Origin of the sequence: Bacillus sp. 2CMS4F, assembly GCF_023161785.1 — a bacterium.
In the GTDB taxonomy this organism is placed as follows: Bacteria; Bacillota; Bacilli; order Bacillales; family Bacillaceae; genus Bacillus; species Bacillus halotolerans.
In genome coordinates this window covers 1-57,671 of the sequence record NZ_JALNTO010000012.1, presented here as the reverse complement: position 1 = coordinate 57,671, position 57,671 = coordinate 1, and the positions used below count along the sequence as shown (strand labels likewise).

At 38.2% G+C, this 57,671-nt stretch carries 56 protein-coding genes, 1 other RNA gene and 8 pseudogenes (1 of these 65 running past the window's edge); 46 read left to right on the top strand and 19 right to left on the bottom strand.

The window, feature by feature from the left end:
* Positions 1-1,218: the 5' portion of an aldehyde dehydrogenase DhaS gene (gene dhaS, locus MTN95_RS16110; protein ID WP_105955029.1), read on the bottom strand. It extends 270 nt beyond the left edge of the window; only the first 1,218 of its 1,488 coding nucleotides appear in the window; its start codon is at positions 1,216-1,218; its stop codon lies beyond the left edge, outside the window.
* A 228-nt stretch (positions 1,219-1,446) separates the two neighbouring features.
* Here dhaS and MTN95_RS16105 point away from each other — a divergent pair, with 228 nt between their 5' ends.
* From MTN95_RS16105 to MTN95_RS16060, 10 genes are all read left to right on the top strand, one after another.
* Positions 1,447-1,650, top strand: coding sequence for a DUF6501 family protein (locus MTN95_RS16105; protein ID WP_024121722.1), 204 nt, complete (start codon positions 1,447-1,449; stop codon positions 1,648-1,650).
* A 384-nt stretch (positions 1,651-2,034) separates the two neighbouring features.
* Positions 2,035-2,379, top strand: a complete 345-nt coding sequence (locus tag MTN95_RS16100) for a PH domain-containing protein (protein WP_024121720.1) — start codon at positions 2,035-2,037, stop codon at positions 2,377-2,379.
* Between the two features lie 123 nt (positions 2,380-2,502).
* Complete coding sequence (locus MTN95_RS16095; RefSeq protein WP_059293268.1) at positions 2,503-2,994, top strand: TraR/DksA family transcriptional regulator; 492 nt, start codon at positions 2,503-2,505, stop codon at positions 2,992-2,994.
* 150 nt (positions 2,995-3,144) lie between these two features.
* Positions 3,145-3,771 carry an FMN-dependent NADH-azoreductase gene (gene azoJ / locus MTN95_RS16090; RefSeq protein ID WP_248338973.1) on the top strand — a complete coding sequence of 209 codons (627 nt, stop codon included), beginning with the start codon at positions 3,145-3,147 and terminating at the stop codon, positions 3,769-3,771.
* Positions 3,772-4,001: 230 nt separating this feature from the next.
* A non-coding RNA gene (gene ssrS, locus MTN95_RS16085) (6S RNA) lies at positions 4,002-4,188 on the top strand.
* Positions 4,189-4,331: 143 nt separating this feature from the next.
* Positions 4,332-6,119 carry a DNA helicase RecQ gene (gene recQ / locus MTN95_RS16080; protein WP_202853551.1) on the top strand — a complete coding sequence of 596 codons (1,788 nt, stop codon included), beginning with the start codon at positions 4,332-4,334 and terminating at the stop codon, positions 6,117-6,119.
* A 236-nt stretch (positions 6,120-6,355) separates the two neighbouring features.
* Positions 6,356-7,219 (top strand): LysM peptidoglycan-binding and 3D domain-containing protein, encoded by an 864-nt coding sequence (locus tag MTN95_RS16075; RefSeq protein ID WP_248338971.1) that lies wholly within the window; start codon positions 6,356-6,358, stop codon positions 7,217-7,219.
* A 286-nt stretch (positions 7,220-7,505) separates the two neighbouring features.
* On the top strand, positions 7,506-7,730 hold the full coding sequence (locus tag MTN95_RS16070; RefSeq protein WP_248338968.1) for a hypothetical protein: 225 nt from the start codon (positions 7,506-7,508) through the stop codon (positions 7,728-7,730).
* A 69-nt stretch (positions 7,731-7,799) separates the two neighbouring features.
* On the top strand, positions 7,800-8,021 hold the full coding sequence (locus MTN95_RS16065; RefSeq protein ID WP_248338966.1) for a hypothetical protein: 222 nt from the start codon (positions 7,800-7,802) through the stop codon (positions 8,019-8,021).
* A complete protein-coding gene (locus MTN95_RS16060; RefSeq protein ID WP_248338963.1) occupies positions 7,997-8,416 on the top strand; it encodes a sodium:solute symporter family transporter in 420 nt (139 codons plus the stop codon). Before MTN95_RS16065 ends, MTN95_RS16060 begins: the two co-directional genes overlap by 25 nt.
* 127 nt (positions 8,417-8,543) lie before the next feature.
* On the opposite strand, the gene desR is transcribed toward MTN95_RS16060, so the two are convergent.
* From desR to MTN95_RS16035, 5 genes are all read right to left on the bottom strand, one after another.
* Complete coding sequence (gene desR / locus MTN95_RS16055) at positions 8,544-9,143, bottom strand: two-component system response regulator DesR (RefSeq protein WP_044155563.1); 600 nt, start codon at positions 9,141-9,143, stop codon at positions 8,544-8,546.
* 18 nt (positions 9,144-9,161) lie between these two features.
* Positions 9,162-10,274 carry a two-component sensor histidine kinase DesK gene (gene desK / locus MTN95_RS16050; RefSeq protein WP_248338961.1) on the bottom strand — a complete coding sequence of 371 codons (1,113 nt, stop codon included), beginning with the start codon at positions 10,272-10,274 and terminating at the stop codon, positions 9,162-9,164.
* Positions 10,275-10,393: 119 nt separating this feature from the next.
* Positions 10,394-11,452, bottom strand: a complete 1,059-nt coding sequence (gene desA, locus MTN95_RS16045) for a Delta(5) desaturase DesA (RefSeq protein WP_248338959.1) — start codon at positions 11,450-11,452, stop codon at positions 10,394-10,396.
* 156 nt (positions 11,453-11,608) lie between these two features.
* Complete coding sequence (locus MTN95_RS16040; RefSeq protein WP_248338956.1) at positions 11,609-12,586, bottom strand: S66 family peptidase; 978 nt, start codon at positions 12,584-12,586, stop codon at positions 11,609-11,611.
* Positions 12,587-12,650: 64 nt separating this feature from the next.
* A complete protein-coding gene (locus MTN95_RS16035) occupies positions 12,651-13,148 on the bottom strand; it encodes a hypothetical protein (RefSeq protein ID WP_024121710.1) in 498 nt (165 codons plus the stop codon).
* Positions 13,149-13,317: 169 nt separating this feature from the next.
* Here MTN95_RS16035 and MTN95_RS16030 point away from each other — a divergent pair, with 169 nt between their 5' ends.
* Both MTN95_RS16030 and MTN95_RS16025 read left to right on the top strand, forming a co-directional pair.
* Positions 13,318-14,100, top strand: coding sequence for a VLRF1 family aeRF1-type release factor (locus MTN95_RS16030; RefSeq protein ID WP_227599374.1), 783 nt, complete (start codon positions 13,318-13,320; stop codon positions 14,098-14,100).
* A gap of 137 nt (positions 14,101-14,237) precedes the next feature.
* Positions 14,238-14,774, top strand: a complete 537-nt coding sequence (locus tag MTN95_RS16025; protein WP_003231280.1) for a DUF420 domain-containing protein — start codon at positions 14,238-14,240, stop codon at positions 14,772-14,774.
* A 92-nt stretch (positions 14,775-14,866) separates the two neighbouring features.
* Here MTN95_RS16025 and MTN95_RS16020 read toward each other — a convergent pair whose 3' ends face one another.
* On the bottom strand, positions 14,867-15,541 hold the full coding sequence (locus MTN95_RS16020) for a lysozyme family protein (RefSeq protein ID WP_024121708.1): 675 nt from the start codon (positions 15,539-15,541) through the stop codon (positions 14,867-14,869).
* Between the two features lie 191 nt (positions 15,542-15,732).
* On the opposite strand from MTN95_RS16020, the gene czrA reads away from it, so the two are divergent.
* On the top strand, positions 15,733-16,065 hold the full coding sequence (czrA, locus tag MTN95_RS16015; RefSeq protein WP_024121707.1) for a Zn(II)-responsive metalloregulatory transcriptional repressor CzrA: 333 nt from the start codon (positions 15,733-15,735) through the stop codon (positions 16,063-16,065).
* Positions 16,066-16,095: 30 nt separating this feature from the next.
* On the opposite strand, the gene csk22 is transcribed toward czrA, so the two are convergent.
* Positions 16,096-16,638, bottom strand: a complete 543-nt coding sequence (gene csk22 / locus MTN95_RS16010) for a mother cell-specific sporulation protein Csk22 (RefSeq protein ID WP_248338954.1) — start codon at positions 16,636-16,638, stop codon at positions 16,096-16,098.
* Between the two features lie 206 nt (positions 16,639-16,844).
* Here csk22 and MTN95_RS16005 point away from each other — a divergent pair, with 206 nt between their 5' ends.
* From MTN95_RS16005 to MTN95_RS15960, 9 genes and pseudogenes are all read left to right on the top strand, one after another.
* Entirely contained in the window at positions 16,845-17,783 is a 939-nt protein-coding gene (locus MTN95_RS16005) for a helix-turn-helix transcriptional regulator (RefSeq protein WP_248338952.1), read from the top strand.
* 53 nt (positions 17,784-17,836) lie between these two features.
* Entirely contained in the window at positions 17,837-18,322 is a 486-nt protein-coding gene (locus tag MTN95_RS16000) for a GyrI-like domain-containing protein (protein WP_248338949.1), read from the top strand.
* Between the two features lie 75 nt (positions 18,323-18,397).
* Complete coding sequence (locus MTN95_RS15995) at positions 18,398-19,102, top strand: MBL fold metallo-hydrolase (RefSeq protein ID WP_248338947.1); 705 nt, start codon at positions 18,398-18,400, stop codon at positions 19,100-19,102.
* Between the two features lie 2 nt (positions 19,103-19,104).
* Positions 19,105-19,680 carry a TetR/AcrR family transcriptional regulator gene (locus tag MTN95_RS15990; protein WP_202853545.1) on the top strand — a complete coding sequence of 192 codons (576 nt, stop codon included), beginning with the start codon at positions 19,105-19,107 and terminating at the stop codon, positions 19,678-19,680.
* A gap of 78 nt (positions 19,681-19,758) precedes the next feature.
* A complete protein-coding gene (locus tag MTN95_RS15985; protein ID WP_105955045.1) occupies positions 19,759-20,511 on the top strand; it encodes a GNAT family N-acetyltransferase in 753 nt (250 codons plus the stop codon).
* Positions 20,511-21,233 carry a helix-turn-helix domain-containing protein gene (locus MTN95_RS15980; protein ID WP_248338945.1) on the top strand — a complete coding sequence of 241 codons (723 nt, stop codon included), beginning with the start codon at positions 20,511-20,513 and terminating at the stop codon, positions 21,231-21,233. The genes MTN95_RS15985 and MTN95_RS15980 overlap by 1 nt, the downstream gene beginning before the upstream one ends.
* Positions 21,234-21,295: 62 nt before the next feature.
* A complete protein-coding gene (gene csaA, locus MTN95_RS15975) occupies positions 21,296-21,628 on the top strand; it encodes a chaperone CsaA (protein ID WP_248338942.1) in 333 nt (110 codons plus the stop codon).
* Between the two features lie 1,236 nt (positions 21,629-22,864).
* A complete protein-coding gene (gene ppsA, locus MTN95_RS15965; RefSeq protein WP_248338939.1) occupies positions 22,865-25,468 on the top strand; it encodes a phosphoenolpyruvate synthase in 2,604 nt (867 codons plus the stop codon).
* A gap of 298 nt (positions 25,469-25,766) precedes the next feature.
* Positions 25,767-26,648: pseudogene (locus MTN95_RS15960) on the top strand (DinB/UmuC family translesion DNA polymerase); the annotation flags it as partial.
* A 28-nt stretch (positions 26,649-26,676) separates the two neighbouring features.
* Here MTN95_RS15960 and MTN95_RS15955 read toward each other — a convergent pair.
* From MTN95_RS15955 to MTN95_RS15940, 3 genes are all read right to left on the bottom strand, one after another.
* Positions 26,677-26,820 carry a hypothetical protein gene (locus MTN95_RS15955; RefSeq protein ID WP_024121692.1) on the bottom strand — a complete coding sequence of 48 codons (144 nt, stop codon included), beginning with the start codon at positions 26,818-26,820 and terminating at the stop codon, positions 26,677-26,679.
* A complete protein-coding gene (locus MTN95_RS15950) occupies positions 26,810-27,940 on the bottom strand; it encodes a response regulator aspartate phosphatase (protein WP_202853542.1) in 1,131 nt (376 codons plus the stop codon). The genes MTN95_RS15955 and MTN95_RS15950 overlap by 11 nt, the downstream gene beginning before the upstream one ends.
* A gap of 502 nt (positions 27,941-28,442) precedes the next feature.
* Positions 28,443-28,703, bottom strand: a complete 261-nt coding sequence (locus MTN95_RS15940) for a hypothetical protein (RefSeq protein ID WP_081638323.1) — start codon at positions 28,701-28,703, stop codon at positions 28,443-28,445.
* Positions 28,704-29,050: 347 nt separating this feature from the next.
* Between MTN95_RS15940 and MTN95_RS15935 the strand changes: the two genes are divergently transcribed.
* The 8 genes and pseudogenes from MTN95_RS15935 (at position 29,051) to MTN95_RS15900 (ending at position 33,314) form a co-directional block, all read left to right on the top strand.
* Complete coding sequence (locus MTN95_RS15935) at positions 29,051-29,284, top strand: hypothetical protein (RefSeq protein ID WP_106022513.1); 234 nt, start codon at positions 29,051-29,053, stop codon at positions 29,282-29,284.
* A 54-nt stretch (positions 29,285-29,338) separates the two neighbouring features.
* On the top strand, positions 29,339-30,034 hold the full coding sequence (locus tag MTN95_RS15930; RefSeq protein ID WP_248338936.1) for a hypothetical protein: 696 nt from the start codon (positions 29,339-29,341) through the stop codon (positions 30,032-30,034).
* A 105-nt stretch (positions 30,035-30,139) separates the two neighbouring features.
* Positions 30,140-30,250 (top strand): annotated as a pseudogene (locus MTN95_RS15925) (helix-turn-helix domain-containing protein); the annotation flags it as partial.
* A gap of 121 nt (positions 30,251-30,371) precedes the next feature.
* Positions 30,372-31,067, top strand: coding sequence for an HIRAN domain-containing protein (locus MTN95_RS15920; RefSeq protein ID WP_207203631.1), 696 nt, complete (start codon positions 30,372-30,374; stop codon positions 31,065-31,067).
* Positions 31,068-31,451: 384 nt separating this feature from the next.
* Positions 31,452-31,817: pseudogene (locus MTN95_RS15915) on the top strand (UPF0715 family protein); the annotation flags it as partial.
* 81 nt (positions 31,818-31,898) lie between these two features.
* On the top strand, positions 31,899-32,432 hold the full coding sequence (locus tag MTN95_RS15910) for a GNAT family N-acetyltransferase (protein ID WP_202853540.1): 534 nt from the start codon (positions 31,899-31,901) through the stop codon (positions 32,430-32,432).
* 115 nt (positions 32,433-32,547) lie between these two features.
* Positions 32,548-32,671 (top strand): annotated as a pseudogene (locus tag MTN95_RS21700) (DUF6262 family protein); the annotation flags it as partial.
* Between the two features lie 130 nt (positions 32,672-32,801).
* Positions 32,802-33,314 (top strand): GNAT family N-acetyltransferase, encoded by a 513-nt coding sequence (locus MTN95_RS15900; RefSeq protein ID WP_105955054.1) that lies wholly within the window; start codon positions 32,802-32,804, stop codon positions 33,312-33,314.
* Between the two features lie 127 nt (positions 33,315-33,441).
* Here MTN95_RS15900 and MTN95_RS15895 read toward each other — a convergent pair whose 3' ends face one another.
* Together MTN95_RS15895 and MTN95_RS15890 are read right to left on the bottom strand one after the other, a co-directional pair.
* Complete coding sequence (locus MTN95_RS15895; protein ID WP_248338933.1) at positions 33,442-33,675, bottom strand: hypothetical protein; 234 nt, start codon at positions 33,673-33,675, stop codon at positions 33,442-33,444.
* Between the two features lie 192 nt (positions 33,676-33,867).
* Positions 33,868-34,371 (bottom strand): DinB family protein, encoded by a 504-nt coding sequence (locus tag MTN95_RS15890; RefSeq protein WP_248338930.1) that lies wholly within the window; start codon positions 34,369-34,371, stop codon positions 33,868-33,870.
* A gap of 450 nt (positions 34,372-34,821) precedes the next feature.
* Between MTN95_RS15890 and MTN95_RS15885 the strand changes: the two genes are divergently transcribed.
* The 3 genes and pseudogenes from MTN95_RS15885 (at position 34,822) to MTN95_RS15875 (ending at position 36,831) form a co-directional block, all read left to right on the top strand.
* Positions 34,822-35,442 carry a lytic polysaccharide monooxygenase auxiliary activity family 9 protein gene (locus MTN95_RS15885; RefSeq protein WP_202853538.1) on the top strand — a complete coding sequence of 207 codons (621 nt, stop codon included), beginning with the start codon at positions 34,822-34,824 and terminating at the stop codon, positions 35,440-35,442.
* 574 nt (positions 35,443-36,016) lie between these two features.
* A complete protein-coding gene (locus MTN95_RS15880) occupies positions 36,017-36,292 on the top strand; it encodes a hypothetical protein (protein ID WP_248338928.1) in 276 nt (91 codons plus the stop codon).
* Positions 36,293-36,376: 84 nt separating this feature from the next.
* Positions 36,377-36,831: pseudogene (locus tag MTN95_RS15875) on the top strand (UPF0715 family protein).
* Here the strand turns inward: MTN95_RS15875 and MTN95_RS15870 are convergent.
* Positions 36,784-37,014: a hypothetical protein gene (locus MTN95_RS15870; protein ID WP_105955058.1), complete on the bottom strand. Its 231-nt coding sequence runs from the start codon at positions 37,012-37,014 to the stop codon at positions 36,784-36,786. The pseudogene MTN95_RS15875 and the gene MTN95_RS15870 overlap by 48 nt on opposite strands.
* 549 nt (positions 37,015-37,563) lie before the next feature.
* On the opposite strand from MTN95_RS15870, the gene MTN95_RS15860 reads away from it, so the two are divergent.
* The 3 genes from MTN95_RS15860 (at position 37,564) to xynB (ending at position 41,544) form a co-directional block, all read left to right on the top strand.
* Positions 37,564-37,845 carry a permease gene (locus MTN95_RS15860; protein ID WP_105992026.1) on the top strand — a complete coding sequence of 94 codons (282 nt, stop codon included), beginning with the start codon at positions 37,564-37,566 and terminating at the stop codon, positions 37,843-37,845.
* A 651-nt stretch (positions 37,846-38,496) separates the two neighbouring features.
* Entirely contained in the window at positions 38,497-39,888 is a 1,392-nt protein-coding gene (locus tag MTN95_RS15855) for an MFS transporter (protein WP_105955060.1), read from the top strand.
* A gap of 54 nt (positions 39,889-39,942) precedes the next feature.
* Positions 39,943-41,544, top strand: coding sequence for a glycoside hydrolase family 43 protein (gene xynB / locus MTN95_RS15850; RefSeq protein ID WP_248338926.1), 1,602 nt, complete (start codon positions 39,943-39,945; stop codon positions 41,542-41,544).
* Positions 41,545-41,711: 167 nt separating this feature from the next.
* Here xynB and xylR read toward each other — a convergent pair whose 3' ends face one another.
* Entirely contained in the window at positions 41,712-42,866 is a 1,155-nt protein-coding gene (gene xylR / locus MTN95_RS15845) for a transcriptional repressor XylR (RefSeq protein ID WP_101861430.1), read from the bottom strand.
* A 257-nt stretch (positions 42,867-43,123) separates the two neighbouring features.
* Between xylR and xylA the strand changes: the two genes are divergently transcribed.
* The 3 genes and pseudogenes from xylA to MTN95_RS15830 all read left to right on the top strand — a co-directional run.
* Positions 43,124-44,461: a xylose isomerase gene (gene xylA / locus MTN95_RS15840; protein ID WP_105992023.1), complete on the top strand. Its 1,338-nt coding sequence runs from the start codon at positions 43,124-43,126 to the stop codon at positions 44,459-44,461.
* 159 nt (positions 44,462-44,620) lie between these two features.
* Positions 44,621-46,120, top strand: coding sequence for a xylulokinase (gene xylB / locus MTN95_RS15835; RefSeq protein WP_248338924.1), 1,500 nt, complete (start codon positions 44,621-44,623; stop codon positions 46,118-46,120).
* A 139-nt stretch (positions 46,121-46,259) separates the two neighbouring features.
* A pseudogene (locus MTN95_RS15830) lies at positions 46,260-46,439 on the top strand (glycoside hydrolase family 11 protein); the annotation flags it as partial.
* A 254-nt stretch (positions 46,440-46,693) separates the two neighbouring features.
* Here the strand turns inward: MTN95_RS15830 and MTN95_RS15825 are convergent.
* Both MTN95_RS15825 and MTN95_RS15820 read right to left on the bottom strand, forming a co-directional pair.
* On the bottom strand, positions 46,694-48,133 hold the full coding sequence (locus tag MTN95_RS15825) for a flavin monoamine oxidase family protein (protein WP_248338922.1): 1,440 nt from the start codon (positions 48,131-48,133) through the stop codon (positions 46,694-46,696).
* 82 nt (positions 48,134-48,215) lie between these two features.
* A pseudogene (locus MTN95_RS15820) lies at positions 48,216-48,824 on the bottom strand (thermonuclease family protein); the annotation flags it as partial.
* A 622-nt stretch (positions 48,825-49,446) separates the two neighbouring features.
* Between MTN95_RS15820 and MTN95_RS15815 the strand changes: the two are divergent.
* The 4 genes from MTN95_RS15815 to MTN95_RS15800 all read left to right on the top strand — a co-directional run bounded on the left by MTN95_RS15815 (position 49,447) and on the right by MTN95_RS15800 (position 53,199).
* Complete coding sequence (locus MTN95_RS15815) at positions 49,447-50,862, top strand: sugar porter family MFS transporter (RefSeq protein WP_248338918.1); 1,416 nt, start codon at positions 49,447-49,449, stop codon at positions 50,860-50,862.
* Between the two features lie 354 nt (positions 50,863-51,216).
* Complete coding sequence (locus MTN95_RS15810; protein WP_248338916.1) at positions 51,217-51,762, top strand: delta-aminolevulinic acid dehydratase; 546 nt, start codon at positions 51,217-51,219, stop codon at positions 51,760-51,762.
* A 190-nt stretch (positions 51,763-51,952) separates the two neighbouring features.
* On the top strand, positions 51,953-52,429 hold the full coding sequence (locus MTN95_RS15805; RefSeq protein WP_248338914.1) for a hypothetical protein: 477 nt from the start codon (positions 51,953-51,955) through the stop codon (positions 52,427-52,429).
* Between the two features lie 290 nt (positions 52,430-52,719).
* The gene (locus MTN95_RS15800; RefSeq protein ID WP_248339016.1) at positions 52,720-53,199 is read left to right on the top strand and encodes a DUF4944 domain-containing protein; all 480 of its coding nucleotides are present in this window, start codon (positions 52,720-52,722) and stop codon (positions 53,197-53,199) included.
* Positions 53,200-53,353: 154 nt separating this feature from the next.
* Here MTN95_RS15800 and MTN95_RS15795 read toward each other — a convergent pair whose 3' ends face one another.
* Positions 53,354-53,710 carry a YoqO family protein gene (locus tag MTN95_RS15795; RefSeq protein WP_248338912.1) on the bottom strand — a complete coding sequence of 119 codons (357 nt, stop codon included), beginning with the start codon at positions 53,708-53,710 and terminating at the stop codon, positions 53,354-53,356.
* A 351-nt stretch (positions 53,711-54,061) separates the two neighbouring features.
* Here MTN95_RS15795 and MTN95_RS15790 point away from each other — a divergent pair, with 351 nt between their 5' ends.
* Positions 54,062-54,418 carry a DUF3221 domain-containing protein gene (locus tag MTN95_RS15790; RefSeq protein WP_248338909.1) on the top strand — a complete coding sequence of 119 codons (357 nt, stop codon included), beginning with the start codon at positions 54,062-54,064 and terminating at the stop codon, positions 54,416-54,418.
* Between the two features lie 280 nt (positions 54,419-54,698).
* Here MTN95_RS15790 and MTN95_RS15785 read toward each other — a convergent pair whose 3' ends face one another.
* The gene (locus tag MTN95_RS15785) at positions 54,699-55,244 is read right to left on the bottom strand and encodes a hypothetical protein (RefSeq protein WP_248338907.1); all 546 of its coding nucleotides are present in this window, start codon (positions 55,242-55,244) and stop codon (positions 54,699-54,701) included.
* 1,003 nt (positions 55,245-56,247) lie between these two features.
* Here MTN95_RS15785 and MTN95_RS21695 point away from each other — a divergent pair.
* Positions 56,248-56,665: pseudogene (locus MTN95_RS21695) on the top strand (thymidylate synthase); the annotation flags it as partial.
* 112 nt (positions 56,666-56,777) lie between these two features.
* Entirely contained in the window at positions 56,778-57,551 is a 774-nt protein-coding gene (locus MTN95_RS15780; protein WP_248338905.1) for an acetoin reductase, read from the top strand.
* The last annotated feature ends 120 nt before the right edge of the window (positions 57,552-57,671 follow it).

The window sequence follows — 57,671 nt, the reverse complement described above, 5'->3', positions numbered from 1 at the left end:
TATGGCCGTCAGGACTGGTCCGAAAATTTCTTCTTTAGCGATGGTCATATCGTCTTCCACATTCGCAAACACAGTCGGCGCGACAAAGTATCCTTCTTCATAAGGGCAGCTTCCGCCAGTGACAGCTTTAGCTCCTTCATCTTTCCCTTTTTGAATATAAGAAAGAACACGTTCATGCTGCTCCTTGCTCACGAGCGGGCCGATTTGGGTATCTTTATGAAGTCCGGCTCCTTGGCGGAGTGATTCAGCATAAGACACCATCTCATTGACAACTTCATCATACTGGTCTTTATGAATAAAGACGCGTGAGCCCGCACAGCAGACTTGGCCTTGGTTAAACATGACACCGTTTAAAGCGCCTGGAATGGCTTTTTTCAAATTCGCATCCGGGAGCAGGATATTAGGTGATTTTCCGCCCAGTTCCAGGGTGACCCGCTTAATGCTTTTTGCCGCCGTGCCCATGATTTTCTTTCCGATTTCTGTTGATCCGGTAAAGGCAATTTTATCAACCGCTTCATGGTTGGTAAGTGCTTCTCCCGCATTCTCACCGAATCCAGGAATGATATTGATGACACCGTCGGGGAAACCGGCTTTATCAATTAACTCAGCCAAATAAAGAGCTGAAAGCGGGGTTTGCTCAGCAGGCTTAAGCACAATGGTACAGCCGGTTGCAAGAGCCGCACCCATTTTCCACATCGCCATAAGAAGCGGGAAATTCCACGGGATGATTTGCCCGACGACGCCGACAGGCTCATGGCGTGTATAATTAAAATAGGAGCCGGAAACAGGGATTGTCTGCCCTGTTATTTTTGTACACCAGCCGGCGTAATAGCGCATATGCTCAATAGCCAGCGGGATATCTCCATTTGTTGTTTCGTTTATTGGTTTTCCGTTATCAAGGGTTTCAAGCTGAGCAAGCTCAGTTTTATGCTCTTCCATTAAATCTGCCAGCTTATACATTAGTCTGCTTCTCGTTGCTGGAGACATTGTTCTCCACTCGCCTTGATCAAAGGCTTTGCGGGCAGCTTTAACGGCTTTGTCCACATCCTCTGCCTGGGCTTCGTACAGCGTCATTAAGGTTTCGCCTGTCGCCGGGTTGGGCGTGTCAAAGGTTGCCCCTGAGGCACTCGGAACAAACTTTCCATCAATATAAAGCTTCTTTGTTCCCTGTAAAAATGTCTCCAGCCTTTTACTCACTTGCATCGTTAAAGAACTCATTCGTAACAAACCTCCAGTCATTTTTATGGTCTGTTCTGAGATTCTTGGTGATAGAATGGATATTGCTTCATTGAAGAGCAGGAATTAGCTGTGATCGTTACTGTGGAAGTAAGCGTATACAAACATTCTATACTAGAAAACAAGGCAAAATCAATGAATAACCGATATTGCAATTTATAAAAGAAAAAAGCTACAATAGGCTTATAGACAAGTAAAGGAGATTTCATCATGATACATAAAAATTGGCTTGAAAAAGAAACCATTAAAAAAGTAAAGTGTGTTCAGACAAACGCAAAAAAATACATTGTAAATCGCGTATTAACTCCAGGGAAAGAATATGAAGTGAAGAATGAAACAGAGGAATTTCTGTTTGTCGTCGATAATACAAATAAAATCGGCGGTTACTATAAAGAATATTTTGAAGAGGTATAATCACCGATCGAATTCCTGAGGGAGAAGAAACAGAAAATGTCACAATTGAAGATACGGATGGTTATGCAAAGAACCGCAGCTAAGCTGCGGTTCTTCTTTGATTCAAAAAGGGAAAATAAAACAGATACACAAAAGAAACGTTAAAAAACTCATTTTTCAAAAAATATTTGCGGAAAATGAAACTTTTTTCTCTTTTGGTGCGTACTACATGATGACAACAATTCAAAAGACAAGAAACAAATCAAAAATTTGAAAAATGTAATCTGTTCGTAATGGTTTAAATGTCTTCTATGTCGTATTCTTATATAGGGATAAAGGACTTATTTTATTTAATGTAATCTCGTCATAAGAAAAATAGATAAATGCAGAAAGAGGGGTTCTTCATTGGGTATTTTTTCTGTTAGCAGATCAACTGACGCAAAGAAGCTTGAAGCTTTGCTCGTTGAAGGGGAAAGAATAGAATCGATTTATAAGCTCCGGGTTGACCAAATTTGTTTTACAAACAAACGTATCATTTTCTTTGATAATAAGGTGTTTTCTAAAAAGAAGGTTCGTGTATTTCTTCCATATAAAACGATTGAAAGCTTTGCCATTCAAGAAGCGGGAATGTTTGATCCCGATACTGGACTTTTATTAATGACAAGAAGCAAAACCTTTGAATTAGAATTTGCGAAAGATACCGATTTAAGCGAAGTGCAAGCGGTGCTGACAAAGTATTTATGCAGCTGAATAAACTGACTGAGGCCAGCCGTCTCCAAAGAATGGTTTGGCTTTTTTTTGTGCCATAAAAACACTTTTTTTGGTTTGTCAGTATTCAAAACTGGGAACAGAGAAAAAAAGGAGAGGATACACATGGCACTGACTAAAGAACAAACTCAGCATCTCTACCATAAATTGCTTGATATGCAAAAAGAATTGTCTGGCGAAAAAAAGAAAACACAATCAATGACTGAAGAAGTAGGAGAGCTGTCTAATGGGGTCGATAACCATATGGCTGACCACGGAACACTTGTAACAGACCGCATGACAGACCAAACGGTAAAAGAAATAGACCGGGAGCTTTTGGAGGAAGTTAATCACGCTTTACAAAAGATAAAAGACGGAACGTACGGCATTTGTGAAAAAACAGGTCAAGACATTCCATACGAAAGATTGGAAGCTGTTCCGTACGCAAGAATGACAGTGGAAGCCCAAGCTGATATAGAGGATGACTTGGAAACGGATGCTCCGTCATTCGAAAGGGAGTTTCATGAACAGGTCAAAGATCTATCTAATAAAGAAACAATTGATCAAAAAAGCTCTCAAACGTATGAGATTTTAGATCGTGAGCAGGATTCAAACTGAAAATGGCAAGCAAGTACACCGATATGAAGTGTACTTGCTTTTTTTTATGAAAAAATCTCATATTCGAAATAAAGTGATTGACTTTGCATAAAAAAGAAAGTAACATACTATTTGTAAGTTAATATAAAAAGTTTACCGGGAGGAATACAAATGTCTACAGTTTTATTTGTAAAATCAAGTGACCGTACAGCTGAAGAAGGTGTTTCAGTTAAACTATACGAAGCATTTCTAGCTGCATATAAAGAAAACAACCCTAATGATGAAGTGATTGAATTAGATCTTCATAAAGAAAACCTTCCTTACCTTGGAAGAGATATGATTAACGGAACATTTAAAGCAGGTCAAGGTATGGAAATGACTGAGGAAGAGAAAAAACAAGCTGCAACAGCTGACAAATATCTGAACCAATTTGTAAAAGCTGATAAAGTGGTGTTCGCATTCCCGCTTTGGAACTTTACAGTGCCAGCAGTGCTTCATACTTATGTGGATTATCTGTCTCGCGCAGGCGTTACATTCAAATACACACAAGAAGGACCAGTTGGTTTAATGGGCGGCAAAAAAGTTGCACTTCTTAACGCGCGCGGCGGCGTTTATTCAGAAGGACCAATGGCTTCACTAGAAATGTCATTAAACTTCATGAAAACAGTTCTTGGTTTCTGGGGTGTTCAAGACTTGCACACAGTTGTCATCGAGGGACATAATGCAGCGCCTGATAAAGCACAAGAAATTGTTGAAAAAGGTTTACAAGAAGCGAAAGAGCTTGCTATTAAATTTTAATGAATGAAGACTCCTATCCGTGAGATAGGAGTTTTTTTGCGTGTACATATTATATAGAAGAAAGTGATAACTTCTTGCCGTTAAAAAGCGTCGTTTTTTATTGTAATATATTTTTTGTTTGTCGAATCATTAGATATATTAGCGAAAAAACAGTTTTATGGACGGAAAAAAGTTTTTCTGAACAATTGATCTACCCCTTGATAAAATATGTCCGATGGTGTACTATATAAAAGAAGCTACTTTGTACGTATTGTTAATTAAGTTTTAACCTTTAAGCTGTAATAGGGAGTTTTATATCGAAGCCGGAATGTCATGCCTCCATTGTAGAGGACGACAGGAACGTTTCTGCAAACACCCACTTTGAGGAGTGGTGGTTTAAAACTTTCTTACTTGCATACGGCAAGATGTAGCGAAAGCCATTTCCTTTATGGAAATGGCTTTTTATTTTATCTAAAAAAGGATTTTTATATCGAAAATTCAATTTCCATCCGAGAAGAAATGCAGGTTTATTTTTTGTGATATGATGGGAGAAATTGAAGGAAAAGCGAGGGTTACACGTTATGTTACATAAAGCCCAATCTCTTTTGGCGCATTATTTCGGTTATGAAAAGCTGCGCAGAGGGCAGGAGGAAGCCATCCGTTCGGTGACAGAAGCGAGACAAAATACGGCCTGCATCATGCCGACGGGCGGGGGGAAGTCAATTTGCTATCAAATTCCGGCACTGATATTTGAAGGAACAACTATTGTCATTTCACCGTTAATTTCCTTAATGAAGGATCAGGTTGATGCTCTTGAAGAAGCGGGAATCAGAGCTGCTTACATCAACAGCACGCAAACCAATCAAGAGATATATGAAAGGCTGAACGGGCTGAAAGAAGGAGCTTATAAGCTTTTTTACATTACACCAGAGCGGTTAACGTCAACAGAATTTATTCGTATTTTGCAAAGCATTGACGTTCCTTTAGTAGCAATAGATGAAGCGCACTGTATTTCTCAATGGGGCCATGATTTCAGGCCAAGCTACAGAAACATTGAAATTCTGTTTCGTGAGTTAAATGACAAACCCGTCATTATCGCATTAACGGCAACAGCAACACCTGAGGTGCATGATGATATATGCAGCCAGTTGCATATTCAAAAAGAAAATACGGTGTATACCGGTTTCTCCCGTGACAATCTGACTTTAAAAGTTGCAAAAGGGGAAAACAAAGATCGTTTTATTGAAGAGTATGTAAAAAGAAACAAACATGAAGCAGGCATTGTCTATACCGCGACAAGAAAAGAAGCAGATCGGATATATGAGCGATTAAAACGAAATCAGATCAGCGCAGGGCGGTATCATGGGGGCTTACAGGACGAAGTCAGAAAAGAACAGCAGGAAAGGTTTCTGAACGATGAGCTGCAGGTCATGGTTGCCACATCTGCTTTCGGCATGGGCATCGATAAATCAAATATCAGGTTTGTTCTTCATGCCCAAATCCCGAAAGATATGGAAAGCTACTATCAGGAGGCGGGACGAGCTGGCCGGGATGGCCTCGACAGTGAATGTGTGCTTTTATTTTCTCCGCAGGATATTATGGTGCAGCGCTTTTTAATCGAGCAATCGGAAAATGAAGAGAAGCAAAAGCAGGACTTGAAAAAACTGCGGCAAATGGTTGACTACTGCCATACGGAAGATTGTCTGCAGCGATTTATTCTGATGTATTTCGGAGAAAAGGAGGCTGAAGCCTGCGGACAGTGCGGAAACTGCACAGATACAAGAACAGCCCATGACGTGACGAGAGAAGCGCAGATGGTCTTATCGTGTATCATTCGCATGAATGAACGTTTTGGGAAGACGATGGTTGCCCAGGTGCTCGCTGGATCAAAAAATAAAAAAGTGCTCGAAAACGGCTTTAGCAGCCTTTCAACATACGGAATATTAAAGCACCAATCAGTTGGTGAAATCAGCGACTTCATTGAATTTCTGATTGCTGACGACTTTATTAGGATGTCAGATGGAACATTTCCGACTCTTTTTGTAAGCGGCAAAGGGAGAAATGTGCTGAGAGGCGAATTATCTGTAGCGAGAAAAGAAACATTAAAAGCAGAAGCCATTACAGAAAATGACGAGCTGTTTGAACGGCTGCGCACCTTACGCAAGCAAATTGCAGCGGAGCAGGGCGTTCCGCCTTTTGTCGTTTTTTCTGATCAGACGCTGAAAGATATGTCAGGAAAACAGCCTGTAAATGATGAGGAACTTTTGTCTATAAAAGGAGTCGGAGAACAAAAAAGAGCAAAATATGGCCGGCTTTTTTTAGAAGAAATACAAGCTTATGTACAGGTGACAGACTCAAAAAAAGCATAAATCAACCTTTTTTTCTTTGAAAAACACATTTTCTTTTTTTTTTTTTGACCCGAACTTAAAAGACTTGAAAAGCCTATTATATCAAGGGTTCAGTAAGACTTTCCAACGGAGAGAAATCCTTCATGTAAAGGAACTGTAATCTAAATCATATCTTTTTGTTATTGATTTGACATTTACATGTGTTACGATATCACCTGTTAGCCGCCAATAAAAAGCTAACAAGGGAGGATTTACTTATGAAGAAGACGATTATGTCCTTTGTAGCAGTTGCAGCACTTTCAACAACTGCATTCGGAGCTCACGCTTCTGCAAAAGAAATCACGGTGCAAAAGGGTGATACGCTCTGGGGGATCTCTCAGAAAAACGGAGTGAACCTAAAGGACCTAAAAGAATGGAACAAGTTAACTTCTGATACAATCATTGCGGGAGAAAAACTGACCATTTCTTCAGAAGAAACAACCACTTCTGGGCAATATACAATTAAAGCGGGAGATACGCTTTCTAAGATTGCTCAAAAATTCGGTACGACAGTTAACAACCTGAAAGTTTGGAATAACTTAAGCTCTGACATGATCTATGCTGGATCTGCACTTTCAGTAAAAGGTCAGGCAACAGCAGCAAACACAGTGACTGAGAATGCGCAAACAAGCGCACCTCAAACTGAAACAAAACAAGAGGCTGTGCAAAAAGAGCAACCTAAACAAGAAGCTGTTCAACAGCAACCAAAACAAGAAACAAAGGCTGCAGCAGAAACTTCTATTAAAACAGAAGAAAAGGCTGTTGAATCTAATACAAATCAACAAGAAGCGGCAAAAGAACTAACTGTTACTGCTACTGCTTACTCTGCTAACGACGGCGGCATTTCCGGCGTTACAGCAACAGGCATCGACTTAAACAAGAACCCGAATGCTAAAGTTATTGCGGTTGATCCAAACGTGATTCCGCTAGGTTCTAAAGTCTATGTTGAAGGTTATGGAGAAGCAACAGCAGCAGACACTGGCGGCGCAATAAAAGGAAATAAAATTGACGTATTTGTACCAAACAAAAGTGATGCACATAATTGGGGCGTCAGAACAGTAAGTGTAAAAGTGTTAAATTAATAGAATAGATGAAGATAAAGGACATGTAGCTCTAAGCTCGTGTCCTTTTTTTGTTTTTTTAGAGACGTAAAACATAATATGCTGATAAAAGAAAAATTGTGCTCTTTCTGATTTCGATGAATAGAAGGTAAACGCTCCTGTCATCTACTGTCTTTGCAGAAGGTGTTGCTGGCTTTTGCTTTGATTATTGTATCGTTCATACTCTAACCGTTATTTCTTAGGGGAGGAGCCTCACTGTTTTATATATTGAAAGCTCGCTTTTATAACGAATTTATCAACTGAGCTGATGGCAGGGTTAAATGGGCAAAGCTACGCGGGCTCTATGACAGCATGTCTTGGGAAGCAAGTGCGCCGCCCGCGTTACTTAAAAACAGGAGTCATGGCGATACCTGATTTTTTGGAGCAGCGATTTGATCATAGGTTATGCTGTTTCATTCCAGCAGCTGTATTCAAGACTCTTGTCTTCCGCTTTACGGAGACGTTTGGCATCAGCACGTTCATGGCGGTTTAGCTGATTTCCTTCATGTTGCGTAACGACTGCATACATTTGGCGGGCTGATAGCAGCTGCTTTTAGCAGATGTGATATACGGAATTGGTTTAATTTTAGGCGGTTTTTTTATTGTGGTTCTCGGTGTTCTCACAGTCGAAGATGGCAGCTTTGGGAGCGGAATTGCAAGACTGACTGCATTACATAAAATCGATATTCGTAATTCGGCAGATGTATACTGGCAGACGATTTTAACAGGTTTATTAGTGAATCACCTGTTCTATGAACCATGCAATTTGTTCAGCGTGAGTTAGGCGCTAAACATTCAGATGAAGGACAGAAGGGCATCGGAGTGTATTATATAGTAGTTCCGGGAGTGACAGCCTTTTCATTTGTATGGCTTCGGAATAGAAATGCTGACACTGTAAACCCTCGACTGATCGTCGACTTAATGCCAGCGTCGCTTATCGGTGTTTTTGCCGCTATTTTATTCAGGGCGATTTTAAGCTCTTTCAAGGGGGCTTTAAACAGTATAGTTACCTTGTTTACATTAAATATATACAAGCCAATGTTCAAGCCAGACGATGGTAAAGGTGAAATTGTCAAATCAGGGCGCATTTTTGTTGCCCTCGTAATTGTATCCATGTCATCGCACCATTTGTTTTATACGCGCCATAGAGCTATACAGCTATCATCAAGAGGTGGATGATATGCCAATGAACAATGAACGGCTGATGTGTTATTTTCATTCTTGGAGCGGCAACATATCTCCTGTTTCAGCGTGGGGAGTAGCAGATGAACAAAAGAGGATCTTGGACATATGCCAAGATCCTCTTTTACTTAAACCAGCCTTTTTCCTTTGAGCGCGTAATGGCTTCTATACGGTTTTTCACTTCAAGCTTTTCCAGAATCATGGAGATATAATTTCGCACCGTCCCGCTTTTAATGCTGAGTTCTTGGGCGATTTCTTTTGTGTTTTTTCCGTCAGCCACAAGTTCGAGCACTTCTTTTTCTCTATCTGTGAGAGGGTTGGCCTCGCTATACATATCCTCCATCAGCTCAGGTGCGTAGATACGCTTTCCGTTCATGACGCTTCGGATGGCGCTCGCGAGCTCTTCGCTGGGACTGTCCTTCAACAAATAGCCTTTAACGCCGGCTTTAATGGCTCTCTGAAAGTAGCCGGGGCGGGCAAAAGTGGTTAAGATAATAATTTTGCAATCTGTATCCTTTAATTCCTCAGCAGCTTCAAGCCCCGTCTTTCCGGGCATTTCAATGTCCATAATGCATACATCGGGCTGATGTTTTTTTGCAAATTCGACAGCATCCTGTCCGGTTGTTCCTTTGCCGACAACTTTCATATCGTCTTCTAAGTTCAATAGTGATCCTAAAGCGCCCAGCAGCATCTGCTGATCTTCCGCAATAAATATACTAATCATGTAAGCCATCCTTTTTGTTTATTTTGAGTTATTAGGAATCGTCATGGTAAGCTTGGTTCCGTTTTTGGTGTCGATGTGGAGGCTCCCGTTTGCAAATTCAAGACGCTCTCTCATACCGAGTAAGCCATGTCCTTTTGAAAAGCACGTGTCTCTTCCTTGAAATGTTCCATCGTCAGACACTGTAATAACAACTTCCTTCCAGAGCTCCTGAATATCAACTCGGCATGTTTTAGCCTGACTGTGTTTGACAACATTTGTGACAGCTTCCTTTAAGCACATGCTCAAAATGTTTTCATTAAGCAAAGAGATATTTTCGGGCATTTTCTCATCTTCGTAGATAAATGTAATGTCAGCTGCTTCGAGAATTTGTTTGATGTTTATGATCTCATCCTTGAGCCGGATGCCTTTCATAGAGGATACGATTTTTCTTACTTCATTTAAAGAAGTTCTCGCTGTTTGCTGAACACTTTTCAGCTCACGCGCTGCTTGTTCGGGATCTTTGTATATTAATTTTCTCGCCAAGTCGCTTTTTAAACCGATAAGAGAAAGCTTTTGACCAAGCGTATCGTGGAGGTCGCGGGCAATCCGCTGCCTTTCTTCTAATTTTACCAAATCGGCAATCCGTTCATTTGCAAATTCAAGTTTTTCTTCCAGCCGTTCGCGCTCCTTGCGGCTTCTGATACTGAACGGCAATAAAATTGCACTGATGAGGGTAATGACTACAAAAGGAATTTGTGTCAGAAAGAATTCCTTTTTTAACACAAGACTGAAATTCGCTGCGACGGCTGCGCTTATTAAATGTACGTAATATAAAATGTGGAAAGGGACGCGTTCTTTTATGTTTCCAATAAAATACGCGATAAAAAAAGCAAAATAAATATAACTGAACAGCGTAATGGAGGCTGTTGAAATGCCGATTAGCAGAAACGCCCACAAATAAATGGCCCAGCCTTTTGAGACAAAAGCAAATCGATAAACCGAAAAAAATAAAAGCGTCAAGATAATTCCGACGATAATAACAACTGTAGAAGTTGATTTAAATATAAAGTAGAAGGGCAGGATGAAAAATATTGTCCATATATAAGGTGTGATCCCGCTTATTTTTTGAAATGTAAAATGCTTTTTGATCATGATATAACCTCATTTTCAGCTTTTCATCTTAAATGTAACTTTACCATTGTGAAAGCCAGATTGCACCACCGAACAATAAAAAGGAAGCCTTCTTGTTGTATAAGAAGACCTCCTAATAGTCAGGCGTTCTCCCGCAGCTTCTGTTTTTCTGTTGAATCAGGCGGAAGGCGGAAAGATATTTGTTTGATACCCCGAAATGACACAAATTGTTTTTTGTCTTCATCCCAAAGGCGGAAGGCGAGTGATTGCAGGCTTGTTTTTAAGGTGATTGTCGGTACGTTTTTTAATGGTTCGTGATGTTCATGAGCAACTTCAAGCTTATAGTTGGGCACCTTTGGGCTCAAATGGTGAATGTGGTGGTAACCGATGTTGCCTGTCAGCCATTGAAGGAGTTTCGGGAGTTTATAAAATGAACTGCCCTCCACAGCGGCCTGAACGTAGCTCCAGTTTTCATCTGCTTCAAAATAAGAATCTTCAAATGTATGCTGTACATAAAACAGCCACACGCCGATTGAACCTGAGATCAGAAAGATAGGGCCTTGCACGAGCAAAAACGATTGCCAGCCAAAGATCAGACAGCAAACAGCAGCCAATGACACAATTGCCAGGTTTGTAAGGTACGTGTTCACGCGCTCCTTACGTCTTGCGCCTTTTTTGTTAAAGCGGTTGGTGATCAGAAAAACATAAATTGGTCCGAGAATAAACATGATAAACGGATTTCTATAAAGTCTGTATGCAAGTTTTGTGCGTCTAGATGCGGCTATATATTCGTTTACCGTTAACAGCCAGATGTCACCTGTTCCGCGTTTATCCAGATTGCTGCTGGTCGCGTGATGAATCGAATGGCTGTGCTGCCATTGAAGGTAAGGGAACAAAGTCAGAACACCTGTCAGAAAGCCGAGAATATGGTTATAGCGCTTTTGTTTGAAAAATGATTGATGGCAGCAGTCATGAAAGATAATGAAAATTCTTGTCAAAAACCCTGAGGCAACCACTGTTAATGCTAAAGTAAGAAGATAGGAGACATTGAGGCTGAAATAAGCAAGAAACCAAAGTCCGAAGAAAGGGATAAACGTGTTTAAAAGCTGAATCAGACTGTTTTTTGTTTCGGGCTGAGCAAAAGCAGCGACTTGCTTTGTCAGCAGTTTTTGTTTGTGTTTAAGGGTTGGTTCAGTCATAGTAAAGGATCCTCTCATTGTGTGTCTCGCTTAAGTATACGAAAGAGAAGGATGTCTTTGTAGTAGCACACATCATGCATCATATATGACATTTGTCATGTGGACAGAGATGACGTGCAGATGTGAAAACAGCTTGTAAAAGATTTTACAAGCCGTTTAATGTTTGTCAATCCATATTCGTGATGTACCCGAAACAGCTTCAATCCTGCATGTTCCCCCTATAGGGAACGTGGCAATTGGAGAGGTATGCCCGGCATTTATGTTTGCGATGACGGGGAGGCCGGATAATTCTTTTTTTGATCTAATCATGGCTTTTACATGATCTATTGATACGTTTGATGCTTTTTGGAACCTGCCGATCAATATCCCCTTTACATTTGAAAAAGAAGGGAGGTGGATGAGCGATTGTAAATCGCGGTCAAACATATTTGCGTCTGACATATAATCATCTTCAATCAGTAAAATTGTATTTTCTGTTTCAGGAAAATACTCCGTGCCCTGCAGCAAATTAAGTGTACACAGGTTGCCGCCAATCAATGTGCCTTCAGCATAACCATCCTGGATCACAATAGGACCGGAATGAGGGTGAAAGTGCCTGTTTTCTTGATCTAAAAACCATTGATCATCACTCCACTCTTGTGATGGCAGGATTTCAAAGGCTTCATCCGAAGCGCAGCAAGCCAGAAAATAATCTTTTATATAGTCCAATCCTTTTTTCATTGCAAATGTAGAAAAGTGGGGACCTGAATATGTAACGAGACCGGTTTTTTGATAAATGGCATTGGCGAGAGCCGTAATATCGGAATAGCCGCAAAGAATTTTTGGATTCTGTTTGATTTTCTCGTAATCAAGATAACGCAGCAGCTGATTGCTGTTGAATCCGCCGAGTGTTGTTAAAATAGCTTTGACATTGGGATCAAAAAAGGCGCTGTGCAGATCACTTACTCTTGATTCGATAGAGGATGACTGGAATTCGTTTAACTCCTCTGCGTGTTCAGCAATGGTCACCCGAAAACCCAATCGTTCTAATGTCGTTTTTGCGTGCAGCTTTGCTTCATTTGTTAATACGGACATGCTGGTGGCGGGAGACACGATTCGAATTTCGTCTCCCGGTTTCAGTTTGGGTGCAAACACTTCAGGTCCTCCTAAACAGTTTTACACCATTACAGCATATCTCGGCATATTCTTCCAGACTTTTTTAGAAATCCGTCCATTTAATGCTTCCTGATTGTGTATCGTAGTCAATGGATACTTCAAATTGATGCTTTTCATAAAAATGAATGAGTCTGTCCACATGATTCCAATCCCGTTTGGCTATGTCGCCGGTAACTTTCGGGATATTGCAGTCTCTGGCAATATCTTTTAAATATTTCATACAAATAGAACCGAAGCCGTAATTCGGAGGCCCTTTAATATCCCCAATATGAATGGCATCGTCCTGATAGGATGCTACAAGTGAAAAGCAGCTTTTCCCTCTATAAGCTGTTTCACAATCTGTGAGCATAATTTTGCATGTTTGGCCATCATCAATCGAGGAAACAATCATCCAATCTTCATCTTTCGATTGATCAATACCAAGCACTCTGGCATCTTTCGATAGATCCTTTATATTTTCCTGCATGCGATAAATTTGAAATTCTAAATGATTCAGCTCTTCTTCAAGCTCTTGGCGGTTTTTTTCCTTAGTGGTAATCAAAATCAAACCCCTTTCAAAAAAAGTTAGAAACACAGTAACCAATTGTAGTAGATAGAAGAGGCGTTTGTAAATGATAAATCCATAATTACTAGAATTTAGTGCAAGGAAGGTTTGATTGGTTTTAAGAGAGGAAAAAGAAAAGTAACCCGTTGCAAAAGGAGGAATATGAATGCCGATTGATTCATTGATTAAGAAATTGCGTTATGTCCAATTGGAACCCCCGGACAAAATTCTCTCGTTATATCTCAACACAGATATGAGGGATCCAGAGCAGCAAGGGGGAGAATGGAAAATAGCCCTTAAGTCAGGGTTCGGCAGATTAAAAGAATATCTGGCAGCAAGTGACCCGGAGGAAGAAAAGTGTCTGAATGCAATCACGGACAAAATCTATCAGCACCTTAACGGAATAGGAAAAAACATGCCGCGCAGCCTCGTGTTTTTTGTTTCGAATAGCGGTATATGGGAAGCGATCAAGCTTCAAATTCCTGTTGAAACAAAATTTTACTGGGAAGAGACAGCTGTACTTGATCAACTGGAGAATTTGCGCAAAACGTATCCAAGCACGGCTTTTATTTTAACGCAGCAAAATGAAGTGAAAATTATAGAAACCGTTTTAGGCAAAATTGAAGCGGTGGAACATTATGAATATGACGTAATCAATGAATCATGGGAGAGCAGCCAGTCTTCTAAAACCACATCGGCTTCATTAGAAGAGGAACAAATGAAGAATCATGTAACGGAGAATCAAACGAGACTGTACAAGCGGCTGGCGGCCAACCTCGACCAAAAGGCCGCGGCAAAAAAATGGGAGCGGATGATCATTGCCGGTGATAAAGAAACGGCTGACATCCTTGATCAGCATATGAACAAACCCATTCACTCGAAAATCCAAAAAAATTTGCTGAATGAAAATGAACATAAGGTTGTTGACCATTTAATGCAAGAGGCATAAACCAAAAGGCTGGTGCTATTAAAGCGCCGGCCTTCTGAAGTGTGTCTAATTTCTGACGAAGCTAACGAAAACGTTGACATCTCCGTTGAATTTGCATACGATTTGGATAGCCAGTACAAATTAGGAGAGGTCACCAAATGAATCAAACAGAAAATAAACCGAAAAATTATACTGGAATTGTCCTTACACTGACAGTTCTGATTAACGGTTTAATCGCAGTGCTGTTTTTTATGCCTAAATTAGATCAGTTCAGCCATGCGAATATTCACATTTTGCCAATGCTGAATGCGATATTCAACAGCTTTACGTTTATCTTCTTGTTGGCGGCACTGATTATGATTAAACAAAAAAACATTAAGGCGCATAAACGCTTTATTTTAGCTGCTTTTACGACAACATTATTGTTTTTGATTTGCTATGTCACATACCATTCGATTGCGGAGAATACGCTGTATGGCGGAGAAGGTATTATGCGTCCGATTTACTTCTTTATTTTAATTACGCATATCTGCCTTTCTGCAATCATCGTGCCGCTTGCGCTGTTTACGCTGATCAGAGGCTTCAGCATGCAGGTTGAGCGCCATAAAAAAATTGCCAGATGGACAATGCCGCTGTGGCTGTATGTCAGCCTTACAGGCGTTATTGTATATTTGATGATATCACCGTATTATTAAAAGCCATACTTTGTATGGCTTTTTTGAGGTTTGTAAACATAACAAAAGCCCAAATATCGTTTTGGGCTTTGTCAGTAAATTGACAGGCTCCTTTAATGAGCCGTTGATTCCATGGTTTCAAGTGTTGCAACTTGTAAAGATTTTTCAACAGTTTTCGTTTTTTCTTTTACTTTTTCCGCGTACGTGTAATCACCGTAGCAATACGGATAACGGAAATTGTTTTCATTTCCTCCGCAAGTATAGAGCCCGGGATTTTTTTCGACTTGCTGCTCGGAGTATTGTTTTGCCAATTCCTCAGTATGCGTTCCTCCATGTTCAGCTACAAAATCAATATAACCTGCCCCCATGTTGTAGCTTTGAATAATCGTATCCAAATCCACACCTTTTTCTTTACCGGTTTTGTACATGAGGGTAAATTGCTTGATGCCTTGTTTAATACTGAGTTGAGGGTCTGTTATCTCATTACGCTTTAACCCTAGAGATTCAGAGGACTGCATCGGATCATTGCCTTTTCCTTTTGACTCCTGATACATCATGCCGAGTATCAGCGATGTGTAATTGGAGAGTCCCCGGTTTTCAAGCTCGTCCTCAACCAGCGGTTTATAGTCAGTTAAACGTTCGAGGACAATTGTTTTCGTGTCAATCGGAAGTTTTTTGATTAAATCGCGGTTGAACAAAAGCAGGACCAATAAAAAAGAGGCCATGACAAAGACAGAAATCATCATAAAACCCGCAGCAGCGAAACAGCCTTTTCTCTTTTTCTTCACTGTGTTTCACCCTCAATGTTTGCAGCAGTATGACTTTTTCATTATGACACAGAACGTATACCAGACCAAGTGAAAACCTGATTTGAAACATAAATTTAAACTATGAGATTAAATTGGAACAAGAAGAGACAGGTTTGCATGAAAGGTCATTTGTTATAAGATAAAACTATGAAATAAGAAAGGTGAGACACATGACTGAATTTCGAGAAACGGACCGTGCGAATGAAACGGTGACCGATTTGGACGAAGAAACTTTATTTCTAGTCGCACAAACCTTCAAAGCGCTTTCTGATCCTACCAGAATCAGAATTCTCCATTTGCTTTCTCAGGGTGAACATGCTGTGAACGGGATCGCTGAGAAACTGAATTTACTGCAATCAACAGTATCCCATCAGCTCAGGTTTTTAAAAAATCTACGGCTCGTGAAATCGCGCAGAGAAGGAACATCAATCTACTATTCTCCCGAGGATGAGCATGTATTAGATGTGCTTCAGCAAATGATCCATCATACAAGACACGATTAAAAAAGACATCCTTGCTGCCGCATGTCGCGATTAAGCAAGGATGTCTTTTTCTTTACTGTGCCCATTTTGTTCCAGTCCGTTTCTGCTGATTTTGATGACAATAGAGGAAAAACCGATATAATAGACGGCGATCAGAAAACAGACGCCAATCGTGAAAGGATCAGTTCCGATAGACTGGCTGTAAGATCCCAGGCTGTGTAAATCAGGCGCGGCAAGGAACAGCTCTGTTACACGATAAAGAAATCTCGATAGAAATAGGGTTAGCAGAATAAGTTCTACCCAAATATGAGTCCGAAAATAAATTTTTCCTCTGCGTTTTTCAAAGGAGAGATTTTTCCTGGCGAAAAAAACCAGCAGACATCCGCCGAGAATGCCGATAATGAAATATCCGTATAAAAAAGGATGAATGAGGCTGAAGATGGTGAGACCGAATGCAAACATTGAAAAAAGAATCATACGAGTAAAAAGCCAGCGAGGCTTCAGCGGCTGATATCCGATGGATCGCTTGATTTTTTTATACAGAAAAAAGACGATAATCACGACAGGATAAACGCTTTGAAGTGTAAGATGCATGATGTGATATCCCCTCCGTTGAGAAGTGTATGCTTATCCGTTTTGAAATAGTAGTCTAAATAAACAATGACCATAAAAAAAGAAGGGGAGGCCCCTGTTTTCATAACATATGCACGATGCCTTTAGGCTGCATAATAGATATGCCCAAGCCTCATAAAATGGTATGATAATATTGGAAAATAAAAGCAGGAGACAAGGTGCGAAAAATGAAACTGGAACGTATGTTAGCGATGGTGATGTTATTAATCAGCAAAAAACAAGTGCAGGCTGCTGAGCTAGCTGATTTGTTTGAGGTATCAGTCAGAACGGTTTACCGAGATATTGATACGATCAGCAGAGCGGGCATTCCGATTGTAACCTCACAAGGTGCCGGGGGCGGGATCAGTGTGATGGAAACGTATCGGCTTGAAAGAGAGTGGCTGAAAGAAGAGGAGCTATTTGCTATTGCTTCCGCTTTGCAGAGCGTCTCATCGATGTATGAACCCGCTTCTCACAGCGCGGCTTATCAAAAAATAAAACATCTCATACCTGACCAGGCCGCAGAGGCATTTAAGCGTGAAACGGAAAAATGGTTTATTGACATGACGGCATGGGGACAAACAGAGGACCAAAAAGCGCTTCGAGAAAACATCAGTGATGCAATCGATCGGTCGTCAACCATATCATTTACATATACAAATGCAAACGGGGAAACACTTCTCCGTGAAACAGAGCCTTACACGTTGGTGTGCAAGACAGGCCGCTGGTATTTATACGCCTACTGTCTGGTTAGAAACGATTTCCGTTTTTTTAAATTAAGTCGGATGAAAGATCTGACTGTTTTACATCAATCATTTAAGAGAAAAGACATACAGCTGGAGACTCTGCCTTGGGATGCGAATTGGTATCGAAAGGATCGTTTAACTGAACTGGTCATTCTTGTCCAGCCCGGTGCGCATCAGCGTATAAGTGAATGGTTTGGAAATGATGTCCTTCAATTGGATGAAAATAAAGCCTGCCGAGCGGTGATATCTCTGCCTGAGGATCAATGGCTGATCGGTTTCTTGCTGCAATTTGGCAAGGATATTGAGGTCCTGGAACCCCTTCATATCCGGGAAAAGGTAAAAGAAACGATTTTTCATATGCAAAAAATATATGAAACCTGACACAATGCTGTCAGGTTTCTTCTTTTATAATCTAGGTGAAAAGGAGGTATCATATGAGCTATTCACATATGACACATTTAGAACAAAAGCGCTTTTCAGGGCTGTCACAAAGAACAAGCAATGCATTGGAATTGACGGAAAAAAGACAAATCCCGCTCTTATGGAATCAATTTTGGCAGCAGGATACGAGCGTGTTACTCCCGCCTGATAAAAAGGATCAGAGCATTATCGCTTTATACTCTCATTACGAACAGCAGGAGAATGGGTTTTACACATTTTCTGTCGGCGCTTTTACCGAGCATAGCGACATACTTCCGGAACCTTATGAGGATATATATTTACCGGCTTCCGCTTATGCTGTTTTCACTTCAAGAATCGGTCCTATTGAAGACATTGTACTCGACACATGGAAGGAAATTTGGACTTGGGACAAACGCCATTTGCGTACGTTTTCGGGAGACCTTGAGCAGTATGATCAAAGTGCGCTTTCACCGCAGCGGGCGCAGGTTAAAATATTTGTCGCCATAAACTTGGTATAACACTCTTGAAAAACTAATGGTATTAGTTAATAATAAAACTAACACCATTAGTTTTTTATTCAGGAGGAATATCATATGAGAATCATTCAGAATCAAACTGTGCGGCAGCTGACGTTTTATCCGACATTATTTCCGGTCAATTGTTATCTTGTAGAGGAAGAAAATGAAGTAACCTTAATTGATACTGGTCTTCCGAACAGCTATAAAGGGATTATCCAAGCAGTGAATCAGCTGGGAAAACCGTTACAACACATTTTACTGACTCATGCGCACGGTGATCATGTCGGTTCGCTGGATGCACTGTCCCAAGCCTTTCCTCATGCAAAGGTTGTCATATCCGAGCGTGATTCATTCTTGTTAAAAGGTGATGTTTCTTTGCGGAAAGATGAACCGCAGACGCCTATAAAAGGAGGAATTCCAAAAAATATCAAAACAAAGCCTGACGTTTTGCTGGCGGGTGGCGAAACAGTCGGTTCTCTAATTGCGATTTCAACCCCAGGTCATACCCCGGGAAGCATGTCGTTTCTGGACACAAGAAACGGAATTGTAATAGCTGGGGATGCATTTCAATTACGCGGGGGAATAGCCGTCTCCGGCCAAATGAGATGGACATTTCCTTTTCCTGCCTTCGCCACTTGGAATAAGGAGGCTGCTGTAAAAAGCGCGGAATGGCTTGTTGACAAGGCGCCGAGCTGTCTTGCGGTCGGACATGGGAATTTCCTTGCTTCACCAGAACAGTCGATGAAATTAGCAATTCAAAAAGCAAAGAAGGGGGTCTGAACATGTCACCGAGAGCAGGATTACATCAAAAGATGATTATAGAAGCGGCGGCAGAGATTGCTGATCAGGAAGGAATAAACGGCGTGACGCTAGCCGCACTCTCTAAAAAAATGAATGTACGGCCCCCGTCTCTGTATAATCACATAAGCGGGCTGCAGGGAATCAGAACAGAGCTTGCCGTTAGCGGTTTGACAAGGCTTTTTGATCAGATGGCTGATTCCGTCAAAGAACAGAAGGGGGAGTCCGCCTTGCTAACTTTAGGCGATGCATATGTTGGGTTTGCAGTTGAAAATCCGGGTTATTATGAAGCGACTTTGCTTAAAATTCAAGATGAAAGAGCTGAAAGCCTGTCAAACCAGATTGTCCGGCTTGTCACGAAACTGCTTATTGACAGCGGTTATGCAAACGAACAGACTGTAATCCATGCAACAAGAGGGCTGCGAAGCTTGCTGCACGGATTCGCGACTTTAATCGGAAAAGAAGCGTTTGAATTAAAGGAAGATATTTCAGACAGCTTAGCATTTTCAATTCGATTATTTATATCGGGTCTGTCAATAAACAATAAAAGCATTATGTAAACTAAATAATATATATCTTATATTTCTGAATATTGTATAATATATCATGCAGTATATATAAGGGAGAGGCAAGAGGCGATGCATGATATTGACAAAATTGAGCAATTAGCGGCAGCATCATGGCCGTCTTATATTCAAAAAAGAATGGGGAAATGGCTTCTCAGAGCGAACTTTGGCGTAACCAAACGGGCGAACAGCGTATGGACATCGGCGGACATGCCAGAAGGAGATTACCAAAAAGAGATCGAGCATTTCTATAAAAGTTTAGGTCTGCCCGTTTGTATTCAAATCAGTGACGCATCTCCGGAAGGACTGGATGATGCATTGGCAGACAGCGGATATGAAAAGATTGATGAATGTTTTCAGATGACAGCATCATGCTGCGATATTTTAGATCGTACTTTTGACAACAGCCGATTTACATATAAGTGGGAGCAACAGCCATCGTCTTCATGGATTGATGATTTTATCCGATTGGAAGAATTTTCACCCGAACGGCATTGCGGCTATACAAGCATTTTCAAACGAATGCAGCCGTGTAAAACCTTTTTCACTATGTATGACCAAGGCAGCCTGACAGCAGTGGGCACGGCTTCCGTTATCGATGGCTATGGCGGACTCAGCAACGTTGTAGTAGCAAAGGAACATAGAGGAAAAGGGGCAGGGACTCAAGTCATCAGGGCTCTGACTGAATGGTCAATGAACCATGGAGCTAAGTATATGTACTTGCAAGTGATGAAAGAAAACTCAGCCGCCGTTTCTTTGTATAAAAAAATCGGGTTCTTGCCTATATCGGAACACCATTACCGGATCAAAAAGGAGGATGGCTGATGAATTCGCTTCAAGAGATTATCTGTGAAAAACGGACATATACACGCCTTTATTCCTCACATAAGCACGCGTACAGCCAATTTCTTTTTCCCCTTGAAGGGAATATCGATCTTGAAACAGAGGATCGGCAGGTCAAATTAAAGCCGGATCAATTTTTATATATCCCTCCAGAGTGCGAGCATCGGTTCCGCTCTATTGGCAGAAATGAATGTCTTGTGCTGGATGTGCCGCTTCAGGCGATGAAAATTGAGGAGCATCATGCAGCCGCAGGGATTGAAGCTGCAATCGATCCTTTTTGGTCTTCGATCAGGCACTTATTAATAGAGGAAGCAAACACACGCTCAGCGCACACGCTCCATTTGCTTGTTCAATACATAAAAGAAAAACTGCAAACCCATACTCATGCGTCAATCGCATACATCCATAGCCATTTGTCTGAGCCGCTGACAATACAAAAGCTGGCGAAAATTGAACATTATCACCCAGCTTACTATTCAAGCTGGTTTAAGAAACAAACCGGTAAGTCCCCTCAAGCCTATATAGCTGACCTCCGTCTTGAGGAAGCGAAACGGATGCTGATTGAGAAAAATGTTACGCTGACTGTCGTGAGTCAAGCGCTTGGCTTTCAAAACCTTTCTTCTTTTACAAGATGGTTTGCAAAAAGTACAGGTGTATCACCCCGAATGTACCGGAATACCTTTCATTCAGATAAAAAAATATGAGCTTTTGGTTAAACATTTAGCAGGTGTCTCTTTTAAAATAGTAAGAAAAAGGAGATATAATGATGGCTGTAATTGAAGATTTTGAAAAACTGGATATCAGAACTGGCACCATTATCAAAGCGGAAGAGTTCCCTGAAGCAAGAGTCCCGGCGATTAAACTGTTCATTGATTTTGGAGAAGATATGGGCATTAAACAATCAAGCGCGCAAATCACAAAGCGCTATTGCCCAGAAGAACTGACCAACACACAAATTATCGCTGTCGTGAACTTCCCGCCGCGCCGAATCGCAGGTTTTAAATCCGAAGTCTTAGTCCTCGGCGGCATTCCCGGCCAAGGCGATGTCGTCCTGCTTCAGCCTGAACAACCATTACCAAACGGAACAAAAATCGGATAACACAAAAAAGACGTTTGCCTAAGAGGCAAACGTCTTTGCGTATTGAGGCGATGCACCACACGCCACATTCGTGTGTGCCGCAAAGGGCATGTACATCGGCTTATACAATTCAGCTCATCGCTATATGAATATAGCATGACGGATGAGGAAATGCAAGGAGTACTTTGTTATTTTATGTTTGAATTTGCTGTGAAAATATGAAATGAAGAGAAATAGGGTAGATTACTGTACAATGATTAGTTTGTTATGGATGATTTGAAACCGGTAAAAGTCATTTTATGGCCTGAGTGTGACCCCAAGTGTGACCCCAAGTGTGACCTGAAGTGTACATTTAAGAGTGTCATAAACGCAGTTAAAACAATGAAAACGTACTAAATATCAAAGCGAATAGAAGGAACCAGTATGACCCTAGACTTTTTGATCTGGGTCTTTCTTTATTGCACAAAAAATGCCTAGGATCTCTCAATAGGCATGTTAGTATCGATATCTTCATTTATTTTTTGACTTAGTTTCTGAACCTTCTTTTTAACATAAAAGACCAGGGTGCTGCCAACACCCCGGCTCTGTACAAAAAGCTGCCCATCAAAGGGATTGCTCGATGTGGTTTCTTGGTAGACCTATCCCTTTAGGTTCTGAGGCTCAAGGGAGGCCTATTTTTTATTTATATACGTCAACAGGGCGAGTATAAACGACTCGAATGCAAGACATTAGCATTAATGCCTGGAATATTGACATAGCATTACCCCCTTTCATTAGGGGATGAGCAAGACTCCCTTGAGAGAGCAAACTTTACAGGAGATATTTATACATAAATGTCCTTGTCGTTAAAAATTCAAATATATTGACAACGTGAAAGGGGCTTGCAAAATGCAGGTTCTTTGGTTATAAAACCTTTGATATATTGTCTATAAAAAATCAATTTGAATATGGAAACAATACAAGAATAAAAGTTAGATTTTGCTTTGTTTATTGGTCATTTTTTCTTGTAAATACTTTTCATGTTCTTTCTCCAGAATAAAGTTCCGAGTTTTTTTGTGACTAATGGTAGCGGGAAATTAAAAAAGAACCTGGTGAAATAGCCTAGGTTCTTTTTATATTGCACAAAAATAGACACGGTGATATAATCAGACTACGTGTGCTTTCTGTATAAAAAGTTATAGATATCCATCTTATATTTTTATTATATCAGGCTGGAAAGCTCTTTGTCAATTATTATTTTTGAAGGGGAGATGTAGAATGAGTTCTTTGGTTCTTGGTTTTCATGAAATTGAAAAAACACAGCATTTGCTTGTTGGAGGAAAAGGGTTAAATTTAGGGGAATTATCAAAAATTCAAGGTCTACAAGTACCAGAAGGATTTTGTGTCACAACAGTAGGATATCAAAAAGCCATCGAACAAAACGAAACGTTACAAGTGTTGTTGGATCAATTGGCCATGCTAAAAGTTGAGGATCGAGATCAAATTGGCAAAATCAGCAGAAAGATTCGACAAATTATTATGGAAGTAGAAATTCCTTCCGATGTAGTGAAAGCAGTTGCTCACTATCTCTCCCAGTTTGGCGAGGAACATGCCTATGCCGTGCGTTCGAGTGCGACTGCTGAAGATTTACCACATGCCTCTTTTGCCGGTCAGCAAGATACCTATTTAAATATTATCGGCGAAGAAGCGATCTTGCTGCATATCAGCAAATGCTGGGCTTCCCTATTTACGGATCGCGCGGTAATCTACCGCATGCAAAATGGATTCGACCATACCCAAGTTTATTTATCCGTTATCATTCAAAGGATGGTTTTCCCACAGACTTCGGGGATTTTATTTACCGCTGATCCAATTACTTCCAACAGAAAGGTGTTATCCATTGATGCCGGTTTTGGACTTGGTGAAGCACTGGTCTCTGGTTTGGTATCTGCCGATTGTTATAAAGTACAGGATGAGCAAATCGTCGATAAGATGATAGCAACCAAAAAATTGGCTATCTATGGACGAAAAGAAGGAGGAACAGAAACACAGCAGATCGATCCGAATCAGCAAAAGACTCAAACACTGACTGATGAACAAATTTTACAACTGGCACGCATCGGGAGACAGATCGAAGCTCATTTTGGTTGCCCGCAAGATATCGAATGGTGTTTTGTTGACGATACTTTTTATATTGTCCAGAGTCGTCCAATCACAACTTTATACCCCATCCCTGAAGCGAGTGATCAAGAAAATCACGTCTATATCTCTGTTGGTCATCAACAAATGATGACGGATCCCATAAAACCACTGGGATTGTCTTTTTTTCTGTTGACGACTTCTGCACCCATGCATAAAGCTGGTGGAAGGTTGTTTGTTGATGTCACACATAATCTGGCATCACCTGACAGCAGAGAATTTTTATTAAATGGCATGGGACAACACGATCCGCTCTTAAAAGACGCACTTATGACCACAATTGAGCGGCGAGATTTCATTAAGTCGATACCAAATGATAAAACAGCAACGATTCCCAACCGAAGTAATAATACAGATATGCTGGCACAATTCGAGAACGATCCAACAATCGTTTCTGATTTGATTAAGCGTAGTCAAACATCGATAGAAGAGTTAAAACAAAACATCCAAACGAAATCGGGATCGGATTTGTTTGATTTTATTCTCGAAGATATCCAGCAATTAAAGAAGATCTTATTTGACCCACAAAGTTCGGCTGTGTTTATGGCTGCTATAAATGCTACATCATGGATTAACGAAAAAATGAACGAGTGGTTAGGCGAAAAAAACGCAGCAGATACGCTTTCTCAATCTGTACCTCATAATATTACTTCAGAAATGGGTCTTGCGCTATTGGACGTCGCAGACGTGATACGTCCTTATCCAGAAGTAATTGCTTATTTACAGCATGTAAAAAATGATCACTTTTTGGATGAGCTGGTTGAGTTTGAAAGTGGACAGAAAGTCCAAGACGCTATCTATGCTTATCTCAACAAATACGGAATGCGATGTGCCGGAGAAATTGATATTACAAGAACTCGATGGAGCGAAAAACCAACTACGCTCGTCCCAATGATTCTTAATAATATCAAAAACTTTGAGCCTAATGCCAGCCATCGGAAATTTGAGCAAGGGCGACAGGAGGCTTTGAAGAAAGAACAAGAGTTATTAGATCGATTGAAGCAATTACCGGATGGTGAACAAAAAGCCAAAGAAACCAAACGAATGATCGACATCATCCGGAATTTCATCGGTTATCGGGAATATCCAAAATACGGCATGGTTCATCGCTACTTCGTTTATAAGCAAGCTTTACTGAAAGAAGCCGAACAACTCGTAAAAGTAGGCGTTATTCATGAAAAAGAAGATATATACTATCTCACTTTTGAAGAACTTCACGAAGTCGTACGCACAAATAAACTGGATTACCAAATCATAAGCAAACGAAAAGACGAGTATACATTATATGAAAAACTATCTCCACCACGTGTTATCACGTCTGATGGTGAAATCATGACAGGCGAGTACAAACGAGAAAATCTCCCAGCCGGAGCGATTGTAGGTCTACCTGTTTCCTCCGGAGTGATAGAGGGGCGAGCACGTGTCATCTTAAACATGGAAGATGCTGATCTAGAAGCTGGAGATATATTAGTCACTTCCTTTACTGATCCTAGCTGGACACCATTGTTTGTATCCATAAAAGGCCTAGTCACCGAAGTTGGTGGACTGATGACCCATGGAGCAGTTATAGCGCGTGAATATGGCTTACCTGCAGTTGTTGGAGTTGAAAATGCTACCAGACTAATCAAAGACGGGCAACGAATTCGTGTGAATGGAACAGAAGGGTACATTGAAATATTGTAATGGCTTATCAATTAAGATCTTGTCATAATGAACGGCCTTAAATGGATAAATAACGGTTATACAGTTCATTCTTTTATCTTCTTGAGCAGAAATAAGGACACTTAGTGAATGTAGAATATTTGATGGCTTCCTACACACATTGAGGCCTTAGCTATTCTTCGACAAGATTAGAGAATCGATGAAATATACTAAAATGAAAAAATAATACTCTAACAATAAGTAAAGTCGGATCCCCATAGAGTGGGGATCCGGCTTTTTTATGTAATAATTGCTTAGCACGGGAAATCCGCATTGCAGGAAAGAAGATCCTGAAGACATGGTCAAAGCAATTCAAAGCAGCATGTGGAGAGAATTTGGCCAATGTGCACAGTAGGCATTGGAGATAACATGTTACTCAGTAAGCTTGCGCTTGACCTGGAGAGTAAGAAAACAAAGAGTGGTATTGCACGTTGGAGATATGAAGATGTACCAAATAAACTCTGGAAGGTTCACCCGTTGTCTAAAATGTGGGGAATAGGAGGGAGGATGGAAAGAAATCTGAATCGGATGGGAATATCAACTGTAGGTCAGTTGGCTAAATTTCCTTTAGAGCTGCTTGAAAAGAAGTTTGGAATAATGGGAAACCAGTTGTACTACCTCTCACGGAATTGATTTATCAGAAATAGGTGCTCTGTTGATGCAAGGTCAGATTAGTTTTGGTAAGAGTCAAATTTTAATGTGGGATTACACAAGAAAAGAAGAGATTAAGGCTGTTCTTCTGGAGATTTGTGAGGAAGTCGCAAGAAGGGCACGTGCACATAATAAAGTTGGTCGAACAATTAGCCTAGGAATTGGTTACAGTAAAGATGAGCTTGGCGGTGGTTTTCATCGATCCAAAACAATTGATCTACCCACAAATATCACAATGGACATTTATGAATGTTGCTTGATGCGCTTTTATAAGTTTTACTCGGGTAAAACAGTGAGTAATATCTCAGTCACGCTATCAAATATTGAGGGTGATGTTAATCAGCAGGTTAGTTTATTTGAAGTGGATAATAAAAAGAGAAGAAAGCTTGGATTCGTTATGGATGGAATTAGAAGCAAATACGGATCGAAAGCGATTCTGAGAGCAGTTTCTTATACACCTGCAGGGACAGCACTTCACAGAGCTAGGCTAACAGGTGGACATAAGAGTTAAAACCCTTCTCAATGAGAAGGGCTAAACATTAAACAAAAAACTTGGTTGGTTGAATAGAAGTAATGTTCCTTTTAGCTTCATGGAATTCTTGGTCATTCGAGGATGAAAAGCCACTAAATACTGCTAATCCAACGACAACTGACAAGGTGGCTAATGCAAGTTTAAATTTCATATAAACACTCTCCTCTTTGTATTTGGATTCGGGCATCCACCATGACGTCAAAAAAGGTGGTTGAGTTTTCAAATTGCCCTATCTCCTTACAATAATTAGCCGTGTCGAGTGCTAATTCCTCTAAATCTGGATACATAACATTATCTTTAAGTACAGAAAAAGTTCGGAAAACTGTGCGTTTATCTATAGAGTCGATATATAAAGCCTTTAAGTAATTAAACTCAGCAATTAAGACATCGTCATTTATTGCTTTTGCTTTCTCGATTCCTTTTTTGTAAAGAACCAAGGCTTTTTCAATATCCTTCATTTTAAAGTGAATTTGTGTCAGCGTAAATAACGTGTGAGGGAGGAGATCGCTTTTATCTCTTTCATACAATGAAACTGCTTGTTCAATATATTCAGCAGCTTTGTCATACTCTTTCATCTTATAATAACAGTTTCCCAAATTATATAATGATGCACCAATTAGTTTGTGTTTGTTTATGGCTTTTGAGTCTTTTAGGGCTCTCTGAAGATGGGGAACTGCTTTTTCATGACTTTCCAGATCATCAAAGTTGCCTGCTACAACAAATGCACATTGTATTCGGCGAACAGTATAAGTTTTTTGGTCTTTATAAATGTTAAGGGCTGCTTCAGCATAGTGCATTGATACATGGGTTTGTTTCATGTGATAATACACTTCAGCCATTTTGAAATAAAACTCAGCTCGTTCAATTTCATCTGTTACTAAAGCGAGCTTTTTCTCAGCAATTTTATATGACCTTATTGCATTTATAAAATCCTTCTTATCAAATTCATACATTCCTCTAAAGAAATTGCAGTAGTATTCCAGGACACCTTTAAGCTTTGTTTGGCTGCTTTCGATCTTTTCTAATAAGTCTGAAATTTTAGGACGTGCTTCATTCAATGACTTAGGTTCAAGGTAATCCAGCATTAGCTGATGACGAAAACACATTAGAGAATAATACAGCAATAAGTCTTGATCTTCCTTCATATGTTTTATTTCTTCTTCAACCTCTGCTTTTAATATCTCAGCATCTGGAACGGCGAACATCCGTATGTATTTATACCACTCATTGATTTTAACTCCAACCGTGGATGACGGAATTAATTGCTCCATTGAAATCCCTCCCTCTATGTATCCAATAGACTAAATATGTAATATTTTATCATATTTAAGTGTTTAAGGAAGATTAACGTTTTCTTAAAAAGCGAAAAAAATACCCTCCTCGATTAAGAGAAGGGTAGGGGTTTTATCTCGGTGAATCATAATCCATTGCTTGTTCACTATCAGAAATACCTTGAGAGTTGTCGGGTCAACAATGATTCCCATTGCAGTTAAAAAAGTTAGAAGTGCATTAAATTTCTCTGTCAAATTGTCACCCAATACCGTCAAGTCGTATATCGTACACGATCCCAGTACTTATATTGCATCTAAGGGTTAATCAGTCGAGATCATTGAGGAATCAAAATATAGCCAAGTGATTGTTATTACTCAGCGCAACAGAAAAGAAGGAACCAGCAAAAGTAGATATTACGGTTGATTTCATACATAAAAGATCACATAGGAAGAAACACCTTGCTTCAAACAAGAAAAAGGAGCTAAAAAGCCCCTTATAAGTTTAAATAACTTTTGTATAAATAGCCTTATAAAACCCTATTGAGTAATCAAAATAATAATTTGTAAGAGTATAAGTATAACCATTGTATTCAAGAGAAGGCTTGAAGTTTGGTATGGGACTAAGCTGATATATGGTATCGTATTCATATTCATCATTTTTCACAACAACTTCAGATGAAACATTCGTTGCCAAGGCAGGAACAGCGGATATTAGCATGCCGAATGTTAAAGCAGAACTCAATAAAATTTTTCGAGGGTTCAATTATATCAACTCCATTTACATATTATGCATTTATTATGCAATATCTGGAGTTTATTTGGAAGTGAATGAAGGATCATAAAAGCCTATTTATTTTCAAAATCGTGGTTTTAAACAAATTAGGGGGAAACGAATGAATCAAGATATTCAGCTTTTGAAAGACCTCCAAACTGAATTGAAAACGCAGGATCATGGCTCTCAAGCTGCACCGCGGTTTGTTTATAGGAGATTATAAATGAATTAGGACTTCAGATGATGATGATGCGGAACGCTGTTCTGTTTACATCCCTGAAGATGGCGAATCTTATGACCTGGAAAGTTATCTAAAGGACATCAAGGAGAATGATGAATTGTCTTCAGAAGCGGTGGAAGATATAGAGTGTGAGGCTTCCGCATTAGATTGGATATATGAATATGTAGACAGTGGCGCTGATCTGATACCAGAAACAGAGGTTCATTACATTTATCAAAATACAATGTTTCTAACTAAAGCAGAGGCAAAAGAGAAAGAAAATGATTCAGAAGTAATTGCAGTTCACCAATCCTTATTCAAAGACAGCCTTCCTTTTGGATATTTTTATTAGTATCAATTCTGTATAAAACATGTATTTTATTCTAAACAAAGAGAGATGTGAACAATGGTAAATATCTTAACTAATATCTTGAAAAGTGACAGATTGGATGAATATCCAAAATTTAAAAAGTTCTGCTCCCTCAAAGAAAAAGGGTTACGTAAGGAATCCTTTAAACCATTATCTTCCTTTATTGATGAGGCAAAGACATGGGATCATAATGCACAACAGAATTTTGCTTGTTGGCTGTTTGCTTTATTTGAAACATCAGATGATATTCACCATACACTCGTTCATCCTTTGGAAAAGGAACTTTTAAAGCCTTTACTTGAGATATGGATGAAGAGTAACCCCGAAGATCCAAGACCATATAGGTGGTATGGCGTGTTTTTAAATGCTGAAAAACGTGTCGATTACTTATACAATGCACTTAGACTTGGGGGCAGCAATGAACAATTATCCTTATTAACGCTAATCGATATTAATTTGAACGCCCTTTGGTATTCATTTCATCATATATCCGAAGATTTGTATCTTGGCGATATTAAAGAAGATACAGCACTTATTACTAAGTCACGGCAGTTAAACAACAAGGTAGAATGTCAAATAAGACATAACAATAGCGAAGCACTTGACTATTATCAAGATCTGTTGAATGGCTGGGTATTTTTTACAGGAAAACAATCAAAGGGATTTATTGAATGGTGTGAAAATACGGGTAGAAATTATCATTGGGTCAAATCTTATTATTACGAAAAATAACAATTGAGCGCAGTTTTGTTTATTGCATGCTTGTTTTAAATGTACATAAAAACCCCATTTGATTTAGACATTTTAATCGTGAATTGATTATGCTTTTGCGACTGTCAGAAGCTATACAGGTATGAAATGGAGCGGTATCCTAGAGAGCTGTTAGATAAAGTCTGTGCACACCTAAACATCGAGTGGCAAGAGTTGTTGATACCTCCCAAAATATGATATTAATATCGATCGCTCAGAATGAAAATGGTATACTAAAGTTACAAGCATAGGAAGGAATTTCAAGTTTTCTAGGTATGCATAAAATCGTACTTTTATTGAAAATTTGGGAGGGATAGGTTTGGGCATCTTTGGATTTCTCAAGAGGAATAATATCAAGAAACCACAATATGAGGTTAACACTATTTCTGAAGACATTACAAGTCAAGTTAATAATGTTCATAGTGATAACAAAGATGAGATAAAGGTAAGCAAAAACGATCTGCCAAAAAAAGAATATCCAATTTTGATTCAAGAGACGAGTTTTTCAAGGAAGTTTGAAGAAAAAAATGCATTCTTTGAATATATAAATTTTAAAGTTGCAGGGACTTACCATTACCAAAGTGACATTAAAAAGGCTATAAAGCTTGAAGCGGATAGTATATTTTTTGAGGAAAAATATGATGGGATGAGTAATAAAGAAATTCTAGAATCTACTTTCGATGAACCGATATTTATACATCATAATTCTATATTCTCAAATTGTGATTTGCGTTTAGAGGAAGACAACGAGTATGATCCTGAAGCTATTGCTGTATATGTGAATAACTTTAAAGTCGGACATGTTCCTCAAAAGAATTTTAAGAGTGAGAAAAAGTACATTTTTGACCTGATAAAGAGCGGTTCACAATTAAACGTCACAGGTAGTTTGTATGGAGGGAAATATAAAGTCAATCGTAATGATATAAAAATTGATACGGGTGAGACGGATTATAAACTCAATTGTGAAATAGTCATTAAAACAGAAAAACATACGGATGTGGATAACATATATTAACCTTAAATAATCTTGAACAGTTAAAATATCATATTTAAACGAGTGGGTGAATAATGTTGAAGAATAATGTTGAAAATGATTACTGTTTGGTATAAGTATTACGATGGTCAAAACGATCCTAAGCTGAACCACATAGAGGACGGTTGGTTAAAGAGCGAATATCCGCATCCAATTAACCCATTGTTTGCAAACCAAGAGGTTTGGAAGAAAGGTGATTGGGAAAGAAGATATGCATATCTGGATGAAAAACTTAGGGGTAATAGATATTCCACCTGCTTTTTGGGTTAATTAAAACACTTTAAAATTTAATATTTAAATGTGCGTTTGTTTTGGAGGGGAAAGATTGAGTATTAATAAAAAAATGTCGCTAGATATAGTCTTACACTAGCGCTCTCATGCATTACATACGGGATTATTATTGGGTTTTATGGTTTTGCTTATTCTAATTTCGAACCTTGGATGCTGATAACAATTTTCATCATACCATTTTATGCATTCATCCCATATACAGTATTTGCTATTCCATTGCAAATATTACTTCGAAAAAAAGTAAAGAAATTTAGTGTGAAGTACTTATTAATATATATCGTAGTAGCGCTAATCGCATTATTCTTGTTCTCCTTAGCCAGTGATCCAACTTATGTGCTTACTGAGGTTCAACATGTGAACTTTTATTATTTGAGTTTTGTAGCAGCGGCGGTGTACTGGTTCTGGGATTCAGTATTTATAAAGAATCAAGAAAAGATTTAATATTACAACGTTCTAAACAACAAGTATTAAGGCTGTTGAAGAAAAAGCTTATGGCATTAACTAAAAGAACAGGGGATATGAATGGAAATTTTAATTAGGCAAAAGCTAACTGAAGAATATCATACGTCTGAAGAAATTATTAAAAGAGCTTTTTCAAATGTAGAATATAGCGACAAGAAAGAACACATACTTGTAAATAAAATTAGAAAATCAGATGCATTCATTCCTGAACTTTCATTGGTCGCATTACATCAAAATAAAGATATCGTAGGTCATATCCTTTTATCTAAAATCAAAATCATAGATGGCGATAACGCAGTCGATTCTTTGGCACTTGCTCCAGTTTCTGTTGCGCCTGAGAACCAGAAAAAAGGAATCGGGAGTCAATTAATTCGTGCTGCGTTAAAAAAAGCAATAGAGCTTGGTTATCGTTCAGTAATTGTTTTAGGACATAAAGATTATTATCCGAAGTTTGGTTTTAAGCCAGCTAGCTTATGGAATATAAAAGCGCCCTTTGAGGTGCCTGATGAAGTATTTATGGCTCTGGAATTAGCAGATCATTCTCTTGAAGATGTGCAAGGTGTCGTTCATTATTCAGAAGCTTTTATGGAGTGAAAGCTAGATGATTGATTAGATTTTGATAAAAAAGAGGTTATCCCTAAAATTTTCATTTTGTGGATAGCCTCTTTTTTTGTGTAAAGAGCTTTAAAAATGAAAAAGAAAGCTGCAAAGGGATATGAATGAAAATAATAAAGACGCGATTATCGAATCATTAAACCGGAAAGTTAAGCGATTAGAGCAAGGATTTACGTGACCAATTAAAGGCGTACACAGAAGTCTACAATAAGATATAGCTGAGACACCTACCCTTTGTTGTTTGTAAGGGGCCCAGATTGTTGTATAAGGATAGTATTTAAAGAGGTTATTATTGTCATAATATCGAATAAAGATTAAGTGCAATTATTTTTGATGGGAGTTATTTTAATGCATATAACAACAAAAAGGTTATTGATACGTGAATTTGAATTCAAAGATTGGAAAGCTGTATATGAGTATACGTCAGATATTAATGTTATGAAGTATATACCAGAAGGGGTTTTTACTGAAGAAGATGCAAAAGCATTTGTAAAGAAAAACAAAGGTGATAACGCAGAAAAATTTCCTGTAATATTAAAAGATGAAGATTTTCTTATAGGCCATATTGTTTTTTATAAGTATTTTGGTGAACATACATATGAGATTGGGTGGGTATTTAATCCGAATTATCAAAATAGAGGGTATGCTTCTGAAGCAGCACAAGCTATCTTGGAATATGGATTTAAAGAAATGAACTTACACAGGATTATAGCTACGTGTCAACCTGAGAATATTCCATCATACCGAGTTATGGAGAAGATTGGAATGAGAAGAGAAGGCTTTTTTAAAAAATGTATTCCTAAAGGCAATGAATGGTGGGATGAATATTATTACGCTATTTTAGAGGAAGAGTGGAATTGAACTATATTGAAGGCAGAAACATTGGCGATACAAACAAAATACCATCTCCTACTTAGAACACTGAAATGGCAGGAGACATTCTTAAATGCAGGGCATTTTATTTGAGACAATTCTAGGAGGATTAAAACTATATATTTACTAATGTGTAAACCAACGCAACGGTGAACAAGAAATATGAAATATAAGAAATTGCTTTTGACGAACTTGCTTTATGTTTTTGGAAAGTATATATAAGTGCAAAACCCAAAAAGAAAACAGTCACAAACCAAGAAGTGTATTGAGGAAAGATTGCGACCAGCAACACGATGATCGTTGAAAAAATAAATGAAGAGTAATGAGTATCTTTTTGATCATTATTCAAAGAAATCACCTGATATATTTTTACCCATTTTAATGTGTATCAAAACATTATTCAAAAAGGAGATTAGAAAAATGCCAGATGTTATTTCTGATGTTAATAACATTGATTAAATGAACAAAAGGAAAGAGCATGTTTTGATAAAAGATACATCGAAACATGCTTTTATATATTGTAATAGTTAATTTAGGTTGCTTACATTTGCGGGGGTTCCAAACCGAATTTTGTCCATTCCTCTTTGGCTGGTCCATAAATACCTGGAACAGTTAATCCTGCTTGTCTCATAAGAACAGTCATTTGTCCTCGATGGTGATTTTGATGTTGAATCAAAAACATCAAAAGTGAACCATTTGGCAATTGTTGACCAATAAAGTTGATACGTTCTTGAAGTGTATGATCAGTCCATTGGGTTTTTAATGCCTGTATAAACGCATTACTGGCTTGATGATAGCTGTCTGCTATAAACTGAGCCGAAGTAGGGACAGGATAATCTTCAGCAGGGGCATGAAACGTTAAGTCTGTGTTTGAGGTAATAATGCGAATGGCAGCAACAGTATGCCAAGCAATACGGCCTAAAGTCCAATTTTGTGAAGTTATTTCTTGTTTAAGTGATTCATCAGTTAGACTATTTAGTAGTTTCTGTGTAGCGTCGGCTTCGAACTCCCAAGATTTTAAAAAATGGTCTAAGGTTTGAAACACAAAAATCCTCCTTATGATGTTTTGTTTTCTTTTTATAGTTTAATTATACCTGCCCGTTTAGTTAAAAAGAACAAAACTTTAGATAAGAATTTTCTAAGGAAAAGAAGGCATCGTAACATTCTTATAGACGTCACGACTTTTTTTCAAAGTTACATGAATTTCAGCTACCACAGAAGATTGAATAAATCCTTTTGTTAGTTATTAGGGGATTGAGAATATACCGCTGGGTTGAATGATACTGCAGATGATATGTGTTAAAGCAGAGATTGAAAAAGAGTTCGCCATCTGTGATTACATTAAAAAGCTGTAGGAAGAACAAAAGAGCTGGGGAGTATGAAGTTTTTTAAGTGTTACGCCATCAAAAATAAAGAAGGAGTTTACCTGACATATAATGAATTATTATAGTAGGAAAGAGAAAAATTTTACAGCAAAGGGAGGAATGAGTTGGTAATGAAGGGTTTTATCAAAGGCGCTGTTCTAACTGCTGTTCTAAGTGTGGGTGCTACTTTATTTGCAGGTGATGTATCTGCACACGGGTATATAAAAGAACCTGCTAGTAGAGCGTACATGGGATCATTAGAAAAACAAATAATTGGTTGGGCAGCAGCTACACAAAAGTATGGTTCTGTAGTTGATAATCCTCAATCGGTAGAAGGACCTAAAGGGTTTCCAGCCGGAGGTCCGCCAGATGGAAAAATTGCATCGGCAAATGGAGGCTTTGGTCAAATTGACTTTGGGTTAGACAGGCAGACTTCAGATCATTGGGTAAAACAAAACATGCATGGAGGTCTAAACACCTTTACTTGGCACTATACTGCTCCTCACGCAACATCAAAGTGGCACTATTATATAACCAAGAAAGATTGGAATCCAAACAAACCATTAACAAGAGATGAGTTTGAATTAATTGGAACAGTAGATCACGATGGTTCAAAGGCAGATACTAATCTTTCTCATAAGATTTATGTACCAACTGATCGCAGTGGTTATCATGTCATTTTAGGGGTGTGGGACGTTGCGGATACCTCTAATGCCTTTTATAACGTAATTGATGTAAACCTAATACAATGATGTTGAACCTCCATCGAACAAATCTTAATCCCAATGGACAAGAATATGAGGCTTAATCAGAAAATTGCCATCAAATTTGGCACAGTGTACACCGCTAAGGTTTTAACAGCTGCCAATAGTTGTGAAGCCATCACCAGCTAGTGAAACGTCTACAGTACAACGAGGGAAACTGTAACGGAACCGGGAGAACACAGAGTGTTTGATTGTGGAAGTACGAGAATCAAATGGGATGTTGTGAAGCTACTAAGAGGAGTTATCTATTGCAGATCGGTTAGATGTTCGTGCATCTGCCGATCTTTTTAAATTTTAATTGAAGTCTACTCAATACATAGAATAGAATGGCATTAAGCTTCTTCACTTCCTTGACACTAACGAAAAGAAAACCATTAAGATAAAACATCTTTTCAGAATATGAGAAAAGAATTAAGCGCAGTGTGATCTGAGGCAAGGTATGGAGCATCTCTCGAAATTATTAATAAAGCTGTTGTTGAAGCAATAGCACGGAGACAATGACGTCTTAATATATTTTTTAATAAAAATACGATTTTAAAGAGAACGGAGATTTACTTTTAATATGAATTTTAAAAAAGCTGCAGTCATCTTTTCATTTGCTTTTCCAATTAGTTCAGCTATATTAATAATTAATTTTTTGACTGGGATTATTTCAATGCCGTGGCAAGGAATGCCGGTATTGTTCCCTTTATTACTCTCACCTATAGGGATAATGCTGGCGTTAGGTTCAATAAAGACAAATAAACGGTGGGCTATATGGGGAATCATCTTAAATTCAATTTTGTTACTATTCCCTTTCTTCTTTTTTATAGGTGGAACTTTGTTATTCGGAGTCTAATTTTTAAAAAGACGTGAAAATCGATGAAGATTTTGAACAATTGGATAACTGGTTAAAAAGGGATACATGGTAGGGGGTGCTGATTTGAGCCTCAATCAAAAGACGTTAAACAGTTATGTTTATACTCTGTATTCTCGAGTTTGTCATATGGTCTAGTCTTTGGCTTGTATATGTTTGTTTATTCGGGATTTATGGCGATCGCCTTAATCACAATAGGCATCATTGCATGCTACTCTTTTATCACTTACTTAATATTTGCTTTTCCCTTACAATTATTACTAAGAAGAAATCCCGGAAAGTTCAGTTTGATCCATTTTTTTATTTATACTGCAGTAGCTTTTTTAGCTGTGTTCGTGTTCTGGTTTGTTGATTATCCGCCTAGTGCTCTTACAGTGTTCAGTAGCTTAAATTATTACATAATGAGCATTGCCGCTGCGTTAATTTATTGGTTCTGGGATTCCATATGCCTGCGGAATTGGTTTATCTACTATTTAAATCATGCATTTCACAACGTTCACAACAAGTATAAAAGCCGCTGATCCGAACAATAAATACGCAGACCTTGTTTGTTTTTTTGAAAGTGTCTCCACTCCCATTAAAACAAAGAGAAGTGCAACTAATACTTGGAGAGAAACCAAGAGGAATTCACTTTGATTATATAAAGAATATACGCATAGGATTAAAGCTACACATGAGATCAAAATTTTTGAAGTTTTAAGCAAAGAACCACTCCTTGAAAGTTTTATTAAACCATAACACGGTATGAGCTTTTATTGGAGAGGAAAAGGGGTCATGATAAAAGAAGTGTTTTATTTAAAATTGGGGGAGTTGACTTGAACATTTTTATTTGGATTGCCATGTTTATAGCTATTTTTGGCGGCCCTTATGCAGGTTACAAAAGGAATAAAAAGAAAGAGCTTAAACAAGAAAAGTAAAGTATATAAATTTCTGGAAACAGACTGTGAGAATTCTTAAAGAATATTAAGTTAAATGCTCTTTTCTATTCCACATCTCCGGCATTCATGTAAGAATACACCGCTCTTTGCAGAGTTTTTGAATAAAGCTAATCGCCATTGTCGCAGGGTAAGGAGTGTTTATTTGTATTGGAATAGAGCGGAAAGAGAATGGTGAGTCAAAAAGCATGGCAGCTGAGAGGGTTTGTAGAGCGGGCTGCTATACTTGTAGACCTGTATCAAAAGCGGTTTAATATTGGAAACGGATTTAAAAAGGGGTGAAAAGCTATCAAAACATTAGTTGTATTATCCAGTTTTATGGGGATTGTGTTATCAATTATTGGACAAATATTTGGAATCCTAACCGATTTCTTTATTCCAGGCATTGCTCGGTTTATAGGGGTTTTAGCGGGTATTCTAGTATTACTTAGTTTGAAGTCAAGAAATACAGAAATGCAGGCTTTTATAGTAGGTTCAAGCACTGCGTTAGGAATAATGGGAGCAGGAATTTTATATTTTCCAGCTGCGATGATCAATGTCTTAATTGGTTTCAAGCTAAACAAAAAGTTAAAAGAAGAGAACACTATGGAGCAGATCTGAACAGACTGCTTTTTGTTTTGGGTGCACTAATAAAATAATAATCATTTTATTCAGAGTGAAGTTTATATGGATTTATTTACAGGCTTCTGAGAACGAATGAAGAAACTTATTAGGTATTAAACAAAATGATATGATCATTACATTGTAAATTTTTTTGAAGAGAACAATCAGGATATTTGAGAAACTGACTGTTAAAAAAAGCAATAATCAATATTTGCTGCAGGCTGATTTAAATTTTCTGAAAAAACATTGAAAAAGTTGATAGGATTTTATAATATTAAGTCAAGTTAGTTTGTCCAATCAACAAACTAATGAAGGTGACTTTATTAGTTCCACAAGATAAGGTTATTTCTAAATATAAAGGGGGAATAAAAGGCTCGATTCAATTGGAGCTAAACAATATATAAAACAAAAGAGTGTATCTTTAATCCTTTCCCAAGTATACGAGTGCAACGAAAAAAGATGAATTTACTGCTTGCTGATCAGATCATTTTGTACGATGAAGAATAATCTGTGAAGTTAAACTACTCATATTTTTTGCGATTTTTTGAAAGCGCTTTTATAAACAATTGCCGGCCGAGGTGAGTTTGGAAAATTTTTATACCATTTCATACTGTTCCTTATTTAATGATCGAAAAGGGAGGAAAAATCATGATCAGTGAAAATGTAAAGAAGATTAGCATGACTGAAAAAGTTGGCTATGCTTCTGGAGATTTTGCATGTAATTTAATTTATGCAACGGTGTCTACTTATCTTTTGTTCTTCTATACAGATGTATTTGGTTTATCGGCAGCAGCAGCCGGTACCATGTTCTTAGTGGTTAGAATTATCGACGCTCTCGCTGATCCTTTTATTGGAACAGTAGTAGACAGAACAAATAGCAGGTTTGGACGCTTTAGACCGTATCTTTTATTCGGAGCTTTCCCATTTGTAGTACTTGCATTTCTCTGTTTTACAACTCCAGATTTTTCAGATATGGGGAAATTAATATATGCCTATATGACCTATGTTGGCTTGTCGCTTACATACACAACCATAAACGTGCCATATGGCGCGTTAACTTCTGCAATGACTAGAAATAATCAAGAAGTTGTTAGTATAACATCTGTTCGTATGTTATTTGCGAATGTTGGGGGACTTGTCGTTGCATTTTTTGTTCCCTTATTGGCTGCCTATTTAAGCGATACTTCCGGCAACGAATCTCTTGGCTGGCAGCTCACCATGGGTATTTTGGGAATGATAGGTGGATGCCTTTTAATCTTTTGTTTTAAAAGCACAAAAGAGCGTGTCACTCTTCAAAAGTCTGAGGAGAAAATTAAATTATCGGATATATTTGAGCAATTTCATGTGAATCGTCCACTTGTTGTATTAAGCATTTTCTTTATTATTATTTTTGGAGTGAATTCAATAAGTAATTCAGTTGGCATCTATTATGTGACATATAACTTGGGAAGAGAGGATTTAGTGAAGTGGTACGGTTTGATTGGAAGTTTGCCTGCTTTGGTCATTTTACCGTTTATTCCAAGGCTTCATCAATTATTGGGGAAGAAAAAACTACTAAACTATGCATTATTACTGAATATTATCGGCCTCTTCGCTTTACTATTTGTTCCGCCAAGTAATGTATATCTAATACTCTTCTTTCGATTAATTGCTGCTGCCGGAAGTCTCACTGCCGGCGGATATATGTGGGCGCTCATTCCTGAAACAATAGAATATGGAGAGTATAGGACTGGGAAAAGAATGGGTGGGCTCATTTATGCTATTATCGGATTTTTCTTTAAATTCGGTATGGCACTGGGAGGGATTGTTCCTGGGTTGGTTTTAGATAAGTTTGGATACGTGGCAAATCAAACACAAACCCCGGAGGCATTAACGGGAATTTTAATTACAGCAACAATCATTCCCGTGTTCTTGCTGGTTCTAGCCATGATTGATATTAATTTCTATAATTTAGATGAAGAGAAATATAAAAAAATGGTACGAGAATTAGAGAATAGAGATAAAGTTTATTTGGATAATATTGAGGAATTCAAGGCATGAAAATGGCACCAAATAAGAGAAGCCTATTAAGAAAATAGCTGAGGAGGAGTTCAAATGAAGATTATCAATCCAGTACTTAAAGGATTCAATCCCGATCCAAGTATTTGTAGGGCAGGAGAGGATTATTATATCGCTGTATCTACATTTGAGTGGTTTCCAGGTGTCCAGATACACCATTCAAAAGATTTAGTGAATTGGCACTTAGTCGCACATCCATTACAAAGAGTTTCACAATTAGACATGAAAGGGAACCCTAATTCAGGCGGAGTTTGGGCACCATGTTTAAGTTATAGTGACGGTAAGTTTTGGCTGATCTATACGGATGTTAAGGTAGTAGATGGCGCTTGGAAAGATTGTCATAATTATTTAGTTACTTGTGAAACGATTAATGGTGATTGGGGGGATCCGATCAAATTAAATAGCTCAGGATTTGATGCTTCTTTGTTCCATGATACGGATGGAAAAAAATATTTATTAAATATGTTATGGGATCAGCGTATTGATCGGCATTCATTTGGAGGAATTGTCATACAGGAATATTCTGATGAGGAGAAAAAATTAATTGGTAAACCGAAAGTTATTTTTAAAGGAACCGATAGAAAACTAACAGAAGCTCCGCACCTTTATCATATCGGGAACTATTATTATTTATTGACTGCAGAAGGAGGAACACGGTTTGAACACGCTGCTACAATTGCCCGTTCTACAAATATTGAGGGTCCATATGAAGTTCATCCCGATAATCCAATCTTAACGTCATGGCATGATCCTGGAAATCCATTGCAAAAATGCGGTCATGCATCCATTGTTCAAACACATACAGATGAATGGTATTTAGCTCATTTAACGGGCCGTCCTATTCATCCTGACAGTGATTCAATTTTTCAGCAGAGAGGATATTGTCCTTTAGGCAGAGAAACAGCTATTCAAAAACTGGATTGGAAAGATGAATGGCCTTATGTAGTAGGTGGAAAAGAAGGAAGCTTGGAGGTAGAAGCGCCTTCTATACCTAATATAATGTTTCAAGCAACGTACCCGGAAGTTGATGAATTTGAGGACTCAACATTAAATATAAATTTTCAAACTTTAAGGATCCCGTTTACGAATGAATTAGGTTCATTGACTCAAGTGCCAAATCATTTGCGATTATACGGTCATGAATCATTAACCTCGACATTTACTCAGGCATTTGTGGCCAGACGTTGGCAAAGTCTCCATTTTGAAGCAGAAACGGCTGTTGAGTTTTATCCGGAAAATTTTCAACAAGCTGCTGGATTGGTGAACTATTACAATACAGAGAACTGGACTGCTCTTCAAGTCACGCATGATGAAGACCTTGGCCGTATTCTTGAATTAACAATATGTGATAACTTTTCTTTCTCACAACCATTAAAAAATAAAATTGTTATTCCTCGTGAAGTAAAGTATGTATATTTAAAAGTAAATATTGAAAAGGAAAATTATTATTATTTTTATTCTTTTAACAAAGAAGATTGGCACAAAATTGACATTGCATTGGAATCGAAAAAATTATCAGATGATTACATCCGTGGAGGAGGATTTTTCACGGGAGCCTTTGTAGGGATGCAATGCCAAGATACCAGTGGTAATCATATTCCGGCCGACTTTAGATATTTTCGCTATAAAGAAAAATAATTTGTGCATGAAAAAAGGAGACTTCTATTTTAGAACTCCTTTTTTCATATTAGAAGGTGTCATATATAAATATTCCTTCAGAAATATTCAACATTAAAATAACAAACAAAAAGCTCATCTTTAAAGATGAGCGCAGGACATAGAGATCTGTACATTTTAATCATAAATTACATTGTAACCATATCCAGAAAATGATCAATAACAATAGAGGACATTCCTAATGCCGGTGCATTTTTTCCTAAGAAAGACGGTAATAATTCATAGCTATTGCCTAATTGGGAATAAACCCTGGACGACACTTCACTTCTAATTGAATTTAAAACCATAGGATGCGATTCAATTATGCTGTTTCTTAAAATGATGGCTTGAGGATTGAATGTATTTAGAATATTGGTAAGGCCTATTCCTAAATAGAATCCAAAATTCTGTAATGCATTTAAAGTTCCAATATCATTCCGGTGGGCGAGGTCTATAATATCTTGATAGGACACTTTTTTCTCTTTAGTCTGAAGAGATTTTAATAAAGCCTTCTCAGAAGCATACAATTCCCAGCAGCCTCGGTTTCCGCAACTGCATTTAGGGCCATTAAAGTCTATTGTCATATGTCCCATTTCTCCAGAGAATCCGCTTACCCCTCTATATAAATCATTGTTGATAATAACACCGATCCCTATCCCTGTACTGACACTTGCATAAATAATGTTATCGTGATTTTTTGCAGCACCGAATACTTTTTCTCCATATGCCCCAGCATTCGCCTCATTTTCAATAAAAACGGGCACATTGAACTTCTCTTGTATGAAAGATTTTAAGTCAATATCTCTCCAGTTGGAGTTCGGAGTGAAAACAATTTTTTGATTTTTATCAACTAGTCCAGGCACGCATATGCCTATACCAGTAAGCCCGTATGGAGATTGTGGCATATGCGTAATCAAGTGATGAATCATATCAATTAAAATGTCTTTGGTTTTTTCTGGAGAATTCGATTCCAAATGGTGGTGTTGATCAAGAACGATCGTTCCTTCAAGGTCTGTTAAAATGCCATTAATATAATCCACACCAACATCTATTCCTACGGAGTATCCTGCCTTTTTATTAAAAACAAGCATGACAGGTCTTCTTCCGCCACTTGATTGTCCCTGACCTATTTCAAATACAAGATTTTCTTTCATTAACGTGTTTACCTGTGATGAAACAGTTGATTTATTTAATCCAGTCTTTTCAGATAATTTTGCTCTTGAAATAGGTGAATTTTTAAGAATTTCTTTTAATAATAACTTTTGATTTACTTTTTTGACAAAGGTTTGATCAGCGATAACCACTTAATCCACTCCATTTGTATAATCTTTAAATTAAGTTGAAATGTATTGTTTTCAGTATGAGACATAGTACATAGCTCATCTTACCTTTACTATATCTAATGTGTTCATAAAAAACAAAAAAATCTTGAAAATACTGATGAGGTTGGTATAAGATTAAAATAAGTTAGTTTGTTCGAACAACAAACTAATAGACAACTTACTTACAATATAAAATAAAACGCGCATGTATTTGAAATGACTTTTAAGGGGGAAATAACATGGCTCAATCTCATTCAAGTTCAGTCAACTATTTTGAAAGCGTAAACAAAGTGGTTTACGAAGGGAAAGATTCCACTAATCCTTTAGCATTTAAATATTATAATTCTCAAGAAGTAATCGGCGGAAAAACGATGAAAGAGCACTTACGGTTTTCTATTGCCTATTGGCATACATTTACCGCTGATGGAACAGACGTTTTTGGGGCAGCTACGATGCAAAGACCATGGGATCATTATAAAGGAATGGATTTGGCGAAGGCGAGAGTAGAAGCAGCATTTGAGATGTTTGAAAAACTAGATGCACCATTCTTTGCTTTTCATGACCGAGATGTTGCACCAGAAGGAAGTACGTTAAAAGAGACAAATCAAAATGTAGATATCATCGTGGGCATGATTAAAGAGTATATGAGAACTAGCAACGTTAAGCTATTATGGAATACTGCAAACATGTTCACGAATCCCCGTTTCGTCCATGGTGCGGCGACTTCCTGCAATGCAGATGTGTTTGCGTATGCTGCAGCACAAGTAAAAAAAGGGTTAGAAACAGCAAAAGAGCTTGGCGCCGAGAACTATGTATTTTGGGGCGGCCGTGAAGGATATGAAACATTGTTAAATACCGATTTAAAATTGGAGCTTGATAATTTGGCGAGATTCATGCATATGGCAGTGGATTATGCGAAGGAAATCGGATATACAGGGCAGTTTTTGATTGAGCCAAAACCAAAAGAGCCAACCACTCATCAATATGATACAGATGCAGCAACAACCATTGCCTTTTTAAAGCAATATGGCTTAGACAATCATTTTAAATTAAATCTTGAAGCCAATCATGCCACCTTAGCCGGGCATACATTTGAACATGAATTACGGATGGCAAGAGTACATGGTCTTCTTGGCTCTGTTGACGCGAATCAGGGTGATCCTCTTTTAGGCTGGGATACAGATGAATTTCCGACGGATTTATATTCTACGACATTAGCAATGTACGAAATCCTGCAAAATGGCGGCCTTGGAAGCGGCGGATTAAACTTCGATGCGAAGGTCAGAAGGTCTTCTTTTGAGCCTGATGATTTAATATATTCCCATGTTGCAGGGATGGATGCATTTGCAAGAGGATTGAGAGTAGCTCATAAATTAATCGAAGATCGTGTGTTTGATGATGTGATTCAACATCGTTATCGCAGCTTTACTGAAGGAATAGGTCTTGAAATTACAGAAGGAAGAGCTAATTTCCATACTCTTGAGCAATATGCGCTAAATAATACAGCAATCAAAAACGAATCAGGAAGACAGGAGCGATTAAAAGCTATATTGAACCAATACATTTTAGAAGTATAACAGATAAAGAGAACCGCTATAAAAAGGTATAGCATAATAGCCAATACCTGAGACTACCCGTCATGATTTAACTTTTGCTTATTGTTATGACGGGTAATTTCTATAACTGGGCATTTATTTAGAGTGAATGGTTTTTTTATAAGGGTAAGAGGTGAAAAAATGAAATATGTCATTGGAATAGATCTTGGAACGAGTGCTGTTAAAACGATTTTAGTTAATCAAAACGGCAAGGTTTGTGCAGAAACGTCCAAAAGTTATCCGCTCATTCAAGAGAAGGCGGGATATAGTGAGCAAAATCCTGAAGACTGGGTGCAGCAAACAATTGATGCATTGGCTGAATTGGTTTCCATATCTAACGTTCAAGCCAAGGATATTGATGGGATAAGTTATTCAGGACAAATGCATGGGTTAGTACTGCTTGACCAGGATCGGCAGGTGTTACGTCATGCGATTCTTTGGAATGACACCAGAACCACGCCTCAATGTATTAGGATGACCGAGAAATTCGGTGATAATCTGCTTAACATCACAAAAAATCGTGCTTTAGAAGGGTTTACATTACCTAAAATCTTATGGGTGAAGGAACATGAGCCTGAACTTTTTAAAAAAACGGCTGTTTTTTTGCTTCCGAAAGACTATGTGAGATTTCGTATGACCGGTGCCATTCACACCGAATACTCCGATGCAGCAGGAACGTTACTTTTACATATTACTCGCAAGGAGTGGAGCGATGATATTTGCAATCGATTTGGCATTTCTGCAGATATTTGTCCTCCGCTTGTTGAATCTCATGATTGTGTAGGATCGCTGCTTCCGAACGTTGCGGCTGAGACAGGGCTGTTGGAAAAAACAAAAGTGTACGCTGGGGGAGCAGATAATGCTTGTGGTGCGATTGGAGCCGGCATTCTTTCTTCCGGAAAAACATTATGCAGTATTGGAACGTCAGGGGTCATACTTTCATACGAAGAAGGCGAAGAAAGCGACTTTAAAGGGAAAGTGCACTTTTTTAATCATGGAAAAAAGGATTCTTTTTATACGATGGGAGTCACGCTCGCTGCAGGGTACAGCTTGGACTGGTTCAAAAGAACGTTTGCCCCAAACGAAACATTTGAGCAATTATTGCAGGGGGTGGAATCTATTCCAATAGGAGCAAATGGACTGCTATACACTCCTTATTTGGTAGGTGAAAGAACGCCACATGCTGATTCTTCTATTCGGGGAAGCTTAATTGGAATGGATAGAGCACACAAAAGAGAGCATTTTTTGAGGGCGGTTATGGAAGGCATTACATTCTCTTTACATGAATCAATTGAGCTATTTCGAGAAGCGGGAAAATCAGTGCATACCGTTGTTTCTATTGGTGGAGGAGCTAAAAATGAAACGTGGCTTCAAATGCAAGCTGATATTTTCAATGCGAGGGTGATAAAGTTGGCAAATGAACAAGGCCCAGCCATGGGTACTGCTATGCTAGCTGCCTTTGGAAGTAGGTGGTTTGAATCTCTTGAAGAGTGTGCAGAGCAGTTCATTCGTGAGGCTGCTACATTTTATCCAAAGGAACAAAATGTTCAAACATATAAAACACTATTCGATGTGTATAAGAAAATTTACACTCACACAAAGGATCTAAATACAGCCTTGAAGAGCTTTCGAAAAAACTAATTATAAGTGTGGTTCGTAAAGAGCGTATTTTTTTGTCAGGGGATCAACGAAAGAACAATTAACGACTAATCATCAACAAAGGCATTTGATGACAAAACTACAGATCAAATCGGCTCCCTAGCTATGAATATGAATGCGGAAGGATTATGGGAACACCAGGATGACGCTCAATAGCGACGGCGCATTAAGTGCCCAGTGGAGTAGCATTGGGAATGCTTTATTCCGAAAAGGCAAGAAATTCGATACAACCAAGACTCACTCACAACTTGGAAACATGTCAATTCATTACAACGCAACCTTCAATCCGGGAGGAAATTCAAGCAGTAAATCAACCTTTTAAGTTTTGATTCAAATCCTGATTTGGTATCAGTCCAAACTCTTGATTTACGATCAAATCGGAAGTATTGTCTACTCACAAATAACCCCTCACATTAATGTGAAGGGGTGTTTTTGATAAGCTACACGATCTAATTGCTGTTTCTATAGTATTCAACAAAATCAATGTTCGTCATGAAAAAGCAATATCAAATCTATCTATAGGAGTCACTAAAACGAATATAAAAAACGTAGCATTTAAGTTATACGATTCACTTCATACGCCGTTCGTATTCCGGATTCAATTGCTCCTTGCATCCATCCGTGAGTAAGTGAGGCATGTTCTCCAGCGAAATGTATTTTCCCTTCAGGGGCAGGGATGTATGGATACAGCTGTAATTCCTGTCCTGGTTCGAAAGCTGTGAAACCCCCGGCTGAATAAGGATTTTGGGTCCAGCTAAAAGAAGCGCCGGTCACAAACTCTGACCATACAATATCACCATATATTTCCGATAAATTTATTAATGTATAGCGGAGGCGCTCTCCCTCTGAAAGACTGTCCCATATCAGTGCCTCATCCGCCCATGTGTAACTCGCTGCAACGACAGCATGTCCATTCGATCCAATGTCAATGCTGGGATAATACGAAAATCTAATCGGAAGATCAGTTATCGATTTGCCGCCGCGCTGCCCAGCTTTTTCCCAAAAACGGCTCTTAAACTCTATTCCGATTTTTGTTGCGGCAATATAGTTGAGTTCACGAATGGCCCGCCGTTTATAATAGGAAAATGAATCATATGGTTCAACTTGTACAAAACGCAATGTTGAAAAAGGGATGGTTATGATAGCGAGATCGCCTGTCACTGCCAAATGTTTTGCTGTCTGTTGATGAATGCAGTTAACCGTAACATTGTTTTGGTTTTGAGATATTTTCACCATTTTATGATGGAAGACAATATGTTCTTTTAATTGAGGAAGAAATGCTTGAGGAAGCCGATCCATGCCGCCTATTATTTCATAGAAGCGAGTTGGCGACGTATAAAAGATGGATTCCCGTAACACTTCAACAAGGGACATCCCCATATATGCTTCCATATCCAAAAGTACGCCGATCATATCGATTGCACCGTATGAAAAATAAGTATTCAAGTAAGAGCCTAACGAATGGTTCCTGTATTGTGTTTCAACGATCCGCCAATTTCTCGCAGGATCTACATAAATAAAATTGAGGATAGGCTGCAATACAGAAAGCATCAGCTCTTCGGCCGTTTTTCCTTGTTCATTTGCTGCAACTGGGTATCTTAAGATACCCGGATTGCTTTCAAATTGATGAAGACGTGTTTGAATGCCATTGGCGTAAATGATGTCCATTGGAGTTCTGTTCAAAAATACACTAGTTGGCAGGCTGAATTTTTTTATATATTCCAAGGTTAGAGTATGGATATCCGGAATGCGCATTGGTCCAACATTGAAATACAGCCCGGCACTGAAGGGAGATCGCAACGTGCAAACTCTGCCCCCGACTCTATCACTCGCTTCCAGAATCGTCACTTTATGTCCCGCATTCTTCAGTAAAGATGCAGAAACAAGCCCGGCCAACCCGGCGCCAACAACAATTATGTTCTTTGGGTATTGTGATGTGCTAAGACCATTTCTAATCATCGCAATCATGTCTTCGTTCTTTAGTAGAGAATTCATTTTTGTGAGGCACCCTCTTTTTTGATTTATTGCATTATATTCATTCAAAAGGGTGTCTATCACGAACTATATCTTTTTTTTACTTGTGTTTTTCAGTTGAGGGCTGCTTAACACAGCCTTTAAATCCTCTGGCATTCACATAACCGTTTTTACTCCAAATAGAACGTTTTTTCGTTTGTGCTTCCTGTTCATCTTTTCTAAACTGGTCTATGTATTTCGTATTTGGCTCATAAACATATGCTACTCTGGCTAATCCTTCTTTTAACAGTGTTTCTTGAACAGACTTGCCATCGACATAAACGTAAGCTAACAGCCTTCCGAATTTATCCCTGCGCTCTCCTTTATCAAATTCTAATTGCAGCTTGCCGCCGCTAACCAATTCTTTGTTTCGATTAGATGCATCCTCACCATATGGCTGAACACATGAATGTGGCTTTTTAGTCTCTGGAGTATCAATGAGCAAGTAGCGAACCGTGTCAATATTGCCGTTATAGCTAACTTTGATCGTATCTCCGTCAACAGGCCTTTCTAATACAGCATCCACCAAGCCTTTTTTTGCTTCAGAGTTAGAATTCTTGGCAACTGGCTGTTTAAGATCTGAATGGTTTTTTTCAGCAGTATCATTTAATCCGCAGGCTGCCAAAGAAAAACTCAAAGCTAATAGACTAAAGCCTAACATTACTTTCTTCAATTCCATTTCTCCTTCTTCTGTTTCTTTCTATCTCAATCAACCAACATTCATTATAATGATATCGCTATTTATTGTGAATGTAATTTTTCTTAACACGTTTATATTTGAGTACTAGCTTTTGATCAATATTCAAATATCACAAAAAGGTTTCAAAAACATAACCATAACCATAATATAATGAAAATAGAACATGTTCAGCTGAATTTCCTGAAATCATTCGGAGCATAAGGGGATTAGTATGTATTCCTGGTGTTAGGCGTTTTATCTGGGAAAATCCTATGATTGCTAAAAAACTTCAGAAGTTTTTTATTGACTGAAAACGCTTTTAAAATTATGATAATATCAAACCTAACAAGGATGTAACAAAAATATAACTAGGACATAACAAAAAAGTGGATATGTTTCTTGCAAAAAATGAAAGCGATTTCAATTAGGTTGTTTTTGTGAAAAGCCTCATTCGCTGCATTGAGTATTGCTAATTTTCAGATTGATAAGGTCTCGAAAAAAAAAACCTGGCTGAAACGAGTATTGCTCTTTAAAAGAGAAAGGGTGAATCCAGCACACTCGGTTGACAAGAATGAAAAAATGTATAAAGCATTCTTCATAAAGGTGGGGAAAGGGTATGAAAGAACAACGAAATCCCAGGTCGTTTTTGCAGTTGATAATGATTTCAGCAACATTTGGCGGGCTTCTCTTTGGATATGACACCGGTGTTATAAATGGAGCCTTGCCTTTTATGGCAAGATCTGATCAACTTAACTTAACACCGGTCACAGAAGGGCTGGTTACAAGCATGCTTCTATTAGGAGCAGCGTTTGGTGCATTGCTGTGCGGCAAATTGGCTGACCGCTATGGCAGACGTAAAATGATCCTTAATCTTTCCTTTTTATTCTTTCTGGCATCACTCGGAACAGCATTTGCGCCGAATGTTTTAACGATGGTTATCTTTCGGTTTTTGCTGGGACTGGCTGTCGGTGGGGCATCATCAATGGTACCGGCCTTTTTAGCAGAAATGGCGCCGTATGAGAAAAGAGGGCGTATGGTAACGCAAAATGAACTGATGATCGTCGGCGGGCAATTTTTAGCCTACGTTTTTAATGCGATTCTTGGTGTTGCAATGGCTGATACAGGGCATGTTTGGAGATACATGCTTGTCCTTTGTGCCATACCGGCTCTCATATTATTTGCAAGTATGCTCATGGTTCCGGAGAGCCCGAGGTGGCTAACTTCTAAAGGTAAAAAAAGCGAGGCGCTGCGCGTCCTTAAACTCATACGTGACGAGAAAAGGGCAGAAGCAGAATTTAAAGAAATACAAGCAGCGGCAGTTAAAGATTCAAATGTACAGAAGGCATCGATCAAAGAGTTCTCTACACCATGGCTGCGCCGTCTTTTATGGATTGGGATCGGTGTTGCCATCGTTAATCAAATCACAGGCGTCAATTCGATTATGTATTACGGCACTCAAATCCTGCAAGAATCCGGTTTTGGTACAAAGGCAGCTTTAATCGCTAATATTGGGAATGGATTGATATCAGTCATTGCCGTTATCATCGGCATTTGGCTGGTTGGCAGGGTGAACCGGCGCCCGATATTGATGGTTGGTTTATCAGGAACCACCACAGCGCTTTTATTCATTGCCATATTCTCAATCGTGCTTGATGGATCAGCAGCACTCCCGTATATCGTGCTATCTTTGACCGTTTTATTTCTAGCCTTTATGCAGGGCTGTGTCGGGCCAGTAACATGGCTGGTCATTGCAGAAATATTCCCGCAAAGAGTAAGAGGGCTTGGTTCTGGCATCAGTGTATTTTTCCTCTGGATTTTAAACTTTATCATCGGTTTTGCTTTTCCAATCATGCTTAGCTCTGCAGGCTTATCCTTTACTTTCTTTATATTTGTCGCTTTGGGTATCTTGGCAATCGGTTTTGTGTACAAATTCATGCCGGAAACTAAGGGACGAACACTTGAGGAACTAGAAGAGCATTTCCGTTCAATGGATAGAAATTATGACTCTGAAAAATCAATTCATGAAGCGTGATATCTGTACTAAAATGATAGTGAAAACTATTAGGTTAATCAAGAAAACAATTCTGCATCAGACTCCCAATGAAGTGTGAGAAATATTTGATATGGAATTGTGGGAGAAAGCAAACTTTTTTAATTCAACGATTACATGAAGGCCGCCATTAGTATTGGCTAAGGAAATGATGGGATAACATTGGGTGTGCATATGGCATGCCCTTCACTGATCTGCTCAAACAAAACGATTTGTAATTATGATTTGTCGAAGTTCTTTTCGTTTTGGAAATAACTAACGGAATCTTTTGATATCACATTTTAATCTGTGAAGCTAGAATTTAGGGCACTAATAACTTTGGGGAGGCTATTTGTTTTGAGTCAGTCAAGTATGTGCATTACTTTAGTGGCAGGACCAAATTGTGAGTTAGAATCATTTGCATTACGTTCCGCACTTGAATATTATGGTGCAAAAGTACACATGCATTGGGTTGGACGACCTAATGATTTAGTTAGCGTGCTTTCGGGCGAGAACAGGGGAGAAACCGACTATTTGATTTTAAGTTTTCATGGAGAAGATGGAAAATTTATATTGCCGGAATTGGGGCAAGACGTTTATGAAAAAAACGAGCCGCGTTCATGTTATTTCGGTCCTGAAGAAGTTCGGGCGAATGCAGATTTACGAGGGGTGCATGTGTTAGCAACTGGATGCACATTAGGTGACAAAAGGCTTGCTGAAGCGTTTAGACAATGCAAAAGCTCTTCTTACATAGCCCCTGGCGACTATATAGATGGAAACGCTACACTTATCTTCGTCCTCACATTCATATATGAACTAATGACAAATGCGAAATCTCAAGAGGCAGCATTTCAAAAGGCTGCTTCGATCGACAAAGAAACAAGCTTGTTTCAATTGTATTGAATCTAAACCACATACATTTAGCTATTGTAATGCTATGTTGCTGAAAGTCCTGCTTAGATTCCCGCAGACTAATGAAATGAAATAGTATTGCATTTGTAATTAAAGCTCTCTATATGAGGGCTTTTTATTATGCGTCATACCGGACACTTATATTGGGGAAGCTAATGAAAAAGAAGGAAGGAGATACGAAGTGAAGAAGCATTTACTTTCCTTATGTGTTTTATTATTTGCATTGACTTTTGTTCAAACAAAGACTCAAGCCCTGATATTTACAGAGTTGCCAATTAAACAAAAAACAGAACAATGGTCAGTCGAAATAACTGAAGCAAAAAATGCAAAGGAATTAGCGAGTCCAAAAAAGGGGGAATATAACGTATATTCAATGGAAATCAAAAACATAGGAGAAGCCGCAGCTACAGTGGATGTACAATTGTATAGAAATGATCCTGATTCAACCACGAGGTTTTCACTTTTTGGCTGTCCCGAAAACTGTGTGAGACAGAAGGAGGATTTAATAAGCTTAGCCGAAAGTTTAAACGATGGTGCCCCGCTGAAGTTTAACCATTTTATGGTGGCTGAAAAGGCATCTGAATTAGAGGTTGTTATTATTTGGACACAAAAAGGAAAAGAAGGACGCCAATTAAAACAAACCTTTACATTCAGTTAGAAAAGGTTAATTAGACAATGTAGTGACCTACATAGGAGTTAAAATACTTGTAAGTAAACTTGTTTCCATTTGGGTTAACAGGCAGATAATCAACACCTGATATCCGTCTTAAGGCAGATATAGACACGCTGCGAATCACAAAGCTGAGAACAATGAAGAAAGTCTTATATGGCTGCAAAACTGAAAAGACAATGATTGGGCTGCTTTATGAGCAGCTTTTTTTATATTCTTTTTCAAGTAACATTTTGCCCATTTATTCTACTAATAAAATGAAGAAAGCGAGGGGAAACATGAGAAGCAAAAATAAAATCAAAAAATCACTAATCATTACAGCTCTATTATTGATTTGTTTAGTAACGTTCTTTGCAATGATATCAGGAGACAAAGTAAAATATGAGGGAAGCAGCAGGAACGGATTATGGGTTTCTACCATTGAAAAATCAGATAAAACTTCGATTGGCCCTAATTACTTCTTGAATTTATACTGGCAGGGGAACAAGAAAGAAGCGAAAAGAACCATTGTTGAAAAAATCATATTGTATATAGATGGTAAAAAGTACGATGACAGAGAAGATTATGATTTATCAGAGTACACAGGTGAAGAAATGCCAGGCGGAGGACAAATGGAAGACCACATTGCTACGTTTGAATTTATGCCTGAAGATGAAGTAATTGGACATGATGTAGTTGTTAAGGTGGAGTGGAAGACCGGTAGGGAGAAACACACAGATAAAATAAGATTACAAGAGAAACCATGGTATAAAAGGTAAATCTGCAATGGCAAGTTTAGGGATGAACGTTCCAAAAAATAGGTCTGCTTTCAGAAACATCTGATTGATAAGTACATGTCATGATAAAGGCATGTTTTTATTCAGAGTAAATATAAAACATGCGAGTGTAGTTCCTTACCTGTACATAAAATGCTTACATTTCTTTCAAATGCTCGTAAAACAATCTAAAGCAAACAGTACCAGATATCAAAGGGACTGCAAACAAGATTATCACTGCTATGGTCTCCCAGCCGTTAAAAAAATCGTGGTTTTTAATGAATACCTGTCCTTCTAAAATGATAAAAGTTATAATCCCTGTTAATACTAAAAAGCATGAAAACAGAATGCTCCTTGCTTTTGGTTTTAGCTTTTTAAACTCATCTTTAAAATAAATGAAAACGAGAACTAAAGAGCAAAAGGATGCTGCAGTGCTTATTACATCAATATTTTTCATGACTTTCGCAAAAATGATACATAAGATGAAAAGAAAAAATGCTAAGTTTTTAGACAAAAAATCGCTCCTTATTTTATGGCTACCCAAAAAGTTTACAAGTTTTTCACAATAAGCACAATGTGGTGTCAGTTAATTAATCTATTGGTAAACAAAATCGGTTTTTTATCTTATTGTACCATGTACTAAATATTCAATCACTTTTTATGTACGGGCACTAGGGAATGATGTGTAATGAAAGGCAAAACTGAGTTGAAGAGAGTTTACCTGTGGTAAATGTGTTCTTCAAATCTATAAACTTGTACTGTCTTTCCGGGTCCAGTACTCTTGTGTCGCGTTATTATAAGTTACCTCTAAAATGATTTGCCTTATTTCACTGTTATAAAACATACACCAAAAAAGGAGAGATAAATGCGTAAAATCGGGATATCGGTCTTAGCGTTCTTTGCTTTTATTTCGGGCTGCAATGATAAGGAAGAAAATAAAATAAAAACGCCAAAGATGCAGAACCTTGTTGGTTTTATCCTTTTTAAGGATGAAAAGTCAGCCGTTTTTCTTGAGGGCAAACATGCTCCTGAAAAAGAGGACTTTGAATTGTCTCAAGATAGACTTATAAGAAAATATAAAAATCATGTTGTGATATTAGAATTAAGTCAAATTGAAAACAAAGAAGACCTTGTGGCAGGTAAAAAAATGAAGGTGTGGTTCAACACTCTTAAAGAATCTGATCCTCCAAAAGCAACAATTAAAAAATTCAATTGGTTATAAAGGTTGGCATCCCCCGCATATGATAGCTAGCGCTAGGGCAATTTTGATATAAAACAAACTTTAAGCGTAGAGAAAATGGATTTACGATTGGAACGGTCCTGAAAAAAATCAATAAGCACAGATGTTCTCTTACCACGCGCAAGAGCATGAACATCGTTTACACAATCAATTCAGCTTGTTGCTGTATAAAAAGCAGCATGATGGGCTTTAGCATAAAAAACAGCACTCACACGAAGACGTAGTGCTGTTTTAACGTTTGCAGAGCATTGCATAAAAGTGGTTATTTCCAGACTGACAAATATTTCTTTCGATATTTGCTATCTTTCTCGATCTCAATCAAGTCCATTGCTATTTTCCTAATATGCTCATCTTTATCTTCATCGTATAATTTTTTTAATCCTACAATCATATCGTAGCGAATCAATGTATAATGTTTTTCGTTCATTCCATTTTTAAAACGATCAATAATATGAGTAAGCACCAGTTCTTTTTGTTCTGGCCCAGCTAAGCCAACCTTCCAGATTGCTTGCAAACTATGCCGAGCAGTTACAAATTTTGAATCCCTGGTCACTTCCCATAATGCTGGAAAGTCGCGCAGCATCCGTTTATCCGGATCACTGATTGCTAAACCAGCAAGAAACTGTGCAGCTCTCGCTCGCCTGTGGTTATCCTGATCGGTCAGCCATCCTATTAATTGATCCCACACTTCATAAGCCCAGTCTACTTTTTCTTTTGTGGCGTTAATAATATTCTGAAAGGCTTCTAATTGCAGGCTTTTGTCCTTTGCTTCTAGATTTTCAAAATGAGATTTCATTATACTGTCCATTTTCGTATCACCTTAAAATGATTAGTTATGTTGATTATATCCTTTCACTTGCGATCTTCCAATAAACATCATTTCTCGCGCTAGTGAATGCTTTATGATTGTTAAATCAATTGAGATATTGTAACGCTTATCAGTTCAAAGAAGTAAACGATTAAACAAACAATAACAAGATGCTTATTATTGGCCATTCTTTCTTAAATATAAATCGCTTAATAATTCTATAAAGAATAAAACAAAAATAAAGTACAAACATGAATGGCAAGAGAAGTTGAGTCAAGCATAAATACACCACAATTTCTTTTTTTGATCTATTTTAACATAATTAGGAAAGAGATTAAGATTAAATAAAAAAGACTTTTATCTAGATTTAAAAGGAGGAAAGGGAAGGTGAAACTCAATAACGACAGTGATTTCCAAACCAAGTTTGCTGACATGTTTTTAAGAAACGGTTGAGGAGAAGTTTATTGCTCATATGAGTCAAAGTTGAAAATGATTGGAGTGCTATTGAATTGATAAATTGTTAAAAAATAAAAAAATAACTAAATGTGTTGAAAAGATCAATGGCTCTAAAGAATGCCTAATTTCGTATGGACAAATGACATTTGGCTGTGAGGTAAATACAATACAGTAAACTAGATGAGCGAATGGAGGGTTCGATGTGTTTAGACAATATCCAGTTTGGTATACACAAACACCTTACTATCTGAATTATCATGTGCCTCAATACCAAACAATCTCTTATGATCCACAACGATGTTATCAACGTTGCATGTATCAAACTGGCGGAAACTATGAGTTATGTGACAGATTATGTTATGAAGAAATACCAGTGTAAAAGAGGGGACTTTCTCCTCTTTAAAACCACATTATATAAATTAAAAATTAAGAATTTGATAAAAAAGGAAGTAAATTGGGATAACTCTATTTGTTAAACGATACATCTTTCTCAGTTGAAGAATGTAAACCAAGAAGAGTCAGAAAAAGCTTGCAGCTTAAAGAATTACAAAGGAAACAAGAGGACGGCAGCATCGGCAATACATATGATTATAAGCTTGCTAAGAAAATAGAATGTTAACTGATGAAAAAGTTGACCAGGTCGATGATCTTCTTCATCACGCATGCTTTGGAATCAAGACCAATTAAATTCAATGGCATTTACACCATGCTTATACGAAATTCAAAGGTATGTTAAGCAAGGAAAACTACATTTAGGGGTAAGACCGTAGCAATGAAATTACTATTGGGTACCGGTCGAATGAATTCCAATACAATGTATTACAGGGCATGAATACTCGGAGTTCATATCTTTAACAATAATGAGGTCATGGTTACACACGTCATATAGATCATCTCAATTATGGGATCAATCCTGAAGTGAAGAACTTTATTACTTTACACACGATGATTTCAACTTGAATTAATTAATATAACACAAGTTTTCTTTTGAGACAGCAGTTTACATTATGTGGAGAAACATTGATTTGTTAAAATAAATATATCGTCACTATACCTCATTGCGAAAGGGGAATATTTATGAGCAAGGTAGCAATAGTTACTGGTTCCGCAGGCGGATTAGGGAGAGGGATAGCAGAGAGATTGTGCAAGGATGGTTTTAGTGTCGTTCTGCATGATATTAACGAGGAACTGCTGCATGCAACTGTATCAGACTTCAAAGAAAAAGGCTATCATGTTATCGGAGTAAAAGGGGATGTATCCAAGCGTGATGACCAATTCAATTTAGTTAAAGCAGCGGCAGATACATTTGGTCGTTTGGATGTGTTTGTAAACAATGCTGGCATTGAGGCAGTTTCTCCATTTTTAGAAATAACAGAAGAACAACTGAATCAATTGTTCAAGGTTAATGTCAATGGCGTTGTGTTTGGTACTCAAGCAGCTGCTGATCTGTTCATTAAGCAAGAAACAAAAGGCAAAATCATTAACGCATGCAGTATAGCAGGTCACGAATCATTTGAAATGCTTGGCACATATTCCGCAACGAAGCACGCAGTGAAATCTTTTACACATTCAGCTGCTAAAGAGTTAGCCAAATATCAAATAACAGTTAACGCATATTGTCCTGGTGTTGCAAAAACAAAAATGTGGGATCGCATTGATGAGGAAATGGTTAAACATGGCGATGATTTAAAACCAGGAGAAGCTTTTGAAAAATTCTCTTCAGACATTGCTCTAAAAAGATATCAAACTCCTGAAGATGTGGCCAATTTAGTCTCATTTCTAGCTTCAGATGATTCAGATTATATCACCGGTCAAGCTATTTTAACTGATGGCGGCCTGGTTTATAGATGATAGAATGTACATTAAAATAAAAGAATCCATTTTAGAAATGGATTCTCAGGCTGTCGAGAAAATCTCGACAGCCTTTATTTTTTCTTAAAATATCCATTCTCATGTAATAAAATAAAAGAA

Coding starts and splice junctions, on each gene's coding strand:
- MTN95_RS16105 (WP_024121722.1), top strand. CDS start 1,447: ATGATACATAAAAATTGGCTTGAAAAAGAAACCATTAAAAAAGTAAAG.
- MTN95_RS16095 (WP_059293268.1), top strand. CDS start 2,503: ATGGCACTGACTAAAGAACAAACTCAGCATCTCTACCATAAATTGCTT.
- azoJ (WP_248338973.1), top strand. CDS start 3,145: ATGTCTACAGTTTTATTTGTAAAATCAAGTGACCGTACAGCTGAAGAA.
- recQ (WP_202853551.1), top strand. CDS start 4,332: ATGTTACATAAAGCCCAATCTCTTTTGGCGCATTATTTCGGTTATGAA.
- MTN95_RS16075 (WP_248338971.1), top strand. CDS start 6,356: ATGAAGAAGACGATTATGTCCTTTGTAGCAGTTGCAGCACTTTCAACA.
- MTN95_RS16070 (WP_248338968.1), top strand. CDS start 7,506: ATGGCAGGGTTAAATGGGCAAAGCTACGCGGGCTCTATGACAGCATGT.
- MTN95_RS16060 (WP_248338963.1), top strand. CDS start 7,997: ATGCAATTTGTTCAGCGTGAGTTAGGCGCTAAACATTCAGATGAAGGA.
- desR (WP_044155563.1), bottom strand. CDS start 9,143: ATGATTAGTATATTTATTGCGGAAGATCAGCAGATGCTGCTGGGCGCT.
- desK (WP_248338961.1), bottom strand. CDS start 10,274: ATGATCAAAAAGCATTTTACATTTCAAAAAATAAGCGGGATCACACCT.
- desA (WP_248338959.1), bottom strand. CDS start 11,452: ATGACTGAACCAACCCTTAAACACAAACAAAAACTGCTGACAAAGCAA.
- MTN95_RS16030 (WP_227599374.1), top strand. CDS start 13,318: ATGCCGATTGATTCATTGATTAAGAAATTGCGTTATGTCCAATTGGAA.
- MTN95_RS16025 (WP_003231280.1), top strand. CDS start 14,238: ATGAATCAAACAGAAAATAAACCGAAAAATTATACTGGAATTGTCCTT.
- czrA (WP_024121707.1), top strand. CDS start 15,733: ATGACTGAATTTCGAGAAACGGACCGTGCGAATGAAACGGTGACCGAT.
- csk22 (WP_248338954.1), bottom strand. CDS start 16,638: ATGCATCTTACACTTCAAAGCGTTTATCCTGTCGTGATTATCGTCTTT.
- MTN95_RS16005 (WP_248338952.1), top strand. CDS start 16,845: ATGAAACTGGAACGTATGTTAGCGATGGTGATGTTATTAATCAGCAAA.
- MTN95_RS16000 (WP_248338949.1), top strand. CDS start 17,837: ATGAGCTATTCACATATGACACATTTAGAACAAAAGCGCTTTTCAGGG.
- MTN95_RS15995 (WP_248338947.1), top strand. CDS start 18,398: ATGAGAATCATTCAGAATCAAACTGTGCGGCAGCTGACGTTTTATCCG.
- MTN95_RS15990 (WP_202853545.1), top strand. CDS start 19,105: ATGTCACCGAGAGCAGGATTACATCAAAAGATGATTATAGAAGCGGCG.
- MTN95_RS15985 (WP_105955045.1), top strand. CDS start 19,759: ATGCATGATATTGACAAAATTGAGCAATTAGCGGCAGCATCATGGCCG.
- MTN95_RS15980 (WP_248338945.1), top strand. CDS start 20,511: ATGAATTCGCTTCAAGAGATTATCTGTGAAAAACGGACATATACACGC.
- csaA (WP_248338942.1), top strand. CDS start 21,296: ATGGCTGTAATTGAAGATTTTGAAAAACTGGATATCAGAACTGGCACC.
- ppsA (WP_248338939.1), top strand. CDS start 22,865: ATGAGTTCTTTGGTTCTTGGTTTTCATGAAATTGAAAAAACACAGCAT.
- MTN95_RS15955 (WP_024121692.1), bottom strand. CDS start 26,820: ATGAAATTTAAACTTGCATTAGCCACCTTGTCAGTTGTCGTTGGATTA.
- MTN95_RS15950 (WP_202853542.1), bottom strand. CDS start 27,940: ATGGAGCAATTAATTCCGTCATCCACGGTTGGAGTTAAAATCAATGAG.
- MTN95_RS15930 (WP_248338936.1), top strand. CDS start 29,339: ATGGTAAATATCTTAACTAATATCTTGAAAAGTGACAGATTGGATGAA.
- MTN95_RS15910 (WP_202853540.1), top strand. CDS start 31,899: ATGGAAATTTTAATTAGGCAAAAGCTAACTGAAGAATATCATACGTCT.
- MTN95_RS15900 (WP_105955054.1), top strand. CDS start 32,802: ATGCATATAACAACAAAAAGGTTATTGATACGTGAATTTGAATTCAAA.
- MTN95_RS15885 (WP_202853538.1), top strand. CDS start 34,822: ATGAAGGGTTTTATCAAAGGCGCTGTTCTAACTGCTGTTCTAAGTGTG.
- MTN95_RS15880 (WP_248338928.1), top strand. CDS start 36,017: ATGAATTTTAAAAAAGCTGCAGTCATCTTTTCATTTGCTTTTCCAATT.
- MTN95_RS15860 (WP_105992026.1), top strand. CDS start 37,564: ATGGGGATTGTGTTATCAATTATTGGACAAATATTTGGAATCCTAACC.
- MTN95_RS15855 (WP_105955060.1), top strand. CDS start 38,497: ATGATCAGTGAAAATGTAAAGAAGATTAGCATGACTGAAAAAGTTGGC.
- xynB (WP_248338926.1), top strand. CDS start 39,943: ATGAAGATTATCAATCCAGTACTTAAAGGATTCAATCCCGATCCAAGT.
- xylA (WP_105992023.1), top strand. CDS start 43,124: ATGGCTCAATCTCATTCAAGTTCAGTCAACTATTTTGAAAGCGTAAAC.
- xylB (WP_248338924.1), top strand. CDS start 44,621: ATGAAATATGTCATTGGAATAGATCTTGGAACGAGTGCTGTTAAAACG.
- MTN95_RS15825 (WP_248338922.1), bottom strand. CDS start 48,133: ATGAATTCTCTACTAAAGAACGAAGACATGATTGCGATGATTAGAAAT.
- MTN95_RS15815 (WP_248338918.1), top strand. CDS start 49,447: ATGAAAGAACAACGAAATCCCAGGTCGTTTTTGCAGTTGATAATGATT.
- MTN95_RS15800 (WP_248339016.1), top strand. CDS start 52,720: ATGAGAAGCAAAAATAAAATCAAAAAATCACTAATCATTACAGCTCTA.
- MTN95_RS15790 (WP_248338909.1), top strand. CDS start 54,062: ATGCGTAAAATCGGGATATCGGTCTTAGCGTTCTTTGCTTTTATTTCG.
- MTN95_RS15785 (WP_248338907.1), bottom strand. CDS start 55,244: ATGGACAGTATAATGAAATCTCATTTTGAAAATCTAGAAGCAAAGGAC.
- MTN95_RS15780 (WP_248338905.1), top strand. CDS start 56,778: ATGAGCAAGGTAGCAATAGTTACTGGTTCCGCAGGCGGATTAGGGAGA.